Origin of the sequence: Pantoea sp. Cy-639 (genome assembly GCF_011752525.1) — a bacterium.
In the GTDB taxonomy this organism is placed as follows: Bacteria; Pseudomonadota; Gammaproteobacteria; order Pseudomonadales; family Pseudomonadaceae; genus Aquipseudomonas.
This window is the reverse complement of the sequence record NZ_VWXI01000005.1, coordinates 282,206-327,216: the sequence shown is the minus strand read 5'-3', so window position 1 is coordinate 327,216 and position 45,011 is coordinate 282,206. Positions and strand designations below refer to the sequence as shown.

40 protein-coding genes and 1 pseudogene (1 of these 41 cut by a window edge) are annotated in these 45,011 nt (G+C 65.4%); 22 read left to right on the top strand and 19 right to left on the bottom strand.

Annotation, left to right across the window (positions count from 1 at the left end; translation table 11 throughout):
* The 12 genes and pseudogenes from F3J43_RS09255 to F3J43_RS09200 form a co-directional block, all read left to right on the top strand.
* Positions 1 to 962 (top strand): RHS repeat domain-containing protein (locus F3J43_RS09255; RefSeq protein WP_205297727.1); only part of this gene is annotated, 962 nt, incomplete at its 5' end.
* A gap of 188 nt (positions 963 to 1,150) precedes the next feature.
* Entirely contained in the window at positions 1,151 to 2,293 is a 1,143-nt protein-coding gene (locus F3J43_RS09250; RefSeq protein WP_166885008.1) for an ankyrin repeat domain-containing protein, read from the top strand.
* 112 nt (positions 2,294 to 2,405) lie between these two features.
* Positions 2,406 to 3,059 carry an RHS domain-containing protein gene (locus F3J43_RS24045; RefSeq protein ID WP_286184413.1) on the top strand — a complete coding sequence of 218 codons (654 nt, stop codon included), beginning with the start codon at positions 2,406 to 2,408 and terminating at the stop codon, positions 3,057 to 3,059.
* A gap of 12 nt (positions 3,060 to 3,071) precedes the next feature.
* Positions 3,072 to 3,317: pseudogene (locus F3J43_RS24040) on the top strand (RHS repeat-associated core domain-containing protein); the annotation flags it as partial.
* Positions 3,318 to 3,483: 166 nt separating this feature from the next.
* Entirely contained in the window at positions 3,484 to 3,822 is a 339-nt protein-coding gene (locus F3J43_RS09235) for a hypothetical protein (RefSeq protein WP_166885006.1), read from the top strand.
* Positions 3,823 to 3,895: 73 nt separating this feature from the next.
* Positions 3,896 to 4,402, top strand: coding sequence for an RHS repeat domain-containing protein (locus F3J43_RS23795; RefSeq protein WP_205297748.1), 507 nt, complete (start codon positions 3,896 to 3,898; stop codon positions 4,400 to 4,402).
* A gap of 30 nt (positions 4,403 to 4,432) precedes the next feature.
* Positions 4,433 to 4,738 (top strand): DUF3649 domain-containing protein, encoded by a 306-nt coding sequence (locus tag F3J43_RS09225; protein ID WP_166885004.1) that lies wholly within the window; start codon positions 4,433 to 4,435, stop codon positions 4,736 to 4,738.
* The gene (locus F3J43_RS09220; RefSeq protein ID WP_166885002.1) at positions 4,735 to 6,303 is read left to right on the top strand and encodes a PepSY-associated TM helix domain-containing protein; all 1,569 of its coding nucleotides are present in this window, start codon (positions 4,735 to 4,737) and stop codon (positions 6,301 to 6,303) included. The genes F3J43_RS09225 and F3J43_RS09220 overlap by 4 nt, the downstream gene beginning before the upstream one ends.
* The gene (locus tag F3J43_RS09215) at positions 6,303 to 6,638 is read left to right on the top strand and encodes a DUF3325 domain-containing protein (RefSeq protein WP_166884999.1); all 336 of its coding nucleotides are present in this window, start codon (positions 6,303 to 6,305) and stop codon (positions 6,636 to 6,638) included. Before F3J43_RS09220 ends, F3J43_RS09215 begins: the two co-directional genes overlap by 1 nt.
* Entirely contained in the window at positions 6,635 to 7,210 is a 576-nt protein-coding gene (locus tag F3J43_RS09210; protein ID WP_166884997.1) for an RNA polymerase sigma factor, read from the top strand. Before F3J43_RS09215 ends, F3J43_RS09210 begins: the two co-directional genes overlap by 4 nt.
* Positions 7,207 to 8,178, top strand: coding sequence for a FecR family protein (locus tag F3J43_RS09205; protein WP_166884994.1), 972 nt, complete (start codon positions 7,207 to 7,209; stop codon positions 8,176 to 8,178). Before F3J43_RS09210 ends, F3J43_RS09205 begins: the two co-directional genes overlap by 4 nt.
* Before the next feature lie 157 nt (positions 8,179 to 8,335).
* Complete coding sequence (locus F3J43_RS09200) at positions 8,336 to 10,726, top strand: TonB-dependent siderophore receptor (protein WP_166884992.1); 2,391 nt, start codon at positions 8,336 to 8,338, stop codon at positions 10,724 to 10,726.
* A gap of 92 nt (positions 10,727 to 10,818) precedes the next feature.
* Here F3J43_RS09200 and F3J43_RS09195 read toward each other — a convergent pair whose 3' ends face one another.
* Positions 10,819 to 11,694: a helix-turn-helix domain-containing protein gene (locus F3J43_RS09195; protein ID WP_166884990.1), complete on the bottom strand. Its 876-nt coding sequence runs from the start codon at positions 11,692 to 11,694 to the stop codon at positions 10,819 to 10,821.
* Positions 11,695 to 11,917: 223 nt separating this feature from the next.
* Here F3J43_RS09195 and F3J43_RS09190 point away from each other — a divergent pair, with 223 nt between their 5' ends.
* On the top strand, positions 11,918 to 12,814 hold the full coding sequence (locus F3J43_RS09190; protein WP_166884988.1) for a DMT family transporter: 897 nt from the start codon (positions 11,918 to 11,920) through the stop codon (positions 12,812 to 12,814).
* Between the two features lie 203 nt (positions 12,815 to 13,017).
* Positions 13,018 to 14,493, top strand: coding sequence for a glucosyltransferase domain-containing protein (locus F3J43_RS09185; protein WP_166884986.1), 1,476 nt, complete (start codon positions 13,018 to 13,020; stop codon positions 14,491 to 14,493).
* A gap of 38 nt (positions 14,494 to 14,531) precedes the next feature.
* Here the strand turns inward: F3J43_RS09185 and F3J43_RS09180 are convergent, their stop codons facing one another.
* On the bottom strand, positions 14,532 to 15,506 hold the full coding sequence (locus tag F3J43_RS09180) for a 2-hydroxyacid dehydrogenase (RefSeq protein ID WP_166884984.1): 975 nt from the start codon (positions 15,504 to 15,506) through the stop codon (positions 14,532 to 14,534).
* 114 nt (positions 15,507 to 15,620) lie between these two features.
* The gene (locus F3J43_RS09175) at positions 15,621 to 16,568 is read right to left on the bottom strand and encodes a LysR family transcriptional regulator (protein ID WP_166884982.1); all 948 of its coding nucleotides are present in this window, start codon (positions 16,566 to 16,568) and stop codon (positions 15,621 to 15,623) included.
* Positions 16,569 to 16,748: 180 nt separating this feature from the next.
* Between F3J43_RS09175 and F3J43_RS09170 the strand changes: the two genes are divergently transcribed.
* The 4 genes from F3J43_RS09170 to F3J43_RS09155 are packed head-to-tail and all read left to right on the top strand — an operon-like array spanning position 16,749 to position 21,537.
* A complete protein-coding gene (locus F3J43_RS09170; protein WP_166884980.1) occupies positions 16,749 to 18,287 on the top strand; it encodes an efflux transporter outer membrane subunit in 1,539 nt (512 codons plus the stop codon).
* The gene (locus F3J43_RS09165; RefSeq protein ID WP_166884978.1) at positions 18,284 to 20,464 is read left to right on the top strand and encodes an FUSC family protein; all 2,181 of its coding nucleotides are present in this window, start codon (positions 18,284 to 18,286) and stop codon (positions 20,462 to 20,464) included. Before F3J43_RS09170 ends, F3J43_RS09165 begins: the two co-directional genes overlap by 4 nt.
* On the top strand, positions 20,454 to 20,666 hold the full coding sequence (locus tag F3J43_RS09160; protein ID WP_286184410.1) for a DUF1656 domain-containing protein: 213 nt from the start codon (positions 20,454 to 20,456) through the stop codon (positions 20,664 to 20,666). Before F3J43_RS09165 ends, F3J43_RS09160 begins: the two co-directional genes overlap by 11 nt.
* Positions 20,667 to 20,676: 10 nt before the next feature.
* Positions 20,677 to 21,537 (top strand): efflux RND transporter periplasmic adaptor subunit, encoded by an 861-nt coding sequence (locus tag F3J43_RS09155; RefSeq protein ID WP_166884967.1) that lies wholly within the window; start codon positions 20,677 to 20,679, stop codon positions 21,535 to 21,537.
* Between the two features lie 59 nt (positions 21,538 to 21,596).
* On the opposite strand, the gene F3J43_RS09150 is transcribed toward F3J43_RS09155, so the two are convergent.
* Positions 21,597 to 22,046, bottom strand: coding sequence for a universal stress protein (locus F3J43_RS09150; RefSeq protein ID WP_166884966.1), 450 nt, complete (start codon positions 22,044 to 22,046; stop codon positions 21,597 to 21,599).
* Between the two features lie 189 nt (positions 22,047 to 22,235).
* On the opposite strand from F3J43_RS09150, the gene F3J43_RS09145 reads away from it, so the two are divergent.
* The 4 genes from F3J43_RS09145 (at position 22,236) to F3J43_RS09130 (ending at position 27,472) form a co-directional block, all read left to right on the top strand.
* Positions 22,236 to 23,141, top strand: coding sequence for a LysR family transcriptional regulator (locus F3J43_RS09145; protein ID WP_166884964.1), 906 nt, complete (start codon positions 22,236 to 22,238; stop codon positions 23,139 to 23,141).
* A 127-nt stretch (positions 23,142 to 23,268) separates the two neighbouring features.
* Positions 23,269 to 24,810 (top strand): MFS transporter, encoded by a 1,542-nt coding sequence (locus F3J43_RS09140; protein ID WP_166884962.1) that lies wholly within the window; start codon positions 23,269 to 23,271, stop codon positions 24,808 to 24,810.
* 26 nt (positions 24,811 to 24,836) lie between these two features.
* Positions 24,837 to 25,898 (top strand): HlyD family secretion protein, encoded by a 1,062-nt coding sequence (locus tag F3J43_RS09135; protein ID WP_166884960.1) that lies wholly within the window; start codon positions 24,837 to 24,839, stop codon positions 25,896 to 25,898.
* A complete protein-coding gene (locus tag F3J43_RS09130) occupies positions 25,895 to 27,472 on the top strand; it encodes an efflux transporter outer membrane subunit (protein ID WP_205297725.1) in 1,578 nt (525 codons plus the stop codon). The genes F3J43_RS09135 and F3J43_RS09130 overlap by 4 nt, the downstream gene beginning before the upstream one ends.
* A 76-nt stretch (positions 27,473 to 27,548) precedes the next feature.
* Here the strand turns inward: F3J43_RS09130 and F3J43_RS09125 are convergent, their stop codons facing one another.
* The 15 genes from F3J43_RS09125 to F3J43_RS09055 form a co-directional block, all read right to left on the bottom strand.
* Entirely contained in the window at positions 27,549 to 28,373 is an 825-nt protein-coding gene (locus F3J43_RS09125) for an SDR family oxidoreductase (protein WP_166884958.1), read from the bottom strand.
* Between the two features lie 49 nt (positions 28,374 to 28,422).
* Complete coding sequence (locus F3J43_RS09120) at positions 28,423 to 28,767, bottom strand: hypothetical protein (protein ID WP_166884957.1); 345 nt, start codon at positions 28,765 to 28,767, stop codon at positions 28,423 to 28,425.
* A gap of 73 nt (positions 28,768 to 28,840) precedes the next feature.
* A complete protein-coding gene (locus tag F3J43_RS09115; RefSeq protein WP_286184408.1) occupies positions 28,841 to 29,341 on the bottom strand; it encodes a hypothetical protein in 501 nt (166 codons plus the stop codon).
* Between the two features lie 101 nt (positions 29,342 to 29,442).
* Positions 29,443 to 30,897: a mannose-1-phosphate guanylyltransferase/mannose-6-phosphate isomerase gene (locus F3J43_RS09110; RefSeq protein WP_166884954.1), complete on the bottom strand. Its 1,455-nt coding sequence runs from the start codon at positions 30,895 to 30,897 to the stop codon at positions 29,443 to 29,445.
* Between the two features lie 35 nt (positions 30,898 to 30,932).
* Entirely contained in the window at positions 30,933 to 31,580 is a 648-nt protein-coding gene (locus tag F3J43_RS09105; protein WP_166884952.1) for an alginate O-acetyltransferase AlgF, read from the bottom strand.
* Between the two features lie 20 nt (positions 31,581 to 31,600).
* Positions 31,601 to 32,758 carry an alginate O-acetyltransferase gene (locus F3J43_RS09100; RefSeq protein WP_166884950.1) on the bottom strand — a complete coding sequence of 386 codons (1,158 nt, stop codon included), beginning with the start codon at positions 32,756 to 32,758 and terminating at the stop codon, positions 31,601 to 31,603.
* 10 nt (positions 32,759 to 32,768) lie between these two features.
* The gene (locus tag F3J43_RS09095; protein WP_166884948.1) at positions 32,769 to 34,226 is read right to left on the bottom strand and encodes an MBOAT family O-acyltransferase; all 1,458 of its coding nucleotides are present in this window, start codon (positions 34,224 to 34,226) and stop codon (positions 32,769 to 32,771) included.
* Between the two features lie 723 nt (positions 34,227 to 34,949).
* On the bottom strand, positions 34,950 to 36,056 hold the full coding sequence (locus F3J43_RS09090; protein WP_166884946.1) for a mannuronate-specific alginate lyase: 1,107 nt from the start codon (positions 36,054 to 36,056) through the stop codon (positions 34,950 to 34,952).
* Positions 36,057 to 36,063: 7 nt separating this feature from the next.
* Positions 36,064 to 37,509 (bottom strand): alginate O-acetyltransferase, encoded by a 1,446-nt coding sequence (locus F3J43_RS09085; RefSeq protein WP_166884944.1) that lies wholly within the window; start codon positions 37,507 to 37,509, stop codon positions 36,064 to 36,066.
* Between the two features lie 13 nt (positions 37,510 to 37,522).
* A complete protein-coding gene (gene algG, locus F3J43_RS09080; RefSeq protein WP_166884942.1) occupies positions 37,523 to 39,082 on the bottom strand; it encodes a mannuronan 5-epimerase AlgG in 1,560 nt (519 codons plus the stop codon).
* Between the two features lie 18 nt (positions 39,083 to 39,100).
* Positions 39,101 to 40,579, bottom strand: a complete 1,479-nt coding sequence (locus F3J43_RS09075) for an alginate export family protein (protein WP_166884940.1) — start codon at positions 40,577 to 40,579, stop codon at positions 39,101 to 39,103.
* Positions 40,576 to 42,087, bottom strand: coding sequence for an alginate biosynthesis TPR repeat lipoprotein AlgK (algK, locus tag F3J43_RS09070; protein ID WP_166884937.1), 1,512 nt, complete (start codon positions 42,085 to 42,087; stop codon positions 40,576 to 40,578). The genes F3J43_RS09075 and algK overlap by 4 nt, the downstream gene beginning before the upstream one ends.
* A 10-nt stretch (positions 42,088 to 42,097) precedes the next feature.
* Entirely contained in the window at positions 42,098 to 43,264 is a 1,167-nt protein-coding gene (locus F3J43_RS09065) for an alginate biosynthesis protein Alg44 (RefSeq protein ID WP_166884934.1), read from the bottom strand.
* 35 nt (positions 43,265 to 43,299) lie between these two features.
* Positions 43,300 to 44,781: a glycosyltransferase family 2 protein gene (locus tag F3J43_RS09060; RefSeq protein WP_205297724.1), complete on the bottom strand. Its 1,482-nt coding sequence runs from the start codon at positions 44,779 to 44,781 to the stop codon at positions 43,300 to 43,302.
* A 63-nt stretch (positions 44,782 to 44,844) separates the two neighbouring features.
* On the bottom strand, positions 44,845 to 45,011 hold the final stretch of the coding sequence (locus tag F3J43_RS09055) for a nucleotide sugar dehydrogenase (protein ID WP_166884930.1). It continues 1,150 nt past the right edge of the window; 167 of the gene's 1,317 nt are visible here — the last part of the coding sequence; its start codon lies off the right edge, out of view; its stop codon occupies positions 44,845 to 44,847.

Sequence of the window (45,011 nt, the reverse complement as noted above, 5' to 3'; positions counted from 1 at the left end):
GCAACCTGATCCACCGCCTGCACAACGGTGCCCATGCGCATTTCACCTGGGACCTGTTCGACCGGTTAGCCAGTTACAACGACGACAAGCTCAAGGTCGACTACAGCTATGACGCCCTGGGCCGTCGCTTGCACAAACATTCGGTGGCGCACTTCTGGGATCGCCCTGAAGCGGGCACTGGCTGGAACCAACTGCAACGGGCCAAGCGGCAACGTGAACTCGGCTGCGGCTTCACCCTGTTTGGTTGGGATGGTGACACCCTGGCTTGGGAAAGCTCACCGCCGCGCGATGAAGGTGACACCGGCCGCACCGTGCATTACCTGTACGAGCCAAACAGTTTCGTGCCGGTTGCCCAGGCCCTGCGCAAGAGCCCGATCCGTTTGCACAAGCAGCCGGACTGGAGCCAACGCGAATACGATTTCGATCAGGATCCGTTGTGGCACACCGAGGTGAAACCACATCCGTTCGAGGCGATTGCCTGGTATCAGTGCGACCACCTTGGCACGCCGATGGAACTGACTGACGAGCAGGGTAATATCGTCTGGGCTGCGCAGTACAAGGCTTGGGGTGAAATCAAAGAAGAGCGCACGGACTGGGCCAAACAGCAGGGACTGGGCAACCCGATCCGCTTCCAAGGCCAGTACCACGATCATGAGACTGGGCTGCACTACAACCGCTATCGGTACTATGATCCGAAAACTGGACGATTCATCAGGCAAGATCCGATCAGTTATGTTGGCGGAATCAACCTGTTTGCCTATGCTCCGAACCCCATTAAATGGATCGATCCACTGGGGCTTGCTGTTTGCCGGTTGAATGCGGCGGACAAAAAAGAGATGGGCCCGGCACCTGAGGGTATGAAAAACCCCCACCGCCATCATATCGTTCGTGAAAAGGCGCCAGGTAACTGGAAGCAGGAGAATCGAGATTATATTCTTAAATCACAGGCTATAATGGCTTAGCATAATATTGATGTGAATACTGATCTGCGTAATTTTACTTGGGCGCGTAACGGGGGCAGTACTCATAATGTTGAGTCCGCCAAAAGGGTTTTTGAGCGATTGCAGCGAGCTGATGCTAAAGGTTTGAGTGCGGTGGAAAAGGAACTGAAACGAATGGGGCAGGAATACAAAGAAGGGACTTTCATTTAATGAACGGCTGGCAGCGGATTTACGAGAAATACGAGGCAAAGCTGGATCAACTTTACGACGATATTGAGAGCGGTAGGCTAGAAAGTCTGCGTGCCTTTGCGCAAGAGCATTCGGAGCTTCTTGTACTGGCTCGATATGGTGATGTGGAAGAGGAAAGCTTGCTACATATAGCTGCTCGGGCAGGGCAAGCCGAAGTTTGTCAGCTGTTGCTCGAGTTTGGGCTGGAGCCTAATCGAGCGTACATTAGAGCTGGGTATAGTACTGCTTTGCAACTAGCAGCTGGTGGAGGCCATTTGGCAACTTGTGAATGCCTTCTTGATGGAGGAGGTTCTGTCGATGGTCTTCCGCTGAGTGTTTGCACGCCGCTGTATGCTGCCGCCCAGTCGGGACATGTACACGTGGTTTCTCTTCTTTTGGCAAGAGGCGCTGAAATTAATCGCCTACACTTACGATTTAACAATAGCTCTTTAGATGCTGCCCGGGGATGGGGGCAGCAGGACGTCGTGAGGAAGTTGGAGGCCAATGGTGGATGCAGTACCTCGGAGATTGATGTTCCCGATGTAGCAGGTGCTGGCCAGGCGATAGTTAATTTTGTGCATAATACTGCGGGGTGGGTTTTGCCGGCGGTGTTTAGTCCTTCACTTGACGTGCCTGAAACGTCATTGCACATAAGCTTGCTCAACGGCAAGACTGATTATAAACTTCTTTTTACTGTCGGTCTTTATAATAAATTGCCGATGAGCGAACTGTTCATTTGCTTACCGGGTGACTGGCCGCTTCCCCGGAGGGAGTGGCCGGCACATGGCTCTTGGCGTTTCCCTGTGCAGATGTTGGAACGTCTTGGACTACGGACACTTGAGCACGAGCCGCTTCAGGAGGGGAATCTGCTGCTGAAAAGTGATCCCGCCTATGCTGACTTGTCCTGGCCTGAGTCAGTTGATGCTCTTTTAGTTATTGACAAGCCCTGGAATAAAGATAGTGGCTCAGAGAATATTTCCGAAGATGAGAGGGTTAATCTGTTTATACTGGCGCCTATTAGATTTACGGCCAAAGGTGAGCCTGGCGGAAAAACACTGGCTGCGCTGGTCGAACGCAAACGTACAGCAAGTTGGAAAGTTTTGGCTCTGGATGCTGGTTATTGAAGCGATAAAAAATATAAGAGTTAAAAGGCTAGTGTAAGCAGTAAAAGGGGGCGGACTTACTTTCCTGCTCCAATCTAGTTTCTGTGGTATGTATCGAGCAGGCGAAGCTTCCTTGCACAACGGCGCCCATGTTTATTTCACCTGGGACCTGTTCGACCGGTTAACAGGCTACAACGACGACAAGCTCAAGGTCGATTACAGCTACGACGCTTTGGGCCGTCGCTTGCACAAACATTCGGTGGCGCACTTCTGGGATCGCCCTGAAGCGGGCACTGGTTGGAACCAACTACAACGCGCCAAGCGCCAACGTGAACTCGGCTGCGGTTTCACCCTGTTTGGTTGGGACGGCGACACCCTGGCCTGGGGGAGTTCACCGCCGCGTGACGATGGTGATACCGGTCGCACCGTGCACTACTTGTATGAACCGGGCAGCTTCGTGCCGGTGGCCCAGGCTCTGCGCAAAAGTCCGATCCGGCTGCACAAGCAGTCGGACTGGAGCCAGTGCGAATATGACTTCGATCAGGATCCGCTGTGGCAGACGCAGATGACCACGCAGACCTTCGATGCGATTGCCTGGTACCTGTGCGATCGTCTTGGGACCCCAATAGAGTTGACCGGCGAGCAAGGTAATATCGCGTGGTCTGGGCAGTACAATGCATGGGGTGAAGCGCACGGTGAACGCTCGGATTGGGCCACTCAACACGGTCTAAACAACCCAATCCGTTTCCAAGGCCAGTATCATGATTATGAGACAGGGTTACATTAGAATCGCTATCGATACTATGATCCATTCGTAGGTCGATTTATTGGAAAGGATCCGCTTGGTTATGTCGCCGGTCTTAATCTTTTCCAGTATGCCGCAAACCCCATCGGATGGGTGGATTCGCTAGGACTTGCGCGGGTATTCAAGAATGCTCCTTATCATGGTAAGAAAGACAATGCTGTTAAGAGTAGGGCGCCAACTGACGGACAAGCAGCTCTTGATAACTCGTCCAAGTTAGATCTACAGCACCAAGGCGAGTAGGGGCCGATACCGAGAACAATGAATTGGTTGTTCTGGATAGGACCAAGATACATGCAGATGGAGAGGAAGAGTACCATGGACATGTCCGTTGTTGGTGTGACCTCCATGTAGATCAACAAAATGCTCTGGTTAAAGCTGGTAAGGTTAATCGCAAGGGGAAGATCAAATGAACTTGACCAAAGTCAAGGCTAGGCTTGAGCGTGAGCTCAAGTCTAAGTCGAAAGATGTTAGGATTGATGCGATTATGTACGCCTGTTTTAACCTGGATGACGCTGATTGGGTGCTGGACAAATGCAAGGAGCTGATAGATAACGACGTTGAGGTTGACGTTAGAAACCTTGCAGTAATTTGTATCGGGCACACAGCCCGGCTACATGGCGAAATTAACGTTGCGAAAGTGAAGCCGATTCTTACTATGGTCTCTAAAGATCCTGAGTTGGCGGGGAATGTCCAAGATGCTATTGATGATATTGAGATATTTACTAAGGAGAAAATAAAGCTGTAGGTTGCTGGCCTTGTACGTGGCTAGATTTGAAGCCTGCGACCGCTGCGTCATTTAATCTTATGGCGCCGCTGGTTTGCTGATCGAACGCGTTGATGCCAACGAATACACCCAGCGTTATCGCTGGGACAAACTCGGCCGCCTGATCGGGCTGGAGAACGAGAACGAAAGCAAGGCGGCGTTCCTCTACGATCCGGTTGGCCGTCTGTTGCAGGAGACCGGCTTCGACGGGTTGGTGACTCGTTACCAGTACGATCAGTACTCCGGACGCCTCGGGGTTCTACCCCGTTTCCCGGACGCCTTGCCAGACCCTTTGGCCCTGGTCGACAGCTACATCGCAGACGAGGTCGACCAGGATGCCTGCCAGGCATTGGCCCGCCAATGGCAAGCCAAGTTGGCCGGTGGGCATGCCGTGAAGCACTTCCACAGTGAGCAGGCGCGGGGCTTCCCTGCAGACTGCCGGGGTGAGCTGCCAACAGGTGAGTCCGATTCTGCTCGCACATTTCCTCGCTTTCGTACCGAGGCTGACGCGTTAGGTTGTAGGGGCGGTGCGCTCTTTGCTAATGAGAATTTAAATCATTAATATTGCACTCCCATTCCCCGGACCTTCGCCATGAACAGCAAAGCCGCTGGCCTTCCCTTGAGCTATCGCCTGGCCGTCACATCGCGCAGCCTGGCGGCGTTGCTGGGTGGCTATTTGCTGGCGTCCATGGTCAGCATCGCCATCACCTTGTTCGCTCCCATGGCCCAGGTCGATGCCGTGCTCACCGGCATGATGCTGTCGTTCCTGGTCTACCTCTTGGCCTTCATCTGGTGCTTCGCCTGCCGCAGCGCCTGGCGGGCCTGGCTGGGCCTGTTGCTGCCGGGCCTGGCGCTGGGGGCTATCAATGCACTGGCCTACTGGATGAAACAGGGATGAAAGAAGGCTTCCGCCAGGCGATGGCCTGGCTGCACACCTGGACCGGGCTGCTCTTCGGCTGGCTGCTGTTCGCCATCTTCCTCACCGGCACGCTGTCGTACTTCAAAGACGAGATCAGCCACTGGACCCAGCCGGAAGTGCGCCGTCATGCGCTCGATCCGCAGGCGAGCCTGGGCCTGGCGCAGCGTTACCTGGAAAGCAACGCCGGACAGTCCGGCAGCTGGTTCATCCGCCTGCCCAGCGAACGCGAGGCGGCGCTGAGCGTCGGCTGGCGCGACCCGCAGGCGGGAGGGCGGCGCGGCTTTGTCAGCAAGTCGCTGGACGCGGCCAGCGGCGAAGAGGTCCAGGCCCGCGACAGCCGCGGCGGCGAGTTCTTCTACCGTTTCCACTTCCAGTTGCAGATGCCCCACCCCTGGGGCCGCTGGCTGTCGACCTTCTGCGCCTTCATCATGCTGCTGGGCCTGGTCACCGGGATCATCACCCACAAGAAGATCTTCAAGGAGTTCTTCACCTTCCGCCCCGGCAAGGGCCAGCGTTCCTGGCTCGACGGCCACAACGCCATCGGCGTGCTGGTGCTGCCGTTCCACCTGATGATCAGCTACAGCAGCCTGGTGATCTTCATGTACATGGTGATGCCGGCGAGCATCCTGGCCAGCTACGGCGACAGTGGCCGCTACTTCAACGACCTGTTCGGCCGCGACGAGGCGCCCAGGGCCGCCGCCGTGGCCGCGCCGCTGGTGCCGCTGGCCGAGCTGTACGCCAAGGTCCGCGAGCAGGCGCCAGAGGCGCACATAGGCTTCATCCAGGTGCAGAACCCGGGCGACCGCAACGCCCGGGTCATCTTCACCCGCTCCTCGGCCGACAGCGTGGCGTTGCGCCGCGGCGCCAACTGGACCTTCGATGGTGTCAGCGGCGCGGCGCTGGGCCAGGGCGCCGCGCAGAGCGCGGCGATGATGACCCAGTTCACCTTCGTCGGCCTGCACATGGGCAACTTCGCCGGGCCCTGGCTGCGCTGGCTGTACTTCGTGTTCGGCGTGGCCGGCACGGCGGTGATTGGCACTGGGCTGGTGATGTGGCTGGGCAAGCGGCAGCTCAAGCATGCCAAGAGCGGGCGCATGCCGGGCGAGCTGCGCCTGGTCGAGGTGCTCAATATCGCCAGCATGAGCGGGCTGCTGCTGGGCGTGGCGGCGTTCTTCTGGGCCAACCGCCTGCTGCCGGTGGCCCTGGAGGGGCGCGCCGACTGGGAGATCGACAGCTTCTTCGTGGTCTGGGCGCTGGCCTTGCTGCACGCCATGCTGCGCCCCGGGCGCCGGGCCTGGGGCGAGCAACTGGCGCTGGGGGCGCTGGCGTTTGCCTTGCTGGCGCTGCTCAATGCGCTGACCACTGGCCAGGGCTTGAATCATTCGCTGGCCGTCGGCGACTGGGCCATGGCCGGTTTCGACCTGACGGCCCTGGGCACCGGGCTGTTCCTGGCCTGGGCTGCGGGCAAGATGCTGCGCAGCCCGGCACCGGCGGCGCGACGCGCGCCTCGCGTGGCCAGGCCCTCCAGGGTGGAGGCGAGCTGATGCTGGGGATCGCCTTGATCGGCTTTGCCGGTTTCGCCAGTTTGTGCCTGGCCATGGAAAAACACTTCAACGACCTGATCGGGCGCAAGCCTTCGCTGGGCCTGCGGCGGTTGCTGCGTGGCGGCGGCTGGCTGCTGTTGCTGCTATCGCTGGTGCTGGCGGTGCAGTTGCGCGGTTGGGCCATGGGGCTGGTGGAATGGAGCGCAGTGCTGATGGCCGGGGTGACCCTGTGGGTGTTCGGCTTGCCTTACCTGCCACGGTTGCTGTTGCGCCTGGCGTTGCTCAGCGCGGTCCTCGGGCCGCTGCTGGTCACGCTGGCCCGAGTGAGCGCTTGAACGAGCGGGGGGATATCGCCGCGCCCGAGGCCGATGCCAGTGGCGGCCGGGCGCGTTTCGTCCAGGTGTTCCTCGCCCAGCGGGCGCGCATGGAGGCCTTGGTCAGCCGGCGCATCGGCTGTCGCGCCACCGCCTCGGACCTGGTCCAGGACCTGTTCCTGCGATTCTGGCGTCGCCCCGAGGTCAAGGTCGAGGCCCTCGATACCTACCTGCTGCGCAGCGCCAGCAACCTGGCCATCGACTACCTGCGCAGCGCCGGCAGCCGCGATCGCCTGGCCGAGGGCCTGCAGCACGCCGAGGAGGATGACGCCGCGCAGCCCCTCGAGCAGGCCCTGCAAGCCCGCCACGACCTGCAGCGCATCGACACGGCGTTGCGCGCGCTGCCCGAGCGTACCCGGCAGATCTTCCTGCTCAACCGTGTCCACGGTTGCACCTACGGCGAGATCGCCAAGGCCATGGAGCTGTCCCAGAGCGCGGTGGAAAAGCATATGATGCGCGCCCTCGAAGCGTGCAAGGCGAGTCTCGCCGAGCCCGCGTCTCCATTGCGCCGGCCAGGGAGCGCCCGTCGATGAGCCTCGAACCGCCGATCAGCGCCGAACAGTCCGCAGCCGCGCTGCGCTGGCTGGGGCGGATCAACCAGCAGCCGGGCGAGGCCGACGGCGCGGCGTTCAAGCGCTGGCTGCTGCAGGACCCGGCGCATCGCCGCGCCTATGCCGAAGCCGAGGCGCTGTGGCGGCTGAGCGCCGCGCCGGCGGCACGCCTGGCCGAAGAGCAGCACGACAGCTTGCGTCCATACCTTGCAGCCATGCGTCGTCCCGCGGCGCCGCGTCCTTGGCGGCGCTATGCCGTGGCAGCCTGCCTGGTGCTGGGGTTGGGCGGGCTCGGTGGCTGGCAGCCGCGCCACTGGATCCAGGACCTGCGCGCGGACTACAGCAGTGGCGCCCAGCCACGCCAGGTGAGGTTGGCCGACCAGTCGCGCCTGACCCTGGATGCCGATACGGCGCTGACGGTGGACTTCGCCCATGGCGAGCGGCGGGTCAGGTTGCTGCGCGGCGCGGCGTATTTCGAGGTGAGCCATACCGGCGCGCCGTTCCTGGTCGATGCCAAGGGCGGCGAGGTGCGCGTGTTGGGGACCCGCTTCGAGGTGCGTGAGCAAGACACGGGCGCCCGGGTCACGGTGAGCAGCGGACGAGTGGCGGTGAGTCCGGGGCAGGGCGGTGTGCCCCGCGAGTTGCTGGCCGATCAGCAACTGGCCTATGCCGATGGCGTGGCCGGAGTGGTCGAGGCGGTGGACAGCGCAGGGCAACTGGCCTGGCGCCAGGGCTGGCTGAGCTATCACCAGGTGCCGCTGGGACAGGTGGTCGAGGACCTGGGGCGCTACTACCCGGGACGGATCCTGCTGCTCGATGGCCAACTGGCGCAGCGCCGGGTCAGTGGCAGTTTCCTGCTGAACGAGCCCCTGGCCGCGCTGGACTCGCTGGGCAAGGTGCTGGGCTTCGAGCGGCACACGGTGCTGGGGCGCTTGACCGTCCTGCGTTGAAAGGCGGTACCGACGCCTCGCGAGGCAGGCCTGTTCCCACGAATGGCCAAGAATAAAAAAACAGCTGATCGGGTGAGGTATTCCATCACGGCATCCGTGTAGTGATTGAAAGTGCGATTCATTCGCAATAAATCACTCCTCTCTCAGGTCAGCGTCCATGAAGTTCACCTCGCGTTGCGTCCCTCTCTGGTTCGGCCTCTGCACCTTGCCGGCCGTGGCCCTGGCTCCTCAGGCGCTGGCCGCGCAGCTCAGTCAGGCTTATGCCTTCGCCCAGCCTGGTCAACCGCTGGCCCAGGCCCTCGATACGTTCACCAGGGTCACTGGCCAGAGCGTGGTCCACACATTGGCACTGCCTGACGTCCAGGCACCGGCACTCGAGGGGGCGTTCAGCGCCGAGCAGGCGCTGCAGCAGTTGCTGGGCAACACCGGATTGCTCTGGCGCCGCCTCGACGCGCGCACGCTGACCCTCGAGGCGCTCGATGCTGGCGGCGCGCTCAACCTGCAGGCCACGCGCATCACCTCGCAGCAGGACGACTACAGCTACCAGCCCCCGGCCACTGCCTCGATCATGCGTGGCCAGGGCCCGAGCCAGGAGATCCCCCACGCCATCAATGTGGTCCCGGCCCAGGTGCTGCGCGACCAGGCGCCACGCAACCTCGACGACGCCCTGGCCAATGTCAGTGGCATCACCCAGGGCAACAACTTTGGCGGTACCGCCGACACCGTGATGAAGCGCGGCTTCGGCGACAACCGCGATGGCTCGATCATGCGCGACGGCATGCCGCTGGTGCAGGGGCGCGCGCTCAACGCCAGCGCCGAGCGGGTCGAGGTGCTCAAGGGGCCGGCCTCGCTGCTGTACGGCATCCAGGACCCTGGCGGGGTGATCAACGTGGTCAGCAAGCGCCCGCAGATGCAGGCTTACAACGCCCTGACCCTGCGTGGCTCGACCTATGGCAGCGGCAAGAACGGCAGCGGCGCCAGCCTGGACAGCACTGGCGCGCTGGGCAGCAGCAACCTGGCCTACCGGCTGATCGTCGATCATGAAGACGAGGACTACTGGCGCAACTTCGGCACCCACCGCGAATCGCTGGTGGCGCCCTCGCTGGCCTGGTACGGCGACGATACCCAGGTATTGCTGGCCTACGAACACCGCGAGTTCCTCTCGCCGTTCGACCGTGGCACCGCCTTTGGCAGCGACGGCCACCCGCTGCCGATCCCGGCCACCCGTCGTCTCGACGAGCGCTTCAACAACATGGAAGGGCGCTCGGACCTGTACCGGCTGGAGGTCGATCACCAGTTGGCCGACGACTGGAAGCTGCACTTGGGCTACAGCTTCAACCGCGAGACCTACGATGCCAGCCAGGTGCGGGTGACGGGCGTCAACGAGCAGAAGGGCACCTTGTCGCGCAGCATCGATGGCACCCAGGGCGCCATGAGCCGCGACCAGTTCGTCACCCTCAGCCTCAATGGCAGCGTCGAGCTGGCCGGCATGCGCCATGAGCTGCTGGCGGGGGTCGATCATGAAGACCGCAAGATCTACCGCGCCGACCTGATCCGCCAGAACAGTCGCTCGACCTTCAGCTACCTCGACCCGGTCTATGGTCGCGAAGTGCCCGGCAGCAGCGTGCGTGCCAGCGACAGCGACCAGACCGACAAGCTGCGTACCGATTCGTTGTTCGTGCAGGACGCCTGGCACCTGGACGACCACTGGATCCTGGTGGCCGGCGGGCGTTTCCAGCAATACGACCAGTACGCCGGTCGTGGTCGCCCGTTCAAGGCCAATACCGACAACAGCGGCCAGACCTGGGTGCCGCATGCCGGTATCGTCTACAAGGTCGACGAGCAGTTGTCGCTGTATGGCAGCTACAGCGAGTCGTTCAAGCCCAACTCCAGCATCGCGCCGCTGAGTGGCGGCCTGGTGCTCGATTCATCGATCGCCCCGGAGGAGGGCAAGGCGTGGGAGCTGGGCGCCAAGCTGGACATGCCCGGGCAGCTCAGCGGCACCCTGGCGTTGTTCGACATCACCAAGCGCAACGTGCTGGTGTCGAACTTCGACACAGGCACCGGCGAGACCCTCTACAGCAACGCCGGCGAAGTCAGTTCGCGCGGTGTCGAGCTGGACCTGACCGGCCAGCTCAGCGAGCGCTGGAGCCTGATCGGCGCGTATGCCTTCACCGACGCCGAGGTGACCAAGGACCCGGACCTCAAGGGCAATCGCCTGCAGAACGTCGCCCGCCACAGCGGCTCGCTGTCGGCGGTGTACGACTACGGTAGCTTGTTCGGCGGCGATCGCCTGCGCCTGGGGGCCGGCGCCCGTTATGTCGGGGAGCGCGCGGGCAACGCGAGCAATGACTTCGACCTGCCGGCGTACACCGTGGCCGATGCCTTCGCCAGCTATGAAACCAAGCTGGACGAGCACAAGGTGCGCCTGCAACTGAATGTGAAGAACCTGTTCGACAAGGTCTACTACAGCTCGGCGGTGAACCGCTACTTCGTCGCCGTGGGCGACGCGCGGCAGGTGAGCCTGAGCAGTACCTTCGAGTTCTAGGGGGCTGTCTGGGAAAAACGTTCGCTTCTGGCGCGTGGCTTGGCTGTTCGCCGGCAAGGCAGCGCGGGTCGATGGCGACGCGGTCCCTGCGCTCAACAGGCAAACGCCGCCCGGTACGCCCCCGGCGTGGCGCCCAGCGCTTGCCGGAAGCGGTTGCTGAAGTGGCTGGCGCTGGCGAAACCGCAGAGCAGTGCCACCTGGCCTAGGGGCAATGCCCCCTGGCGCAGCAACTGGCAGGCGCGGTGCAGGCGCCTGGCCAGCAGGTACTGATGCGGCGGCAAGCCGAAGCTTGTGTGGAACATCCGTGCGAAATGGTATTCCGACAGGTTGCAGCGCAGCGCCAGCTCGCCCAGGGTCAGCGGCTGTTCGAGGTTGGCCTCGAGGTAGTCGAGCAGTTGCCGGCGCAGGTGCGGCGCCAACCCGCCCTTGAGCTTCAGGCCCTGGCGCAGCCCGGCCTGGTTGAGCACGGCATGGTCGATGATGGCGTGGGCCAGGCTGCTGGCCAGCAGGCGCTCGCCAGGTTCGCTCCAGTCCAGCGCGATCAGTTGGCGAAAGCGCCGGGCCTGTTGCGGATCCTCGAGGAAGGTCGCCTCGCGCAGTTGCATCTCCCGCGGCTCTCGGTCGAGCAGGCGGGTGCAGCCGAGGGCGAACTGCGTCTCGCTGATGTACAGGTGGGCCAGGCGGATGCTGCCGTTGACCACCCAGTTCGACTCATGGCCGGCCGGCATGATGCACAGCTTGTCGGGCGAACCCTTGTCCGACGGGCGCTGGCGACGGAAGGTGCCGGTGCCGTCGGCGATGTAGCAGGACAGCGTGTGATGGCTCGGGGCTTGGTAGTCGCGGGCATCGTCGTGGTTGCTCCACTGCGCCGCCGCCAGCCCGTCGCCCAGGTGCGCGCTGAGCTCCAGCCGGGCGTTGGGCGAGGCGTGCATGGCATTGAAGACTTGCAGGTGATCGAGTGGGGGCATGGGCGACTCCTCTGCTGGCTATCGTACTGCGGCGTGGGTGGGCTGACAGCTGGCTGATGAGCAAAAGCGCAAGTTTGTGCAAGCGGGCGATGCCGGCGGTCGCGCAGACTGCCTGCCTTGCGAGGGCTGGCGCCCTCGATCGCCGGCTCCCGCCAGGTTCGCGGTGGGCGCTGGCGATGGGCCACAGCGTGGCCCTAGGCCAAACCTGCCCGAGGACTTCACCATGAACCTGTCGCTCTACCTGCTCACCGTCCTGATCTGGGGCACCACCTGGATCGCCCTGAAACTGCAACTGGGCGTGGTCGCCATCCCGGTATCGATCGTCTACCGCTTCGCCCTGGCCGGGCTGATCCTGTTCGCCATCCTCCTGCTCACCCGGCGCCTGCAGCCGATGAACCGCCGCGGGCACCTGGTGTGCCTGGCCCAGGGCGTGTGCCTGTTCTGCGTCAACTTCATGTGCTTCCTGACCGCCAGCCAGTGGGTCGCCAGCGGGTTGATCGCCGTGGTGTTCTCCACCGCGACCCTGTGGAACGCCCTCAATGCGCGAATCTTCTTCGGCCAGAAGATTGCCGCCAACGTGCTCGGCGGCGGCGCCATGGGCCTGCTCGGGCTGGGGCTGCTGTTCTGGCCGGAGCTGTCGCACCATGCGGCCAGCCGCGAAACCCTCTACGGCCTGGGCCTGGCGCTGCTCGGCACGCTGTGCTTCTCGGCCGGCAACATGCTTTCCAGCCTGCAGCAGAAGGCCGGGCTCAGGCCGATGACCACCAACGCCTGGGGCATGTTGTATGGCGCCTCGATGCTGGCGGTGTACTGCCTGGTCAGCGGCATTCCCTTCGCCATGGAATGGAACGCGCGCTACCTCGGCTCGCTGCTGTACCTGGTGATTCCGGGTTCGGTGATCGGTTTCACCGCCTACCTGACCCTGGTCGGGCGCATGGGGCCGGAGCGAGCGGCCTACTGCACCGTGCTGTTCCCGCTGGTGGCGCTGAATGTGTCGGCATTCGCCGAGGGCTACCAGTGGACAGCGCCGGCGTTGCTCGGGCTGGTGGCGGTGATGGCCGGGAACGTGCTGGTGTTTCGCAAGCCGGCGATTCGACCGCAGATGGCAGCAGCACGTTAGATCTTGTACGAAAAGTGTGGTCATCCATCGTTGTGGGAGGGGCGGGGCGCCGATGCGACTTGCCCCGCGATCTGGCGCAACGCGGCAGCCAAGCCCGCTTCCACAAGACTTCTGGTATGGAGGGTAGTAACTGGCAGTACTGACAGGTGTGCATTCGAGCAGTCTGACTAGACTTCGCCGTGTGTCCCACCAAGGAGCCGACGATGTCATGGAATACGCCACTGACTGGCACGCAGCGCTGGTTGCTGTGCTCAGCCATCTTGCTGCTGCACATCGTACCGCTGCTGATGGCGGACCTGCCGGCACTGGACGATTACGCGCGCCAGCAATTGGCGCGCAATGACTGGGAGGAACTCGGTCGCCCGCTGGTCGTGGTGGTACACATGTTGTTCAGCTTCGGGACTGACGCGGTGAACGTCTATCCGTTGCCGTTGATACTGGTGGCCCTGATCGGCGCACATGCGCTGGCGAGCCTTGCCCGGCACTGGTTCGGGTTGCCGACGGCCGCTGCGGTCCTTGTGGTGCTGCCGCTGTGGCTGCAGCCGATGTTCCTGCAGAACCTGTCCTATCAGTACGACGGCACCTCCATGGCGCTGGCGCTGGTCTTGAGCATCTGGGCGATCATGCTGGCTGGCAGGTGGCCGGCACGGTTGCTGTTCGGCAGCCTGCTGGTGGCGATGGGGGCTGCGCTTTATCAACCGACCGTGAATGTATTTGCAGCCCTGTGCTGCATCGAGGTGATGCGTCAGGTCATGGACGGCCAGCGACTGGCGAAGGTTTGCCGGTATGCCGTCTTGCGCCTGGGCCAGTTGCTGGCGGGGTGCGGATTGTTCTACCTGAGCTGTGCCTGGATGGTGCTCAGGGGGCGTGCGGAGTTGATCGCAATCGATGGCGACTGGCCGGCTACCATCCTGCGTCACCTTGCCGCCACGGCAGAAGTGCTCAAGCTGCTGGTCACGCCCTGGATCTTCTGGGGAGGCATTGCCCTGGCCATGCTGGCGATCGCTGGGCTGGGCAGGCACATTCGCAGCGTCTGGCGGCAGCCCCGTGGCGTGGGTGAGCGCCTGGGGCTGCTGGCGTTCCTGCTGGGGCCGATGGCACTGCTGGTGCTGTGCGTCCCTGGCGTGACGCTCGTGCTAAGGGATTTCGATCCTAATCCGCGGGTATTGATGGCCCTGGGCGCTGTCCTGGCCCTGGTGCTGCATCTGGCGCACGATGCCTTGTCGGCCCTGCCGCGCCTGCGTCTGGGTGTGCTGGTGCTGGCGACAGTGGTCATGCTGTCGATGTCGTTTGCCTATGGCCGGGTCCTGGTGTGGCAGAAGGCATTGCTCCAGGCCGTGACCCAGTCAGTGGCGCATGACTTGTCATCGCTGCCTGCCAGGCAGTATTACCTGCTCGATTACTGGCAAGACAGACTTTGGTTGCCAGCGGCGAAAGGGACGTTGCGCAACTTGCCGGTCCTGGAGCAGATCAATCCCAACAATTTCGTGATGCTGCCGGAGATGCTGCCGCTGGCCGGTCTCGACCAGCTGCATACGTTCTACCAGCCCCCGCCGCTCAGTCGCGAACAGGTGCTGGCCGCCAGCCCGGCGGCGCAGATCGTCCGTCCGTTGTATGAGATCCACCTGGTGGACGACGCGGCCTATGTCCTGTTCAACGTGCCTGCTGGGGAGCATTGAGGCCAGGCGTCGGCGCGGTGCGCTTCGGTTCGATGGCCTCAGCCTTTCCACACCTGTGGGTTCACCAGGTCCTGCGGGCGCTCGCCGAGCAGCGCCGCGCGCAGGTTGTCCATGGCCCGGTTGGCCATGGCCTCGCGGGTCTCGGCGGTGGCCGAGCCGACGTGGGGCAGGGTCAGGGCGTTGGGCAGCCTGAACAGCGCTGAATCAGCCAGTGGCTCCTTCTCGTAGACATCCAGCCCGGCACCGCGGATCGTGCCGCCTTGCAGTGCCTCGGCCAGCGCTGCCTCGTCCACCACCGGGCCACGGGCGATGTTGATCAGGAACGCGCTGGGCTTCATCAGCTTCAGCTCACGGGCGCCGATCAGCTTGCGGGTGGCCTCGGACAGCGGCACCACGATGCAGACGAAGTCGGCCTCGGCGAGCAGCGCGTCGAGGCTGCGGTACTGCGCGCCGAGCGCTTGTTCCAGCGCGGGCTTGCGGTTGTTGCCGGCGTACAGCACCTGCATGTCGAAACCGAAGCGGCCACGGCGGGCGATGGCTGCGCCGATGTTGCCCAGGCCGACGATGCCCAGGGTCTTGCCGTGCACATCGCTGCCGAACTGTGCCGGGCCGACGGTGGCCTGCCAATGCCCGGCCTTGGTCCAGGCGTCGAGTTCGGCGGTGCGGCGCGCACATCCCATGATCAGTGCGAAGCCCAGGTCGGCGGTGCTTTCGGTGAGCACGTCGGGGGTGTTGGTCAGGGCGATGCCGCGTTCGTTGAAGTAGTCCAGGTCGTAGTTGTCGTAGCCCACCGAGACACTGGACACCACCTCCAGCTTGCCCGCACCCTCGAGCTGCGCGCGGCCGAGCTTGCGGCCGACGCCGATCAGGCCATGGGCCTCGGGCAGGGCTTCGTTGAACTGGGCGCTGATGTCGCCGAGCTTGGGGTTGGGCACGATCACGTTGAAATCTTGTTGCAGGCGTTCGGCCATGGCCTGGGTGATGCGGCTGAAGGCCAGGACGGTCTTTTTCATCGGGCGGCTTCTCTGCAAGGCGGGTAGGGGCATCATCGCGGGGCTAGCCCCGCGATGACGGGATCAACGGTCAGCAACCTAGCATTGCCCAGACCTGTCGCGCAGCCGCTTTTTTCAGTTGGCGATCAACAGTTCGTGGGTCTTCAGGTCGGCCTCGTGGGCGGCGAGGATTTCCGGCAGCGAGTTGCGCAGGTACTCGACCCAGGTCTTGATCTTGGCATCCAGGTACTGGCGCGACGGGTAGATCGCATACAAGTTCAGCTCCTGCAGGCGATATTCCGGCAGGATCCGTACCAGGCTGCCGTCGCGCAGGCCATCGATGGCCGAGTAGATCGGCAGCACGCCAACCCCCATGCTGCTGCGGATCGCGGTCTTCATCGCATCGGCCGAGTTGACCTGGAACGGCGAGCTGGTGATGTTGACCATCTCCTGGCCCTCGGGGCCGTCGAACAGCCACTTCTCCAGCGGGATCACCGGGCTGACCATGCGCAGGCAGGCGTGCTTGAGCAGGTCGGCCGGCTTGTGCGCGAAGCCGTGGCGCGCCACGTAGTCGGGCGAGGCGCAGACGATGCTGTAGGTGATGCCCAGGCGCTGGGAGACGAAGCCCGAGTCCGGCAGCTCGCTGGCCAGCACGATGGACACGTCGTAGCCCTCGTCGAGCAGGTCGGGCACGCGGTTGGCCATGGTCAGGTCGAAGGTCACGTCCGGGTGCGACTCGCGGTAGCGGGCGATGGCATCGACCACGAAATGCTGGCCGACCCCGGTCATCGAGTGCACCTTCAACTGCCCGGCGGGGCGGGCGTGGGCATCGCTGGCCTCGGCCTCGGCTTCCTCGACGAAGGTGAGGATCTGTTCGCAGCGCATCAGGTAGCGCTTGCCTGCCTCGGTCAGCGCGATGCGCCGCGTGGTGCGGTTGAGCAGGCGGGTTTGCAGATGGGCTTCCAGGTTGGAGACCGCCCGCGACACGTTCGCGGTGGTCGTATCCAGTTGCGCCGCGGCAGCGGTGAAGCTGCCGAGCTGGGCCACGCAACTGAAAGCACGCATGTTTTGCAGGGTGTCCATGGGTCACTCTCGGTTTAGAGGACAAAATTGTGACATGAAGTAACGGATTGTCGCTTCCGACTAAAGCCGGATTATCGCTGTTTTGGTAACAAAGATTCGCAGGAATATACGCTTATCGCCAATGAAAGCCGCCCCTAGAATTGTTCGGCCCCTCCACCTCTTCCTCGGGAAATCGCAGCTGTGCCGCGTCGCAACATCAGAGCGCTTAGTGCGCTCAGTGCCTGTGCCCTTTGTCTCACCTTGAGCGGCTGTATCGGAACCTGGGGCATCGCCCCGCAAACCAAGACTCTCCAAGCCAACCAGCTGGCCACCGACGAGGCCATTCGCGAAGCCGCGCGCGATGCCCACTGGCCGGCGCAACAATGGTGGCGCGCCTATGGCGACCCGCAACTGAACGACTGGATCGCCCTGGCCCTGGCTGGCAGCCCGAGCATGGCCATGGCGGCCGCGCGGGTGCGTGAAGCCAAGGCCATGGCCGGGGTGGTCGAATCGGCCGAGAAGCTCCAGGCCAACGGCAACGCCACGCTCAAGCGCCACAACTGGCCGGAGGACCAATTCTACGGCCCCGGCGCGCTGTCCGGCGCCAACACCTGGGACAACAATGCCGCCATCGGCTTCAGCTACGCGCTGGACCTGTGGGGGCGCGAGCGCAATGCCACCGAGCAGGCCGTGGACCAGGCGCACATGAGCGTCGCCGAGGCGCGCCAGGCCCAGCTCGAGCTGGAAAACAACGTGGTGCGCACCTACATCCAGCTCAGCCTGCACTTCGCCCAGCGCGATATCGTCCAGGCCGAGCTTGCGCAGCAGGAGCAGATCCTGGCGTTGGCCAAGCGTCGCCTCGACGGCGGCATCGGCACCCATTTCGAGGTCAGCCAGGCCGAGGCGCCGCTGCCCGAGACCCACCGTCAGCTCGACGGTCTCGATGAAGAGATCGCCCTGACCCGTAACCAGCTGGCGGCCCTGGCCGGCAAGGGCCCGGGAGAGGGTGCCAGGTTGCAGCGCCCGAGCCTGACCCTCGGTGCACCGCTGGCGCTGCCGTCTAACCTGCCTGCCGAGCTGGTCGGCCAGCGGCCGGACGTGGTCGCCAGTCGCTGGCAGGTCGCGGCCCAGGCCCGCGGCATCGATGTCGCCCACGCCGGCTTCTTCCCCAACGTCGACCTGGTCGGCAGCCTCGGCTTCATGGCCACCGGCGGCGGCCCGCTGGAGTTCCTCACCGGGCGCAAGTTCAACTACAACGTCGGCCCGGCCATCAGCCTGCCGATATTCGACGGCGGTCGCCTGCGCTCGCAGCTGGGCGTGGCCTCGGCCGGCTACGACGTGGCCGTGGCGCGCTACAACCAGACGGTGATCGGCGCGCTGAAGAACATCTCCGACCAGCTGATCCGCCGCGAGTCGATGAAGGAACAGGCGCATTTCGCCGCCGAGTCGGTGGCCGCCGCGCAGAAGACCTACGACATCGCGACCGTCGCCTTCCAGCGTGGCCTGACCGACTACCTCAACGTGCTCAACGCCCAGACCCTGCTGTTCCGCCAGCAGCAAGTGCAGCAACAGGTCCAGGCCGCGCGCCTGGTGGCCCATGCCGAGCTGGTCACCGCCCTGGGTGGCGGCCTGGAGGCCGGCAAGGACGTGCCTGACGACGAGCGTCAGGCCGCGCCGAAGACCCCGGCCACCCTGGCGGTCTTCGACCAGCTCACCGACACCGTGGGCCACGCCGAATGAGCACATCGAGCCTGCCCGTGCGCTGGCTGCAGAGCCTGGAGTGGCGCCGGGGCTTCTTTGCCTGGGCGCGGACCGATGGGGTCACCTGGGTCTACATCTTCAAGGTTCTGGCCGCCGCCTTCATCACCCTGTGGCTGGCCATGCGCCTGGAGCTGCCGCAGCCACGCACGGCGATGATCACCGTGTTCATCGTCATGCAGCCGCAGAGCGGCCATGTGTTCGCCAAGAGCTTCTACCGGGTGCTCGGCACCCTGGCCGGCTCGGCGATGATGGTCGCGCTGATCGCCATCTTCCCGCAGAACACCGAGCTGTTCCTGCCCAGCCTGGCGCTGTGGGTCGGCCTGTGCTCGGCCGGCGCCATGCGCTACCGCACCTTCCGGGCCTATGGCTTCGTGCTGGCCGGCTACACCGCGGCGATGATCGGCCTGCCCGTGCTCGAGCACCCCGACCAGGCGTTCATGGCGGCGGTGTGGCGGGTGCTGGAAATCGCCCTGGGCATCCTCGTGTCGACCTTCGTCAGCGCCGCGATCCTGCCGCAGTCGGCCAGTGCCGCCATGCGCAACGCCTTGTACCAGCGCTTCGGCACCTTCGCCGGGGTGGTGGTCGAGGCCCTGCGCGGCGACAGCCAGCGCGACCGCTACGAGACCAGCAACGTCCGCTTCGTCGCCGAGGCGGTGGGCCTGGAAAGCCTGCGCAACGTCACCGCCTTCGAGGACCCGCACATGCGTCGGCGCTCGGGGCGGCTGGTGCGCATGAACAGCGAGTTCATGGCCATCACCACCCGCTTCAACGCCCTGCACAGCCTGCTCGAGCGCCTGCGTGCCCGCGGCCCGCTGCAGATCGTCGGGGCCATCGAGCCGGGCCTGGAGACCCTCGCGCAGTTGCTGCAGCCCTACGTCGGCCGTGCCCTGACCGACGCCGACGCGCTGCGCCTGGCGCTGGAACTGGGCACCTACAAGGAAGGCCTGCAGGCCCAGGTGCGAGGCCTGCGCGCCGAGTACCTGGAGACCAACCCCAGCGAGTCCGACCTGCTCGATTTCCACACCGCCTTCGAGCTGCTCTACCGCTTCGTCGACGAGATGTTCAGCTATGCCCAGACCCATGCCTCGCTGGCGGTGCACAAGCACGAGCGCGAGCAGTGGGACGAACCCTACGTGGCCCAGACCAGCTGGCTGGTGTCGCTGGCGGCCGGCGTGCGCGCCTCGGCGGTGCTGTTGCTGCTGGGCAGCTACTGGCTGCTCAGCGACTGGCCCAGCGGCGGCATGATGACCCTGATCGCCACGGTCACCGTGGGCCTGTCGGCGGCCTCGCCCAACCCCAAGCGCATGTCGTTCCAGATGGCCTGCGGCACGGCGATCGGGGCCTTCATCGGTTTCTTCGAAACCTTCTTCGTGTTCCCCTGGATCGACGGTTTCCCGCTGCTGTGCATGGTCCTGGCGCCGGTGTTCGTGCTCGGCGCGTTCCTCTCGTCGCGCCCGGCCTACGCTGGCTACGGCGTCGGCCTGCTGGTGTTCTTCGCCATTGGCTCGGTGCCGAACAACCTGACCATCTACAACCCCTACACCTTCATCAACGACTACATCGGCATGGTCATCGGCATGTTCGTCTGTGCCGCGGCCGGCGCGATCATCCTGCCGCCGAACAGTCGCTGGCTGTGGAGCCGCCTGGAGCAGGAGCTGCGCGAGCAGGTGCTGTTCGCCATCGGCGGGCGCCTGCGTGGCCTCGGCTCGGCATTCGAAAGCCGCACCCGCGACCTGCTGCACCAGGCCTATGGCCTGGCCGCCGGCAAGCCGCAGGTGCAGAGCGAACTGATGGGCTGGATGTTCACCGTGCTGGAGATCGGCCACGCGATCATCGAGCTGCGCAAGGAGCAGGCGCGTGCGCCGATCCACCCGGCCTACGCCGAGTCGCAGCCGTGGCGCCAGGCGATCCGCGTCATGGGTCGCGCCCTGGCACGGCTGTTCCTGCAGCCCAGCGCCAGCAACCACGAACGTGCGCTGGTGGCGGTGGACCACGCCATCAGCCGGGTGCAGGCCACCGACGAACCGTTCGCCCGGCACTTCGACACCTCGGTGCTGCGTCGCGCGCAGAGCTACCTGCACTTCATCCGATCCTCCCTGCTCGACCCACAGTCGCCGTTGGCTCCGGCGAAAGGACTGCACCACGATGTTCCGTGAAATGCCCCGTGAGATCGCCTTCCATGGCGTGTACATGCCCACCATGACCTTGATGTTCCTGTTCGCCCTGGGCCTGGCCTGGGGCCTGGACCGGTTCATCGCCAGCCATGATGGCTATCGCTTCTTCTGGCACCCGGCGCTGCTGCGCCTGTCGCTGTTCGTCTGCCTGTTCGGCGCCCTGGCGCTGTCGCTCTACTGGTGAGAATCCTTCGATGAAAAAGTTCTTCAGCCTGATCGCCACCTTGCTGGTGCTGGCCGCTGCCGTGGTGATCGGTCGCCAGTTGTGGCTGCACTACATGACCACGCCGTGGACCCGTGACGGCCGGGTACGCGCCGATATCATCAATGTCGCCGCCGACGTGCCGGGCTATGTGGTCGACGTGCCGGTCAAGGACAACCAGCAGGTGAAGAAGGGCGACGTGCTGATCCGCATCGACCCCGAGCACTACCAGCTGGCGGTGGACCAGGCCAAGGCGCTGGTCGCCTCGCGCAAGGCCACCTGGGAGATGCGCAAGGTCAACGCCAAGCGCCGCGCCGACATGGACAACCTGGTGATCTCCAAGGAAAACCGCGACGACGCCAGCAACATCGCCAGCTCCGCGCTGGCCGACTACCAGCATGCCCAGGCCCAGCTGGCCGCGGCCGAGTTGAACCTCCAGCGCACCCAGATCGTCGCCACCGTCGATGGCTACGTGACCAACCTGAACATCCACAAGGGTGACTACGCCCGTACCGGCGAGGCCGTGATGGCGGTGGTCGACGAGCACTCGTTCTGGGTCTACGGCTTCTTCGAGGAGACCAAGCTGCCGCACGTGAAGGTAGGCGACCAGGCCGAGCTGCAGATGATGAGCGGCGAGCGCATCAAGGGGCATGTCGAGAGCATCGCCCGCGGCATCTACGACCGCGACAACCCGCAGAGCCGCGAGCTGATCGCCGACGTCAACCCGACCTTCAACTGGGTGCGCCTGGCCCAGCGGGTACCGGTGCGGATCCATATCGACGAAGTGCCGGAAGGCTTCCTGATGGCGGCGGGGACCACCTGCACGGTGGTGGTCAAGCCGAGCGAGCAGTAGCGCCGAGCTGGCCATCGCGGGCCTTCCCGGCGATGGCAGCGATGATCGGGGGCGTTGCCTCAGCCGGCGACCCCGACCAGTACCGGCACTTTCACCCGGTCGATCACCTTGGCGCTGATCGACGGGTCCAGCAGCCGCCCCAGCCGCGACAGGTGGCGGTGGCCCATGATGATCAGCCCGCACTCCAGCTCCCGGGCCTTCGCGACGATGGCGTCCACCGGCTGGTCGGCGACCATGCAGCCCTGGCAGTCGAAGCCGGCCGCGCGCAACTCGCGCACGGCGCTGGCCACGGCGCGTTCGGCCAGTTGCTGTTCGTCGCAGGCCGCGGGGTATTCCTCCTGCTCCTGTTCGGTGTAGCGGGCCGGGTGGTCGTGCACGGCGAAGGTCGAGTCGATCGCCAGCAGCACGTGCAGGCGGTGCTCGCCGGGGCGGCAGTAGTGGCGGGCGAGGTCGAGCAGGGCGGCGGCGGCGGGGGAGGCGTCGATGGCGATCAGGACCGGTTGGAGCATGGGGGTTCCTTGCGTGGCGTCGGTGACGGCGCGGGCTTCGTGGGAGCGGGCTTGCCCCGCGTCAGGGGGTACAGGCTGACGCATTGACCGGCCGGGATAAATGGCTCGCCGCGCAGGGCGCCATTGCGTCCGACGCAATCCACCAAGCTGATACCATCGCGTCTTCCACAACTGTGATGGACCACCGCCATGCAACTCCCGGACATGAACCTGCTCGTCGCCCTCGATGTGCTGCTCGACGAGGGCAGCGTGGTCGGCGCCGCCCAGCGCATGAACCTGAGCCCGGCGGCGATGAGCCGGACCCTGGGGCGGATCCGCGAGGCCCTGGGCGACCCGATCCTGGTGCGCGCCGGCCGTGGCCTGGTACCGACACCACGGGCGCTGGCCCTGCGCGAGCAGGTCCACGGGCTGGTGGAACAGGCCGGACAGGTGTTTCGCAGCCGCGAGGATGTCGACCTGGCGAACCTCGACCGCGCCTTCAACATCCGCACCAACGACCTGTTCATCGCCCTGTACGGCGCCCAGCTGCTGCGCATGATGCTGACCCAGGCGCCGCGCACGGTACTGCGCTTCGTGCCGGAAGGCAGTGGGGACGACGATGCGGTGCTGCGCAATGGCCAGATCGACCTGATCATCAGCTCGGCCATCGAGCTGGGGCCGGAGATCAAGGTGCAGAGCCTGTTCAACACCTACTTCGTGGGGCTGGCCCGTGAGGACCATCCGATCTTCGATGGCGCGATCACCCCGGAGCGGTTTGCCGCCTATCCACAGATCAGTGTGTCCCGGCGGGGGCGGGCCAATGGGCCGATCGATGTGTCGCTGGCCAACCACAAGGTGGAGCGGCGGGTGGCGCTGATCACCACCAGTTTCCATTCGGCGATGTTCTCGTTGCCGGACTCGGACCTGATCCTGCCGATACCGGCCAATATCCTCAACAGCGTGCAGCGCCTGCGGCTGCCGTTGCGCTCGTTCGAGATCCCGGTGCCGCTGGAAAAGGTCAATGTGATGCAGGCCTGGCATCCGCGCTTCGACAATGACCCGGCGCATCGCTGGTTGCGACAGACGTTGAAGGCCTGCGGGCGCCTCGACCCGTAATCACCGGCACCAGGTGCCGCCGATTGCGTCTGGCGCAACATAAAGCTGCCAACAAGTCAGTTTTCGTCAGCATTCGACCTTCTTAGACTTGCCCCAGCCTTCAATTTGTTGCTGGAGATGTCTTCCCATGAGTTCCCTGACCGCGCCTTCCGCCGCGCTGGCCGCGCCCCCGGCGCCGGCCGCCCCGGCACAAACGGCGTTCGGCCTGCGGGTGGTGGTCGGACTGTTCGGCGTGTTGCTCGCGGTGCTGTGCGCCGGGCTCAACGAGGCGGTGACCAAGATTTCCCTGAGCGACATTCGTGGCGCCATGGGCATCGGTGCCGACGAGGGCGCCTGGCTGCTGGCGGTGTACAGCGCCGCCTCGGTGTCGGCCATGGCCTTCGCGCCATGGCTGGCCAACACTTTCTCGCTGCGCCGCTTCACCATGACCGCCGTCGGCCTGTTCGCCGTGCTGGGCCTGATCCAGCCCTTCGCCCCCAACCTGCACAGCCTGATGCTGCTGCGCGTGCTGCAAGGCTTCGCCTCCGGCGCGCTGCCGCCGATGCTGATGAGCGTGGCGCTGCGCTTCCTGCCACCGGGCATCAAGCTCTACGGCCTGGCCTGCTACGCCCTGACCGCGACCTTCGGGCCGAACCTGGGCACGCCGCTGGCGGGCCTGTGGACCGAGTACGTCGGCTGGCAGTGGGCGTTCTGGCAGATCATCCTGCCGTCGTTGCTGGCGATGTTCTGCGTCGGCTGGGGCCTGCCCCAGGACCCGCTGCGCCTGGAGCGCTTCCGTCAGTTCGACTGGCGTGGCGTGCTGCTTGGCCTGCCGGCGATCAGCAGCCTGGTGCTGGGCCTGTCGCTGGGCGATCGCTGGGGTTGGTTCGATTCGCCGCTGATCTGCTGGCTGCTCGGCGGCGGCGTGCTGCTGCTGGTGCTGTTCATGTTCAACGAGTGGTCCGAACCGCTGCCGTTCTTCCAGTTGCGCATGCTGTCGCGGCGCAACCTGAGCTTTGCCCTGCTGACCCTGGCGGGTGTGCTGATCGTGCTCTCGGGCGTGGGCAGCATTCCTTCGGCGTACCTGGCGCAGATCCAGGGCTACCGCCCGGCGCAGACCAGCCCGTTGATGCTGCTGGTGGCCATGCCGCAACTGATCGCCCTGCCGCTGACCGCAGCGCTGTGCAACATCCGCGCGGTGGACTGCCGCTGGGTGCTGGCCACCGGGCTGGCGATGCTGGCCGTCTCGTGCGTGGGCAGCAGCCTGCTGACGTCGCAGTGGATCCGCGGCGATTTCTATCCGTACTACCTGCTGCAGGTGTTCGGCCAGCCCATGGCGGTGCTGCCGCTGCTGATGCTGTCGACCAACGGCATGACCCCGCAGGAGGGGCCGTTCGCCTCCAGCTGGTTCAACACGGTCAAGGGCCTGTCCTCGGTGATCGCCGCCGGCCTGATCGACGCGCTGGGCACCGTGCGCCGGCATTTCCATTCCAACCACCTGGTCGACAGCCTGGGCAACGCGCCGCTGGTCGACGACAACGCCGCCGGTCTGGCCAGGCGCATCCATGAACAGGCCCTGGTGCTGACCTCGGCCGACCTGTACCTGGTGATGGCGGCCTTCGCCGTGGCCCTGATCTGCCTGATTCCCTTCGTGCCCACCCGGATCTACCCGCCGCGCGCGGTGGCCTGAACCGGTGAATGAATTCGAGAAACGACATGACCCATACACGCAAGACACTTTTCATCGGCGCGGTACTCGCCGTGGCCGTGCTGGCCGCCATCGTCGGCCCCTGGATGTTCGGCAGCGATCATCGCCAGAGCACCAACGATGCCTATGTCAGCGCCGACTACACCGTGGTCGCACCCAAGGTGGCCGGCTTCATCAAGGAGGTGCTGGTGGAGGACAACCAGCAGGTCAAGGCCGGGCAACTGCTCGCGACCATCGATGCCCGTGACTACCAGGCCGCCCTCGATGCCGCCCAGGCCCAGTTGCTGGTGGCCAGGGCGCAGAGCCTGGATGCCCGCGCCACCCTCGAGCGCCAGGCAGCGCTGATCGCCCAGGCCGAGGCCGCCGTGAAGGCAGCCCAGGCCGAGGCGGCCTTCGCCGACCATGAGGTGACCCGCTACAGCCGCCTGGCCGAGCAGGGCGCCGGCACCGTGCAGAACGCCCAGCAGGCGCGCAGCGGGGTCGACCAGGCCCGCGCCCGCCTGGCCAATGCCCAGGCGGCATTGCTGGCCGCGCGCAAGCAGGTGGATATCCTCGACGCCCAGGTGGCCAGTGCCGACGGCCAGCTCAAGCGGGCCGAAGCGGGCCTGGAGAAAGCCCGGCTGGACCTGTCGTACACCCGTATCAGCGCGCCGGTGGACGGCATGGTCGGCGAGCGTGCGCTGCGCGTTGGCGCTTATGTCAATCCAGGCGCACGCCTGCTGTCGGTGGTGCCGCTGGCGCATGCCTACATAGTCGGCAACTTCCAGGAAACCCAACTGACCCACGTGCAGCCAGGCCAGCCGGTGAGCATCAGCGTCGACACCTTCTCCGGAGAGAAGCTCCAGGGCCACGTCGAGAGCATCGCGCCGGCCACCGGGGTGACCTTCGCCGCGGTCAAGCCGGACAACGCCACCGGCAACTTCACCAAGGTGGTGCAGCGCATCCCGGTGAAGATCGTCTTCGATGACGGGCAACCGTTGCTCGAGCGCCTGCGGGTGGGCATGTCGGTGGAGGCTACCATCGACACGCGGGGCGACAAGCTGGTCAGCAAAGAGGTGACCGCGCGATGAGCGGATGGGTGGAGAATCTCGAGCCTGCCGGGCCAGCTGCGCAGCGCTTGCATGACACAAGGCCGCTCCTGCAGAGGATCGCGTTCGCCAGTTGCAGCGACCTGGTGTCGCGCAAGGGACGCGCAGTGGCCCCTGCTCTGCGCCTGGGCCCGATGTTGCTGGCCATGCTGCTGGCCGGCTGCACCCTCGGCCCGGATTTCCAGCGCCCGGACAGCGAGGCACCGAAGGACTGGGCGGCCCTGCAGGGCGAGGCGGCGGCCAGCCAGCCGCTGGCCGAACCGCTGGAGCTGCGCTGGTGGGACAGCTTCCACGACCCACGCCTGAGTGCGCTGATCGAGAAGGTCACCACGCGCAACCTCGACCTGCGGATGGCCAGCGCGCGCCTGTTGCAAAGCCGTGCGCTGCGCAGCACGGTGGCGGCTGACGAGTCCCCGTCGGTGGATGTGAACGCCGGCTACAGTCGAGCGCGCAACAGTGCCGAAGGCCTCAGCGACCCGTCGGGCAAGGCTGGCAAGTCGGCGTTCAACCTCTGGCAGGGCGACCTGGTGGCGGGTTGGGAACTGGACCTGTGGGGCCGGGTACGGCGCCAGGTCGAAGCCGCCGATGCCAGCGTGGCCGTGGCCGAGAACGACCGTCGTGGCGTGCTGCTGGCGCTGCTCGCGGAAACGGCGGGCGACTACATCCAGTTGCGCGCGGTACAGCACACCCTGGACATCACCCAGGACAACCTCAAGGTCGCCCGGCACAGCCTGAAACTTTCCGAGGGGCGCCAGGCCGAAGGGGTGGCCACCCGTCTCGATGTGGCCCAGGCCAGTGCCCAGGTGGCCTCGATCGAGGCGCGCCTGCCCACTCTGGAAGCGCGCCGCGACGACCTGATCAACGCCCTCGGCCTGCTCGCCGCCGAGCCGCCACGCAGCTTGCAGGCCGAGTTGCTGCAAGGCGGCGAACTGCCGGCGCCGCAGCAGCGCTTCGCCATCGGCGTGCCGTCGGAGTTGGCCGAACGCCGGCCGGACATTCGCCAGGCCGAGGCCCGCCTGCATGCGGCCACCGCCAGCATCGGCGTGGCCAAGGCGGACTTCTACCCGAGTATCCGGCTGTCGGGCAGTGTCGGTTTCCAGGCCATGCAACTGTCCGATTTCGGTGCCTGGGACTCGCGACGCTTCGCCTTCGGGCCGCAGTTGTCGTTGCCGATCTTCGAGGGCGGGCGGCTGAGCGGTACCTTGGAACTGCGCGAGGCGCAGCAGCAGGAGGCGGCGCTGAACTATCGCAAGGTGGTGCTGGGGGCCTGGCATGAGATCGACGATGTGCTGCGCTTGTACAACGCCAGTCAGCTGCGCCGCGATCACCTGGCCGAGGCGGTGCGGCAGAACCGCATTGCCCTGGAGACCGCGCAGCGCCAGTATGTGGAAGGGGCGGTGGATTTCCTCAACGTGCTGACGGTGCAGTCGGCGCTGCTGGCCAGCGAGGAGCAGTGGATCGACAGTTCGGCGGCGGTTTCGCAGGCGCTGGTCGGCTTGTACAAGGCCCTGGGTGGCGGCTGGCAGGCGTTCGACGAGGCGCCGGCGAAGGTGTAGGGGCTGCGCAGCCCTTTTGCGACAAGAGACCGAGTGGCCTTGTGTCGCGAAAGGAGCGCCCAGCGCCCCCGCGATCTCACAGCGGCCGCAGCAACCCGAAGCGCTTGCGCAGTACCCAGCCCAGCAACCGCCGCGGCAGCAACCGCGCCATTAAGGGCAGCGCCGTGCTGCCATGGCCCAGGCGTACCAGCAGGGGCGTTGGTGCCTTGCCTACCGCCGCCAGCACACCCTGGGCGAACGCCGCAGCGGACATGGGACGGTCCTGCGAGGCTTGCGTGCGCGCCTGTACCTGTTCGCGCAATGGCCACCACGGCGAGTCGGCCGACAACACCTGCGCGGACTGCTGCCGGGCATTGTCGGCGAACTGCGAGGCGATGGCGCCAGGCTGCACTTCCATCACCCGGATGGCGAACGGCGCCAGCTCCAGGCGCAGCGCATCGCTGAGGGCGTGCACCGCGGCCTTGGACGCGCAGTAGGCGCCGGCGAACGGCGTTACCAGTACCCCCGAGACGCTGCCGATGTTCACCACCAGGCCACGGCTGCGGCGCAGCAGCGGGAACAGCGCACGGGTCACGCCGACCAGGGCGAACACGTTGGTCTCGAACTGCTGGCGCATGGCCTCGACGCCACCGTCGAGCAGTGGGCCCATGGCGCCGTAGCCCGCGTTGTTGATCAGGATATCCAGGCCGCCGTGATGGGCTTGCAGCTCCTCGACGAGGCGGGCGAGGGCATCGCTGTCATTGACATCCAGCTGCCGTGCGCAGAAACCAGCAGCGCTCAGCCGCTCCACATCCTCGGGCTTGCGGGCGGTCGCCCAGACGTCGTGACCAGTATCGCGGAAGGCGTCGGCCAGGGCGCGGCCGATGCCGCTGGAGCAGCCGGTGATGAGAACAGTGGGCATGTCGGGGCCTTTGGGTGGTCCGGGGAGGCTTGATCATACCTGTTTCGGTTTAATTCAACGCCATCAGGGCGGCGCGCAGCGCCGAGGTGTTCCTCTCCAGATGGACCCAGGGTTTGCCTTTGCGTGGCAAGAGAATCTGCGAGGGGTACTCCTTGAGGTGGATATCGTCGAAAACTGCTTTGAGCTCACCGTTCCAGGCCTGGGCGCCGAAGTCTTCGGCAATCAGGTCATAGATATCGAGGTGGTGCATTTGCGCCGCCAGTTCACGAAACTCATCACGTAGATCCTGGCAGACGCAACACTCGCTCGAACCCACGAAAATCACGCCGGGCCGGGCACGTTCGACATCGTCCAGGAGGTCTTCGAAGCGGTCGAGATTGTCCAGTGGGGTCATGGCCGTCAGTTCCCTCGAGAGAATGAACCTCAAGTGAACGTCGATCTGGCCTGGAGCGAAACTGGCAGAACTGTTAGTTGGCAAAACTGCCTTGCAGGTGTTCGGCACGGAATTCGAGGGTTTGTGGGCGGTACCCCGAGCGCAATGGCGGCAGCGGCAGGCAGTCGCGCCACTCTGCGCCGGGCTGCAGTTCGCCGGGGCCGCGGTAGCGTGGTGCGTTGTAGGTGTTCTCGGCGAGGTTGACGGTGTCGCCGGGGGCATAGGCGGCGACGCGCCAGCGCAGTTCGGTGAGCGGGGCCTGGTTACCGTTCTTCATGCGGACCTGCAAGGCGCGGTCGGCGGGGCACTGTTCGGGGGCGTAGCTCAGTTGCAGATCGAGACGGGCCAGTTGCGAGGCTTCGCGGGTGTCCTGCCAGACCACCCACAGGCCGACCAGTCCGAGGCCGCAGACAGCTGCCAGGGAAATCGGCACGGCCTTGGCCGGGTAGCGCAGCAGCAGGACCAGCCAGGTGAGAACGAGCAGGGCGCCGATGATCATGGTGGGGCGGGCCTTGGTGGTGGAGGGTTCCATCATCTTGGAGCGCCGAGCCGCAAGCTGCAAGCTGCAGGCAAAAGCGAAGCGGCGGTGAGCCGGGCATCTCGATTCACCGCCGCTTCGCTTGTGGCTTGCCGCTGTTACTGGGCGATGGTCTTTACGGAGATCCCACGTTCGACCGGCGTCGAGCTGCGCCCATAGACATCCTCGAAGCGTTCGATGTCATCCTCGCCCAGGTAGCTGCCGGACTGCACCTCGATGATCTCCAGCGGGATCTTGCCCGGGTTGCGCAGGCGGTGCACCGAGGCGATGGGGATGTAGGTGGACTGGTTCTCGGTGAGCAGGAACACGTTCTCGTCGCAGGTCACCTCGGCGGTGCCGGACACCACGATCCAGTGCTCGGCGCGGTGGTGGTGCATCTGCAACGACAGGCTCGCGCCCGGCTTGACGGTGATGTGCTTGACCTGGAAGCGCCCGCCCATGTCCACCGAGTCGTACGAGCCCCACGGCCGGTATACCTCGAGGTGGTTCTGGGTCTCGCTGCGGCCCTGTGCATCGAGGGTGCCGACCAGTTGCTTGACCTCCTGAACCTTGTCCTTGTGGGCGATCATCATGGCGTCCTTGGTCTCGACCACCACGATGTTCTCCAGACCGATCACCGACACCAGCTTGCCGTTGCCGTGGATCATGCAGTTGCGGCTGTCCTGCACCACCACGTCGCCCTTGGTGACGTTGCCGTTGCCGTCCTTCTCGTGCACCTCCCACAGCGACGACCAGCAACCGACGTCGCTCCAGCCGGCCGACAGCGGTACCACGCAGGCGCGCTGGGTCTTCTCCATCACCGCGTAGTCGATGGAGTTGTCCGGGCAGCAGGCGAAGGTGGCCTCGTCGATGCTCAGCACATCGCCGTCTTCCTGGCTGCGCTCCAGGGCCAGCAGGCAGGTGTCGTAGATGTCCGGGTCGTGTTTCTTCAGCTCTTCGAGGAAGCGGCTGGCGCGGAACAGGAACATGCCGCTGTTCCAGAAGTAGCCTCCGGCATGGACGAACTCGTTGGCGCGCTTCTCGTCCGGTTTCTCGACGAACTGCGCGACCCGCGCCACGCCCTCGGGCAGCAGGGCGTCCTGGCTCGAGCGGATGTAGCCATAGCCGGTCTCGGGCTTGGTCGCCGGCACGCCGAACAGCACCATTTCGCCGCGCTCGGCGGCTACGGTGGCCAGGGCCAGGGCGCGTTGCAGGGCCTTCTGGTCCTCGATCACGTGGTCGGCCGGCAGCACCAGCATCAGCTCGTCACGGCCTTCGTTGAGCAGTTTCATCGCGGTCATCGCCACTGCCGGCGCGGTGTTGCGACCGAACGGCTCCATCAGGATCGCCTGGGTCTCGAGGTTCAGCGCGCCGAGCTGCTCCTGGACGATGAACTTGTGGTCCTTGTTGCAGACCACGATGGGGCTGTCCATGCCCTCGAACACCAGGCGTTCGAGGGTCTGCTGGAACAGCGTGTGCTCGCCGGTCAGGGCCAGGAACTGCTTGGGGAACTGCTTGCGCGACAGGGGCCACAGACGGGAGCCGCTACCACCAGAAAGAATTACCGGGATCATGTCGTTTCTCCAGTTGAAGTCGAAAAGGGCAGGAATCAGTTCGTGGCCACGGGACGGGTGACCCACACCGGCGACAGGCTGCTGCCGCTGCCGGTGACATACAGCACGGCCGCTTCGCCGCGCTCGAGGGCGACGGGTTTGACGTCGCCGACTTTCTTGTCGCCTGCATACAGGGCAAGGCTGACCTTGACCGGATTGATCTCACGCTCGCCACGGCCCTTGGCGGCGACCGGCTTGACCACTTCGGTCTTGCCGTCGGCGGTCTTCAGGGCCAACGGCTGGTCGCTGAGGTTCTGCACCCGGACCAGCGCTTTCTGCTTGTTCCTGAACGGTGGTTCTTCGATCAGTTGCGGGCCGCCGCCGGCGTTGTTGACCAGGGTGTAGTACTTGTCGGCGGCGAGCTGCACCGGGACGCTCTTGCCGCCGACCTGGGCGGTGTAGTCGCCCCCGGGCAGGAAGCTGAAGTCGCTGCTGGCCTGGGCGCCGACCTGCTTGATCTGGGTATTGCCCACCGACGCGGCAGCGGGAGCGCTGGCGGCGTTGTACAGGCGCACGAAGGTCGAGCCCTTCGGCGCACTCGGGCCATAGAGGGCGGCATCGGCACCGGCGAAGGCCTGCAGCGAGGCCAGGCTCAGGCCTGCCGCGAGGGTGAGGGCTTTGGCAATGGAAGTCGGTGTGGTCATGTGCGTGTTCCTCTCTATCTTCAGTGGTCCGTCCGGCTGGACGACAGGGCCAGGTTTTCTTCGGATTGACGGGATTGCTTCAGCTGCGCGATCCACTGTGGATCGAAGGCGCCGAGGTCGTTCTTCATTGGCAGATAACGCTCGGGGAACTCCCACACCACGACCTGTGGCGGGGCGTTCCTGAAGGCATCGCTTTGCAGGTACTTGAGCATCGGCAGCAGCGGGCCGTGACCGTCCTCGGCGTAGTTGGCGACGTCGCTGCGCAGGGCCTGCTGCAAGGCACCGAGGAAGTTCCAGTGGGGGTTGGCGCTGTAGCTGGTGCCGACCAGGGCCACCGGGATCTGGCTGTCGGCGAACAACGCATCGCCACCGGCGTCTTCGGCCCGGGCCGGCTGGGTGGTGCGCTGTTGCAGGTTGTCCGGGGTCGGCAGCAGGTTGCTGAACAGCGGGTCGAGTGGCAGGAAGTGGGTCAGGTCGCCCTTGTACGGAGCGCTGGCACCGGCCTTGGTGATGTAGGCCTGGGGTTCGCCGCTGAGCAGGTGCTGGCGCTCGACCGCCTCGGCCAGGGCCTGGGCGACCACCTCGGCGCCCATCGGCGTCCAGTGCGTGTCGGTGCGCAGGAACACCTGGCCGCGGGTCTTGGCCTGTTCCAGCGGGGCCAGCAGGTCGGGGGCGAACACGCCGGCCTGGCGCGCCTGGGCGTGGAACTGGTTGAACAGGTCGTCGTGCAGGCTGGCCGGCGCCTGCTTGCCGATGTACTCGGCGTACAACCGCGCCTTGGCCGGGACGATCGCCAGCACCAGCTGGCTGCCCTGGCGGCGCAGGGCGTCGCGCACGCCACGCACCAGCGCCAGGTTGTCCTGCATCTGCTGTTCGGCACCGGCGCTGGGCTTGAACTCTTCGTCGGTGAACAGCCACTGGTCGCGGCCCAGCACCACGCCGGGGCGGCCTTCGTTGAACAGCTTGAGGTCCAGCGCGGCCCACAGGTTGGTGCCCAGGCGCTTGAGCGGGAACTGCTCGTCGTAGTGGGTCTCGGCGGCCTTGGCCAGCTTGCCGTCGAGCAGGCTCATCTGCCCGGTGCGGGTGAAGCTGTCCAGCCCGCCCAGCGACCAGGCGCCGAGGCCGACCAGCAGGCCCATGAACGACAGCGAATAGGTGATGCGAAGTGTCCGGTTCATGCTTCAGGCCTCAGAACTGGAAGTACAGGAACGGTGAGTAGCTCTGCGCCGAGAGCTTGAGCACCGAGGCGGCGAACAGCAGCAGGATCAGCGCGCGGCTCATCACCCGGCTCCAGTCCAGGCCCAGCGAGCCGTCGGCGTTGACGTGCACCGGGGTGGCCCTGGGCGTCGGCTGGGCGTTGCGGTAGAAGTCGCGCAGGCCGAAGAACGCCAGGCTGAGGTAGGCGATGACCAGCGTGGCCACCTGCAGGCCGGTGAGCTGGGCGCGATTGAGCTCCGACAGCTGCCACTCGCCGAAGCTGAACATGGCGCCGTACATGCGTGCGGCCACGTGCAGGTTCTCGGCGCGGAAGATCACCCAGCCGACCACCACCAACAGGAAGGTGAAGGCCCACTTGAGCGGATTGAAGCGTTGCGGGTTGGTGTCCAGGCCCAGCGCCCGCTCGATCGCCAGCCACATGCCATGCCAGGCGCCCCAGAGGATGTAGGTGAAGTTGGCGCCATGCCACAGCCCGCCCAGCAGCATGGTCAGGAACAGGTTGCGGTAGGTGTTGAAGGTGCCTTTGCGGTTGCCGCCCAGGGTGATGTAGAGGTAGTCGCGCAGCCAGGTCGACAGGCTGATGTGCCAGCGCCGCCAGAACTCGGTGATCGACTGGCTGATGTACGGCTGCTTGAAGTTCTCCATGAAGCGAAAGCCCATCATCAGGCCCAGGCCGATGGCCATGTCGCTGTAGCCGCTGAAGTCGAAGTACAGCTGTGCGGTGTAGGCCAGGGCGCCGAGCCAGGCGTCGCCGGTGGTGGGGTTGTGCAGGGCGAAGCAATGGTCGGCGACCACCGCCAGGGTGTCGGCGATGAACACTTTCTTGATGAAGCCCTGCATGAAGCGGGTGCAGCCTTCGGAGAACTTGTCCAGGGTGTGGGTGCGGTGGTTGAACTGCTCGACCAGGTCCTTGAAGCGCAGCACGGGGCCGGCGATCAGGTGCGGGAAGATCGCCACGAACGCGGCGAAGTCGACCAGGTTGCGGGTGGCTGGGGTATCGCCGCGGTAGACGTCGATGATGTAGCTGATCGATTCGAAGATGTAGAACGAGATACCGATCGGCAGCAGCACATGGGTGAGGATGAACGGCGAAAGGCCGAACGAGGTGATGATCGCGTTGAGGCTGTCGACGCCGAAGTTGGCGTACTTGAAGTAGCCGAGGATCGCCAGGTCGAGCGCCACGCCGAGCAGCAGCCAGCGCTGGGCGGGCTTGGTGCGCACGCCGGCGGCGCCGACTTTCAGGCCGATCCAGTAGTTCCACAGGGTGACCCCGGCGAACAGGGCGAGGAAGTCGACCCGCCACCAGGCATAGAAGATGTAGCTGGCCACCAGCAGCAGCAGGTTGCGGTAGCGTTGCCCGCTCAAGTAGTACAAGCCGAGGAAGACCGGCAGGAACAGGAACAGGAACACGTTGGACGAGAAGACCATCCCGGTTCTCCTTGTTGTTCACAGCATCCGGGGCACAGCGCCCCCCAAACCCCCCGCGAACATGCAGGGGAACCTTTGCCATCGTTGCGAGGGCTACGCCCTCGATCGCTGGCTGTCGCCAGCTCCCACAGGAGTGGCTTGCCAGCCCTCCCACAGGGGGCAGTCTTGCCACAGGAGTGGCTTGCCGGCCCTCCCACAGGGGGCAGTCCTGCCACAGGAGTGGCTTGTCAGCCCTCCCACAGGGGGCAGTCCTGCCACAGGATTGGTTTGTCAGCCCTCCCACAGGGGGTAGTCCTGCCACAGGGTTGGTTTGTCAGCCCTCCCACAGGGGGCAGTCCTGCCACGGGGTTGGTTTGTCAGCCCTCTCACAGGGGGCAGTTCTGCCACAGGGTTGGTTTGTCAGCCCTCCCACAGGGGGCAGTTCTGCCACAGGGTTGGTTTGTCAGCCCTCTCACAGGGGGCAGTTCTGCCACAGGGTTGGTTTGTCAGCCCTCCCACAGGGGGCAGTCCTGCCACAGGGTTGGTTTGTCAGCCCTCTCACAGGGGGCAGTCCTGCCACAGGATTGGTTTGTCAGCTTTCCCACAGGGGGGCAGTTCTGCCACAGGGTTGGTTTGCCAGCCCTCCCACAGGGGGTGGTTTGTCATTCTTGCTACGGGAGTGGCCTGCCAGCGCTTTGTGGGAGCTGGCGAAGCCTGCGATGGGCCACGGCGTGGCCCCTTGCCTTACTTCGCTTTCTGCTCCGCGCTCGGGTCGTAGACCCGGGTCATGTCGCCGCCCATGCGGAAACTGTTGAACGGCTGCATGTGATGCTTGCGCGCCAGGGTGTCGCCGACGCACTGGTACAGCGCGCACCACGGCTCGAGCCAGGCGTACTTGCTGTCGACCTGCAGCTCCTTCAGGTCCTGCTTGACGCCTGCGCGGGCGTTGAACTGGGCAGGATCCCGGGCCCCGGCGAGCACGCCTTCGCCCAGACGCTGCAGGGCGAAGTTGTTTTCCTTGCGCAGGTCCACGCCATTGGCCTGGGCGAAGCTGGCGATCATCGCCAGCGGCGGCAGGGCATAGTTGTGATAGGCCAGGGCGCGTTGCCGGCGCTTGACCTCATTGGGCAGGAAACCCTGCTCGTCGACCTGGTTGACGCCGATCCGGTATTCCTTCACTGCCCAGTCGAACAGGTCGCGGCGGTCGGTGGCCACGGCGGTGGCCATCACCGACCAGGCCGCCCAGTAGCTGTGGTTGTTGATCTGCTCGAGCGGCAGGTCGCTCCAGTCGCGCACGGTCTGCTCAGCCAGGTGCGCCAGCCATTTCTCGATCTGTTCGGCCTGGGCCTGGTGCGCGGCCAGCGGTTGGGAATTGGAGAATTTCAGGCGCAGCCACGAACCGCTCATGCTGCCCAGCGCCCATTTGCGCATCGACTTGCCGGTGTGGTTGAAGTCGGTGGACTCCAGGGCGTCGGCCTGTGCCCAGGTCTGCAGCCAGCCCAGCGCGCAGTCGAGCTGGGCCGGGCGGCCGTCGCGCAGGTATTGGCCGATCATCTTGCTGACCCCCTTCTCGAGGGTGGTGATGTCCTGGGTGGACTCCCGAAAGGCTTTCTCCGAAGCGACATTGAGCGTTGCCCGAGCCTTGTCGGAGCCTTCGTATTTGCTGCGAAACTGCAGGGCGCCGGTAAACGGCTTGGGGGCCGGTTCGCAGCGGAAGTTGCCGTCGCTGTGCTTGAGCTGGTCGATGCCCTCGTAGTAGCCCTGGGGCGGCACCAGCGCGGCGTGCGCGGCGTTGCCGAACAGGGCGAGGAAGAGCAGGGCGGGTGCGGTCTTGCTAGCGGTGGATGTCATGGTCGCCTCACTGGCCAGCTTGCGCGGTATGCGGCGCGGCGCTGGCGAAATGGTTGCGTTTGCAGAGCTTGGCCTGGACTTTCTGGGTGCCGCTTTGCGGCCCCTGGACTTCCAGGGCCAGCAGGTTCTGGCCGGCCCAGTCCTCGTCCTCGCGCATCTGGAAGACGAAGCGTCCGTCGGTGTCGGAGGTCTCGGGCTTCTCCAGCTTGATGTCCTCGTGGCGGCCATTGAGGTACCACAAGGTGGCCTGCAGCACCTTTACCGAGGTGTCCTCGAACTTGATGTCGAGCTGGTGGTTGCGGTTGACCAGGTCCTTGATCACGCCGTCGCGACCGTTGACCATCAGTTCGTTCCTGCCCGGCTTGAGGGTGGCGCTGGCGCTCATCTGCGCGGGGCGGTCGTCGCAGCCGTCGTCGAGCAGGGCGAGGATCTGCCGCCAGATGGTCTCCTGGTCCAGGCGGTAGAGCGGGGAGAACTCCCAGACCAGGATCTTCGGTGGGCGCTGCTGGAACTCCTCGCTGCCCAGGTACTGGATCATCGAGCCTTCCAGGCCACCGCCGGGGAAGGCGACATTGAGCACGTCGGCGCCGATGTACTGCTCGAGGAAACCGGAGAAGTTGTAGTTCTTGCCGCTGTGGCTGGTGCCGACCAAGGTGATCTGTGCGTTGCCCGCATCGCCGAACAGGTCGTCGCTGCCGCTGGCGCCGCCCTTGGGCTCGGTGGCGAACTGGTCCATGTACTGCACCGCGTAGCTGGTGCCGCAGAGCTGGCCGGCGACGTTGTGCAGGGTGCCGGTCTTGCCCATGCGCCCTGACTTCCTGGTTTCGAATGTCTTGCGCGGGATGCCTTCGAAGGCCGGCATCGCGTGCACGGTATCGGCCACGATCTTCGCCGCGCGCTCGGCACCGTAGGGCGTCCAGTGCTGGTCGCCGCGGAAGTAGAAGTCCTTGCCCTGGTCGGCGGCGGCCAGTTGCTCGTTGGTCAGCGGCGACAGGTCGGGGACGTTGTAGCCCATCTTGGCGAAGCGCCCGAGCATGGCCTGGTAGTTGTGCAGGGCCTTCTGGTAGTCGAAGGCGGCCTTCTCCTCGGGCTTGAGCATGTTGCGGTTCACCAGGCCGCGGGTCGGCTGATAGACCAGCACCAGTTCGACGCCGCGCTTCTTGAACGCGTCGTGGACCTGTTGCAGGCGCTTGTAGCCGCTGGGGGTGGTGTCGAACTCGGTGCGCAGGTCCTCGCGGGTGCGGAACAGCCAGTCGCCCTGGGCCTGCACCAGAGTGGTGAAGTTCTGCTGGTAGCGGGTCACGTAGCGGCGGGCGTCGTGGGCCTCGGGGCACAGCTGGCAGCAGGGTTCGGCGCTGAAGCGCGGCGCCTGCACTGGGTCGGCGCGCACGCCCTGGGCGATGGCCAGGAGGGCGGCGGACAGGCCGAGCAGTTTCATCAGGTGTGGCGTCATGGTCTGGGCTTCCTTAGTCGATCATTTCGGTCTGGCGTTCGACCGGGTCGATCAGCACGGCTTTCTGCTGGCGCACCAGCAGGTCGAGGATTTCGTCCTGGCGCTCGCCGAGCACCCCGTTGAGGCTGATGCCGCTGGACTTGCGCGGCATCAGCATGGACACCTTGTACAGCTCCACCGACAGCGGCGAGTCGATCGACAGCGGGCCGGAGCCGTTGGCCGCCAGCTCGCCGCCGACCACGATCAACGACACCTGGGCGTCGAACGGGTCGAGGGCGATGTCGCGGTCGGTGTCGGAAAGGTCCTTGATGTGCCCGTACACGCCCACCAGGCCGTTGGCCATGGCGATGTTCTCGTACAGGCGGATGTTCACGCTGTTGCGCACGCGGATGCCGTGGCGGCGGTTGTTGATCAGCTTGTTGCCGTAGATCAGGTTGTCGCCGCTTTCGTACAGGGTGATGCCGTCGGTGTGGTTGCGGTAGATCTCGTTGTAGGCGATCAGGTTGTTGACGCTGTTGCGGTCGATCACCACCCCGGAGAGCTTGTTGTCGTAGCTCTTGTTGTTGATGATCCAGCTGTCGTTGACCTCGCGGGAGACGATGATGCCGTGCTTCTTCCGGGTCCCGTACACGGTGTTGCCAGCGATGATCAGGCGGTGCGAGCGGTCGTGGGGGTCGATGCCGTAGACGATGTTGTCGTGGTAGGTCGAGTCCTTGATCACGAAGTCCTGGGTCTCGTAGCAGTAGAAGCCGTACCACATGTCGCTGAAGGTCGAGCCGATGATCCATCCGGTGGGCTCGGCGCGGCCCATCTGCTTGGCCATGTTCGGTGTGTACTGCGAGATGCTCACGCCGTACGACTTGGACTTGGAGTAGCCGAAGCTGGCCATCGTGCTGTTGACGATGTAGGTCTCGGTGCCGCCCCAACTGAGCAGGAACGGGCGGAATTCCTTGGGCGAGCGGAAGGTCGCCGGGCCGTTGTCGCGCTCGCGCCAGCCAGTCACCTGGGTGTCGCTGACGAACAGCTTGCCGTCGTTGACCAGGAACGCGCCGCCTTCCTGGGACAGGCGCAGCTCCTTGACCTTGCCGTCGATCTCCAGCACGCCCTTGCGCCCGACCACGATCGGCAGGCGCGCCAGGTACACCCCCGGCGCCGTCTCGCGCAGGTACTGGCCGGGCACCTTGCGACTCAGCTCGACCAGGTCGACATGGCCGTCGTCGATGAAGATCGCCTGGGGGATGCCGTGCTGGCGCTGGACCCATTCGGCGGCCTTGTTGTCGCCGCCGATGAACTCCTTGAGGGTGTCCTCCTGGAGCATCCGGCGCACGCTGACCTTGCCCTTGTGGCGGCGGTCGATCTTCTGCTGCACGGCCTCGTAGGTATAGCCGGAGAGGTCGGGCAACTTGGGCGGGGCCAGTTGCAGCGGCTCGCTGGGCGCGCTGGTGACGGTGTAGGTCCTGGCCTGTTGCAGTTCCTTGGTGACTACCGCCGGCTCGGCCGCGGCCACCAGGCCGCAGACCAGCAGCAGGGCGCTGGCTAGCAGGCTGTGGCGAAGGTTCGGGTGCAGGTTCATAGGGGTCCTCTCCCGGCCTCAGAAGCGCCAGATCACGTCGACGAAGGCGCGGTGCATGTACGAGTCGGCTTCCTTGCCATAGGCATCGCCCGGTTTGAACACACCGGTGCGCAGGCGCACCAGCGCCGACGGCTCGTCGATCGCCTGGCTCAGCGAGGCCGGCAACAGGCCTTGCTTGAAGTACTTGGTGACGACCACGTCCATTTCCTGGCCAAGGTCCTTTTCTCCGCTGACCAGCGGGCGGTTCACGCCGTTGTCGTCGACCACCGCGTTGATGCCGCTGGTGCCGATGTTCTGCTTGCCGTCGACGCGCCAGAACTTGTGGTAGATGAAGCTGGCGTCGTAGTCGTCGCGCAGTTGCCAGGAGGCGAACAGGGTGGCCGCCTGCAAGTTGCCCAGTTCGCCGCGGAAGGCTTCGCCGAAGCGGTGCACGCGGGAACGGGTGCCGGTGAAGTTGGAGCGGTTGCTCTCCAGGCCGGTTTGCTCGAAGTTGTTCGAGCCATCGTCGCCACCGCCGCCGCTGCCCCGGGCGTAGGCCACGCCGACCTGCCACTGTGGGTCGAGGCGCAGGCGAATCCCCAGGTCGGTGGCCCAGGCATCGACATTGCCGCTCTGCTTGCCGGTGGCGACCTGCTCGTTGCCCAGGGTACTGGTGGTCAGCTTGTCGCGGTCGCCGGTCAGCCAGGTGACGCTGCCCCAGTAGTTGACGGTGTGGTCGTTGCGCCAGTTGTAGGCGTCGCTGCTGGCCTCCAGGCCCAGCCAGGTGAGGTCGCCGGTACGGGTCTTGTCGAGTGGGTCGACGGTTTCGCCGGGGTGCTTGAGGCTGCCGCCGTCATGGCTGTGGTGGGCGCGCAGGCCGACCCAGTGTCCTGGGGTCCACTGCGTGGCGACGTTGCCGTAGACATGGGTGCGGTCCTTGTCCTCGGGGGCCAGTTCGGTGAGGTCGGTGCGGTATTCGCTGAAGCGCTGGGCCACACCCAGGTCGGCCTTGAGCAGGGTGGTGTCGAAGCTCCAGTTCAGCGCTTCGATGTTGGTGTCGCGCCACATGCCGTCGTCGCTGCGCAGGCGCTGGCGGCCGAGGCGCAGTTGCTCGCCGGGGTAGGCGGTCAGGCCGCTGTAGCCGACCCAGAACTCGCGCATGGCCAGGTAGCTCTTGTCCTGCTTGCGGCCGTGGGCGGCGGTGTCGGTGCTGCTGCCGTCGTCGTTCTGGCGCAGGGGGTCGGTCTCGATGGTGTCGGTGGCGGTCACGGCCTGGCCCATGGCGTAGGCGCTCCAGTTGCCGCGCTCGCCATACACCCAGGGACGCAGGTCCAGGCCCACGCCGTTGACGTCGCCGCCGGGGCGGGTACCGAGGTCGCGGTCGTCCTCGGACTGGCCGGTGATCTTCACGTCCAGGCCGAAGTTCTTCACTGCGGTTTGCGCCGCCAGGGTCGGCAACGACCACAGCAGGGCGAAGCTCAGGCCGATGCCGGCTTTCACGAAGGGATTGAGCGTCATAGCGAGTCCTCGGCGTCTACGGCTTGTTCGTCGTCTTGCAGGGCCTCCAGGGCCAGGGGGCTGTTGGCGCCCTGGAACAGGCTGGCGCGGGCCCGTTGCTCCTGGGCCAGCAATTGCTGGGCCTGGCTGCGTTGCTCAGGGGACAGTTGCTGGTCGAGCTGTTGCAGCAGCTCGTTCGACTGTGGCGTCGGGTTGGCCTGGGACAGGTGGGCGAACACCCAGGCGTTGGTCGGCGCCGGGCGAATGCCATGGCCTTCGCTGAACAGCTGGGCCAGGGCGTAGTCGGCGCTGTTCTGGCCTGCACGGGCGGCGGCGAGCAGGTGGTCGACGGCCTTCTGCGGCTCGACATGGCCGAGGTAGCCGCGGCGGTACAACTGGCCGAGGTAGTAGTCGGCACTGATCTCGCCGGCCTCGGCCGCCGTTTGCAGGTGCTGCTGGGCCTTCGCGGCGTCGGCGGGCAGGGTGCGGCCTTCGTAGTACAGGCGCCCGAGCAGCAGTTCGGCGCGCGGCTGTTCGGCGGCGCGGCCCTTGTCGATATAGGCCAGCAACTGGTCGGTGTCGCCCAGTTCGGGGAAGTCGTAGAGCAGTTGGGCCAGGCTCACCCACGAGGCGGGGTTGGCCGGGGAGATGTTCTCCAGCAGGGCCTTGGCGGTCTTTTCGTCGGTCTGGCCAAGGCTGCGGTCGGCCAGCACGCGGGCGACGCTGTCGACCCGGCTGGCCGACACCGCGCCGCGGGCGTAGGCAGCGTCGAGCTGCTTGAGCAGCGCCGCCTGCCGCTCGGGTTGGGCACGCTTCTGGTAGACGGTGGCCAGTTCGACATAGCAGATGTCGGTGCTGGCCAGGGCCGCCTGGCAGATCGTCTCGACCTCGCCCAGGTGCTGGTCGTAGCTGCCCTGGGTACGGTACAGCAGGATCTGCGCCAGGCCCGCCTCGGGGTTGCCGGCGGCGCGCCACTGGTCGATCTGCTGCTGGGCGTTGACCTTGGGGAAGCTCTGCGGGTACTGCAGGTAGAGCATCGCCAGGGGAATCAGGGTGTTGCCTTCGCCTTGCCGGGCCGCGAGCTTGAGCAGGGCCTCGGCTTCCTCGCGTTCGGCCTGGGTGCTGTCGGGCTTGGCCACCAGCAGGCGACCGAGGCGGGCCTGGGCCCGTGGCGAGCTGGCGGCGGCGGCGCGGTAGGTGGCCTCGGCCTCCTTGAGCCTGGCCGGGTCGCGGCTGGCCACCTTGATGTCGGCCAGGCCGACCTGGGCCTCGCTGTAGCCAAGGTCGGCCAGGGCCTTGTAGTTGCGCTCGGCGGTGGCAGTGTCGCCACGCTTGAGCGCTTCGTTGGCCAGGCGCTGGTCGGGCAGGCCGGCGCAGCCGGCCAGGGTGATGGCCAGGGCCAGCGCACAGAACGGCGTGGCTGGTGTTTTCTGCAGGAGCCCGCGTTGCTGGCGAACCGGGCTACGGGCACCGTGATGCGCTCGTTCGCCAGCAACGCTGGCTCCTACGGGGATCGTGGCGTCGTTCATGATCCGTTCCTCACAGCCCGCGAGCCATGGCCTTGTCGATCAGCCCGTTCAGCGAGGGGCCGCGGTCGCTGCTCACCGACGCCGGGCGGCCGGCGAGCTCGGCCGGCAGGCCTTCGTCGGGCTTGATCTGCACGCGGATGTCGGAGGCCAGGTTGTCGGTGTCCAGGCTGGAGCTGGCAACGATGCGTCCGCTGCGCACGGCGTTCTCGCCGGCGACCTGGAAGTCGACCCGGGTACCCGGCTTCACTTCGTCGAACTGGCGGTAGCTGAAGCGCGCCTCGACGCTTGGGGTGGTGGTCCGCGGGATCAGCGCGAACACCGGCTGGCCCTTGCTGGCGTACTGGCCGTCGTCCACCAGTTGCCGCGACACCACGCAGTCGCAGGGGCTGGTGAGGGTGCCGGAGAGTTGCTTGCCGAACAGTTCCTCGACCTTGGCCGGCTCCAGTTGCGCGTCGTCCAGGTGGCCCTTGAGCAGGTCGAGCATGCTGGTGTTGAAGGTCGCCAGCGGCGCGCCCTTGGCCACGGGCGTACCGGTCTGCACCAGGCTTTGCACACTGCCGTCGCGGGGCATGGTGACGTTGGTGGTGGGCACCGCGACCACGCCGGCCTCGGCATGACTGACGAAGTACAGGCCGTACAGCGACTTGGCGACGAAGCCGAAGGCCACCAGGCCGACCACGAACACCCCGGCGGTGACGGTGACCGCGCGCAGGCGGCCGAAGGCGGACAAGCCTGAGCCGGACGCCTTGTGCTTGCGCGCCTTGGTGAAGTTGTCGCGTTGCAGGGTGCCGAGCACGTCGCCGAGGGTGATCAGTTCGCCGGACAGATGGCTGGTGATGATATGGCGCAGGGTGGCGATGTCCCGCGGCTCGAGGTTCTGGAACTCGGCGCCGGTCCGCCCGCTCTGCGGGTCGCTGGTGCGTACCAGCAGCTCGACGTCCATCGACAGGCCGAGGTTGTCGACCACGAACTGCAGGCGGCCACGGACCGCCTCGTTGACCTCCAGGGCCTTGGGCGCGTGGAAGGACAGGCCCCCGGCAGAAAGATCGTCCACCTTCACCTCGTGCGGCTCGCGATGGCCGTCCAGGTAGCGCAGCTTGGCGGGAATGCGCACCCGGGCGTGCTGGCGCTGCGCCTCGGACTCATGCACGACATTGACGTTCACGGCGGTATTCATGGCGATTTCGTTCCTGTTATCCGATCCGGGGTGGCTCACACGACCATGAACAGCACGGCGACGAAGAGGCTCGCGGCCGAGAAGGTCATGGTCCGCGAGGACCAGGTGTTGAACCATTGTTGAAAGCTTTCGAGGTCACGCTTGAGGGCCGTCGGCTGGCGAGTCCAGGACTGCTTGTCGAGGCGGAAGAACACGTAGATCTTCATCAGCGCGCCGACGATCTGGTTGTAATAGAGGATCACCGGGTAGGCCGGGCCGACGCTGTGGCCCGAGCACAGCAGCATGATGGTGAGGATCAGGCGGGTGATGCCGATCCACAGCAGGTACACCAGCAGGAACTGCAGGCCGAACTTGAAGCTGGCGATCAGCGCCACGGTCAGGCCCAGCAGGCTGGTCCACATCGACACGCGCTGGTCGAGCAGGACGATGCCGGTGAACAGCCCCAGGCGCTTGAGGCCCAGGCCCAGGGCGCGGGAGTTCTGCCGCAGGTTGTTGCCGTACCAGCGGTACATCAGCTTGCGGCTGGCCTTGATGAAGCTCTTCTCTGGCGGGTGCTCGACCGTGTTGATCGCGGCGTCCGGCACGTAGAAGGTGTCGTAGCCCAGGCGCATCAGGCTGAACCAGCTGGACTTGTCGTCGCCGGTGAGGAACTTGAAGCGGCCCAGGCGCCAGTGCATCAGCGAGTCGCTTTCGACGTCGGCGATGAACTCGGGGTTGGTCACCACGCTGGCGCGGAACATCGACATGCGCCCGGTCATGGTCAGCACGCGCTTGGACAGGGCCATCGAGCACATGTTGATGTGGCGCTGGGCGAAGCGCAGCTTGTGCCACTCGCTCATGATGTAGCCGCCACGCACTTCGCAGAATTCGTTGGTGGTCAGGCCGCCGACATTGGGGTACAGGCCGAACCATGGCACGGTCTTGCGCACCACGCCTTCGGCCAGCACGGTGTCGCCGTCGATCACCGCCACCACGGCGTTCTCGTCCGGCAGCATCCGCGAGATGGCGCGGAAACCGTAGGCCAGGCCGTCGCGCTTGCCGGTACCGGCAATGCGCACGATGTCCAGGGTGACATGGGCCGGCGGGTTGTACTTGGCCCACAGGCTCTTGACCAGCAGTTCGTCGGACTTCTCCACCAGCGAGCAGACCACGGTGGTCGGGTAGCCGCAGGCGATGGCCTCGCCGATCACCGAGCTGTACACCTGGGCGGTAGTCAGGGCGTCGATGCGAAAGCTGGTGACCATCAGGTACACATGCGACGGGTCGGCCGCGCTGCCCAGCGAGCGCACCTTGCGCCGCAGGTAGGGGTAGACCAGGTACAGGAAGACCATGCCGCGGATGAAATGGGTGGCGCCCATCGAGTAGCGCCAGATGCCGACGGCGCCGACCAGGAAGATGAAGTGCTTCGACTGCGCGTCGAAGATGTCGCTGGGCAGGGCCAGGGCGATCAGCATGAGCAGGCTCATGTAGAGCAGCCATCCGGTGCACTGCAGCAGCACTGTCTGAAGCCTTTGCATGTTCGGCATCCGTCGAGAGTTCGGAGGAGGGCGGCGCGCCGAGGGGGCGCCGCCCGACCGGGTTTACCAGCAGATACCTTCGGTGCGGCTGCTGGCGCAGGTCGGCTTGCCCATGAAACCGACCAGGTCGATCACCTGCTTGCCGGCCGGCGCTTGCTGGGCCAGGGCGCGGAATCGCTCGTCACGGTTGCCCAGCACGATGATCTCGGCGTTTTCCAGCACTTGCTCGA

Excerpts from the sequence above, each read along its gene's own strand:
- F3J43_RS09185 (WP_166884986.1), top strand. The coding sequence starts at position 13,018 with ATGTCATGGAATACGCCACTGACTGGCACGCAGCGCTGGTTGCTGTGC.
- F3J43_RS09130 (WP_205297725.1), top strand. The coding sequence starts at position 25,895 with ATGAGCGGATGGGTGGAGAATCTCGAGCCTGCCGGGCCAGCTGCGCAG.
- F3J43_RS09065 (WP_166884934.1), bottom strand. The coding sequence starts at position 43,264 with ATGAATACCGCCGTGAACGTCAATGTCGTGCATGAGTCCGAGGCGCAG.
- algK (WP_166884937.1), bottom strand. The coding sequence starts at position 42,087 with ATGAACGACGCCACGATCCCCGTAGGAGCCAGCGTTGCTGGCGAACGA.
- F3J43_RS09190 (WP_166884988.1), top strand. The coding sequence starts at position 11,918 with ATGAACCTGTCGCTCTACCTGCTCACCGTCCTGATCTGGGGCACCACC.
- F3J43_RS09110 (WP_166884954.1), bottom strand. The coding sequence starts at position 30,897 with ATGATCCCGGTAATTCTTTCTGGTGGTAGCGGCTCCCGTCTGTGGCCC.
- F3J43_RS09095 (WP_166884948.1), bottom strand. The coding sequence starts at position 34,226 with ATGGTCTTCTCGTCCAACGTGTTCCTGTTCCTGTTCCTGCCGGTCTTC.
- F3J43_RS09100 (WP_166884950.1), bottom strand. The coding sequence starts at position 32,758 with ATGAACCGGACACTTCGCATCACCTATTCGCTGTCGTTCATGGGCCTG.
- F3J43_RS09220 (WP_166885002.1), top strand. The coding sequence starts at position 4,735 with ATGAAAGAAGGCTTCCGCCAGGCGATGGCCTGGCTGCACACCTGGACC.
- F3J43_RS09225 (WP_166885004.1), top strand. The coding sequence starts at position 4,433 with ATGAACAGCAAAGCCGCTGGCCTTCCCTTGAGCTATCGCCTGGCCGTC.
- F3J43_RS09175 (WP_166884982.1), bottom strand. The coding sequence starts at position 16,568 with ATGGACACCCTGCAAAACATGCGTGCTTTCAGTTGCGTGGCCCAGCTC.
- F3J43_RS09075 (WP_166884940.1), bottom strand. The coding sequence starts at position 40,579 with ATGACGCTCAATCCCTTCGTGAAAGCCGGCATCGGCCTGAGCTTCGCC.
- F3J43_RS09085 (WP_166884944.1), bottom strand. The coding sequence starts at position 37,509 with ATGACGCCACACCTGATGAAACTGCTCGGCCTGTCCGCCGCCCTCCTG.
- F3J43_RS09090 (WP_166884946.1), bottom strand. The coding sequence starts at position 36,056 with ATGACATCCACCGCTAGCAAGACCGCACCCGCCCTGCTCTTCCTCGCC.
- F3J43_RS09205 (WP_166884994.1), top strand. The coding sequence starts at position 7,207 with ATGAGCCTCGAACCGCCGATCAGCGCCGAACAGTCCGCAGCCGCGCTG.
- F3J43_RS09105 (WP_166884952.1), bottom strand. The coding sequence starts at position 31,580 with ATGACCACACCGACTTCCATTGCCAAAGCCCTCACCCTCGCGGCAGGC.
- algG (WP_166884942.1), bottom strand. The coding sequence starts at position 39,082 with ATGAACCTGCACCCGAACCTTCGCCACAGCCTGCTAGCCAGCGCCCTG.
- F3J43_RS09195 (WP_166884990.1), bottom strand. The coding sequence starts at position 11,694 with ATGCCCCCACTCGATCACCTGCAAGTCTTCAATGCCATGCACGCCTCG.
- F3J43_RS09115 (WP_286184408.1), bottom strand. The coding sequence starts at position 29,341 with ATGATGGAACCCTCCACCACCAAGGCCCGCCCCACCATGATCATCGGC.
- F3J43_RS09215 (WP_166884999.1), top strand. The coding sequence starts at position 6,303 with ATGCTGGGGATCGCCTTGATCGGCTTTGCCGGTTTCGCCAGTTTGTGC.
- F3J43_RS09180 (WP_166884984.1), bottom strand. The coding sequence starts at position 15,506 with ATGAAAAAGACCGTCCTGGCCTTCAGCCGCATCACCCAGGCCATGGCC.
- F3J43_RS09135 (WP_166884960.1), top strand. The coding sequence starts at position 24,837 with ATGACCCATACACGCAAGACACTTTTCATCGGCGCGGTACTCGCCGTG.
- F3J43_RS09145 (WP_166884964.1), top strand. The coding sequence starts at position 22,236 with ATGCAACTCCCGGACATGAACCTGCTCGTCGCCCTCGATGTGCTGCTC.
- F3J43_RS09060 (WP_205297724.1), bottom strand. The coding sequence starts at position 44,781 with ATGCAAAGGCTTCAGACAGTGCTGCTGCAGTGCACCGGATGGCTGCTC.
- F3J43_RS09150 (WP_166884966.1), bottom strand. The coding sequence starts at position 22,046 with ATGCTCCAACCGGTCCTGATCGCCATCGACGCCTCCCCCGCCGCCGCC.
- F3J43_RS09140 (WP_166884962.1), top strand. The coding sequence starts at position 23,269 with ATGAGTTCCCTGACCGCGCCTTCCGCCGCGCTGGCCGCGCCCCCGGCG.
- F3J43_RS09200 (WP_166884992.1), top strand. The coding sequence starts at position 8,336 with ATGAAGTTCACCTCGCGTTGCGTCCCTCTCTGGTTCGGCCTCTGCACC.
- F3J43_RS09160 (WP_286184410.1), top strand. The coding sequence starts at position 20,454 with ATGTTCCGTGAAATGCCCCGTGAGATCGCCTTCCATGGCGTGTACATG.
- F3J43_RS09250 (WP_166885008.1), top strand. The coding sequence starts at position 1,151 with ATGAACGGCTGGCAGCGGATTTACGAGAAATACGAGGCAAAGCTGGAT.
- F3J43_RS09125 (WP_166884958.1), bottom strand. The coding sequence starts at position 28,373 with ATGCCCACTGTTCTCATCACCGGCTGCTCCAGCGGCATCGGCCGCGCC.
- F3J43_RS09165 (WP_166884978.1), top strand. The coding sequence starts at position 18,284 with ATGAGCACATCGAGCCTGCCCGTGCGCTGGCTGCAGAGCCTGGAGTGG.
- F3J43_RS09120 (WP_166884957.1), bottom strand. The coding sequence starts at position 28,767 with ATGACCCCACTGGACAATCTCGACCGCTTCGAAGACCTCCTGGACGAT.
- F3J43_RS09155 (WP_166884967.1), top strand. The coding sequence starts at position 20,677 with ATGAAAAAGTTCTTCAGCCTGATCGCCACCTTGCTGGTGCTGGCCGCT.
- F3J43_RS09235 (WP_166885006.1), top strand. The coding sequence starts at position 3,484 with ATGAACTTGACCAAAGTCAAGGCTAGGCTTGAGCGTGAGCTCAAGTCT.